This window comes from Georgenia thermotolerans, from assembly GCF_009193185.1.
Classification (GTDB): Bacteria; Actinomycetota; Actinomycetes; order Actinomycetales; family Actinomycetaceae; genus Georgenia; species Georgenia thermotolerans.
Genome location: NZ_VUKF01000007.1, coordinates 57,672 through 115,342, shown reverse-complemented (window position 1 = coordinate 115,342; position 57,671 = coordinate 57,672). Strand labels below are relative to the sequence as shown.

Sequence of the window (57,671 nt, the reverse complement as noted above, 5' to 3'; positions counted from 1 at the left end):
GGTCGTCGTCAGCCTGGTCGTCGGCCCGGTCTGCGGCATCGCCGTGCACGCCGCCGCCATCCGCAGGGCCGTTCGCAGGACCGTCTAGACTCCCCCCGTGCCCACCTCGACGAACCTCAGGACCTCGATCGCATGACCGCGCCGAGGACGAGCGTCGTCATCCCGCTGTACAACGCCGCCGGAACGATCTCCGACGCCATCGGCAGCGTGCTGGAACAGACGGACCAGGACTTCGAGATCGTCGTCGTCGACGACGGCTCCTCCGACGGCTCCGCCGCCGCGGTCGCGGCGATCGACGACCCGCGGGTGCGGCTGGTGCAGCACGAGCGCAACCGCGGCGTGGCCGCCGCCCGGAACACGGCGATCGCGGCGGCGCGTGCCCCGTGGATCGCCTTCCTCGACGCCGACGACACCGTCGAGCCCACCTTCCTGGCGGCGGTCGGCGGCGCCATGACCGACGGGGTCGACGTCGTGGTCTGCGGCCACGCGATGGTCCACCCCGACGGCAGCCGGGTCCCCGTCTCCCCCGGCACGCCGGGGCGGTTCGAGCGCCGGGAGGCCACCGTCCGCGCCATGCAGGACCGGATCTCCGGGCTGGCGGGCGGCACCGTCGTGTCCCGGGAGGTCGCGCGCCGTGTCCCCTTCCCGGAGGGGCTGCGCCGCTACGAGGACCTGGCGACGACCGTGGCCTACCACTCCTACGGCCGAGCCAGCCGGGTGATCTCCGAGCCGCTGTACCTCTATCGCGTGAACGACCTGTCGGCCACATGGGGCCGTCCGGCGTCGCCGGAGGAGGTCGAGCGCGCGATGGCGCACGTCGCCGAGACGCTCAACCCGGAGGTGGACGGCCCGGAGGTGCGGTCCGCCATGCGCTGCCTGTGCGTGCTCTCGATGCTCGTGTGCGCGCAGAGCTCGATGACGGCGCCCCGGGTCTCGACCGTGGACACGGCGGCGGTCCGCCGGTGCGCCCGGCACCTGCGGGTGCCGGACCTCCTCGCGACCGTCCGCGCCCGTCCGGACTACGCCGCGGCCGGGCTGCTCCTCAAGGCGGCCCCGTCGCTCTACCGTTCGGTCTACCGCCGGTACGCCCGACGTCGATACGCCCTGTGACCCGGCCGCCACTGCCGTCAACCCGTAGGAAGAACCCCCCGCACATGCCGTCCGCACCCGACCTGCTCGTCATCGTGCCCGCCTGGAACGAGGAGATCCCGCTCCCCGGCGTCGTCACCGAGCTCCTGCAGAAGGTCCCGGGCGCAGACATCCTCGTGGTCGACGACGGCTCGACCGATGCGACTGCCGCCGTCGCCGCGGCGGCGGGGGCGAAGGTCCTGCAGCTGCCGCTGAACCTCGGGGTCGGAGGCGCCATGCGCGCCGGCTACGTCTATGCCGACCGGAAGGGTTACAGCCGCACGGTGCAGGTCGACGCCGACGGCCAGCACGACCCGGCGGAGATCCCGCTCCTCCTGGAGGCCCTGGAGACCGAGGGCGCCGACGTCGTGATCGGTGCGAGGTTCGCCGGCGTGGGCACCTACGAGGCGCGTGGACCTCGCCGGTGGAGCATGAAGTTCCTCGCCGCGGTGCTCAGCCGGGTCACCCGCACGCGGCTGACCGACACCACCTCCGGCTTCAAGGCCTGCTCGCGTCGGGCCATCAAGCTCTTCTCGCAGGACTACCCCGCCGAGTACCTCGGCGACACCGTGGAGGCGCTCGTCATCGCCGCGCGGCACGGGCTCGCGGTGCGCCAGGTGCCGGTAGCGATGCGGCCCCGCGCGGGCGGGACGCCCTCGCACTCCCCGCTCAAGGCCGGGATCTTCCTCATGCGCGCTCTCATGGCGCTGGCCGTGGCGCTGACCCGGCCCAGCCAGGAAAGGTCAGACGTCTCGTGACCCTCTACCAGCTGCTGCCGGTCCTCGCCGCCCTGCTGTTCGCCGGCTACCTCCTGCACCTCCTCAGGGCGCGGCGCATCCGGGAGAAGTACGTAACCCTGTGGTTCGCTCTGGGCGCCGTCGTCCTCGTGCTGAGCGTCCTACCCAAGATCGCCTTCCGGGTCGCCGACCTGCTCGGGTTCCAGGCACCGTCGAACATGCTGCTCGCCTGCGCCGTCCTCGTGCTGCTTCTCGTCAGCGTGCACCTGAGCACCGCGATGTCGTCCGTGGAGGAACAGCGCCGCACCATCGCCGAGGAAGTGGCCATCGCACGCCTGGAGATCGAGGAGCTCCGCGCCGCCATCGCGGGGGACACCGACCGCGCCACCGTCGCGCCGGACACCGACCGCGCCACCGTCGCGCCGGACACCGACCGCGCCTCCATCGTCCCGGACACCGATCGCGCGACCATGGCGCCGGACACCGATGCCGCCCGCGACGGGGACGCCACGACCTGAGCGCTGACGGCCGGAGCCGCGGGCGCAACCGAACCGAAGCGAGGAGCGATACCCATGGACTTTCGAGAGCTGGCGGTCCCCGGCGCGTGGGAGATCACCCCGCGCCAGCACGGCGACGCCCGGGGCGTGTTCCTGGAGTGGTTCACGCAGTCCGCGTTCGAGGACGCGGTCGGGCACCCGTTCGAGCCCAAGCAGGCCAACTGCTCCGTGTCCGCGGCCGGGGTGGTTCGCGGCATCCACTTCGCCGACGTGCCGCCCTCCCAGGCGAAGTACGTCACCTGCCCGACGGGGGCGGTGCTCGACGTCGTCGTGGACATCCGCGTGGGCTCTCCGACGTTCGGGACCTGGGACGCGGTCCTCCTCGACGACGTCGACCGGCGCGCGGTCTACCTGTCCGAGGGCCTCGGCCACGCCTTCTGCGCCCTCGAGGACGGCTCGACCGTGATGTACCTGTGCTCGGAGCCGTACGCCCCTACCCGCGAGCACGGGGTGCACCCGCTGTCGGAGGAGCTGGCGATCACCTGGCCGACCACCGACCGGCGCGGCCGGCCGCTCACCCTCCAGCTCTCCGACAAGGACGCAGCGGCCCCCTCCCTCCGGGACGCGGCGGCCCAGGGGCTCCTCCCGGCCTACGCGGAGGCGACGGGCTTCACCGCCGCGCTGCGCCGCGGCTGACGCCGCCCCCTTCCCGCCGGGACGATGCCCGGCCGCTCTCCGGAGCGGCCGGGCACCTCTCTCAGCGGACGACCCCGAGCGTGGTGGTGCGGTTGCCGTCCCAGTCCCCGACGATGGTGCGGTCACCGGCGTTGCCGTAGTCGACGACGACGTCCGCGATGCCCGACGTCAGCGAGTTCCGGATGTGGTAGCGGATGCCGCGGCGGACGGCGAAGGTGTCGGTGCCCTTCCCGTCCCAGTCCCCCACGAGGATGACGTCGCCCGGGTTGCCGTAGTAGAACGCCCGGTCCGCGTACCCCGATGTCAGGGTGTTGCGGATGTGGAACTGGTTGCCGCGGCGGACGGCGAAGGTGTCGGTGCCGTTCCCGTCCCAGTCCCCCACGAGGATCTCATCGCCCGGGTTGCCGTAGTAGATCACCCGGTCCGCCTGGCCGCTGGTCATGGAGTTGCGGATGTGGAACTGGTTGCCGCGACGGACGGCGAAGGTGTCGGTGCCGTTCCCGTCCCAGTCGCCGATGTAGATCTCGTCGCCGGGGTTGCCGTAGTAGATGGTGCGGGTGGCCGCGCGGTCCTTGTTCTCGTCGGTCACGATGAAGCGGTTGCCCTCGCGAGCGGCCAGGGTGTCCCTGCCGTCGCCGTTCCAGTCGCCGACGAGGATCTGCGCACCGCGCGCACCGAACCGGAAGTCAACGTCGGAGTACCCGCTGAACTTGTTGTTGAGGTAGATCTTCTGGCCCATGAGGTTGTCCACCGCGGATGTGAGCGACCCCAGCCGACCGTAGATGTCGTTGCCCGGGCACGTCGTCGAACCGACGTCGCGGTGACCGAAGATCCTCGGCAGGTTTCGTCCTGCCGGGGTGGCGGCGGTCCCCGGAGAGGTGATTCCGCTCGCGGTGCGCACGTCGATGCCGGCGTCGGAGAATCGCCAGGCGATGACCGCGGCCATGCGATCGAGGATGACCTGTGGGGCGTTCACCTTGGTGTAGTCGCCGATCGCGGAGATGCCGAGCGTGCCGGTGTTGAAGTTCTTGGCATGTGCCCCGACGGTCATCGTGCCGGCCGGCGCGCCGAGGGACCCTGTCCGCCCCTCGAAGACCTGACCGTACTTGTCGACCAGGAAGTTGTACCCGATGTCGCCCCAGTCGTTTCCCTTGGCGTGGTAGTAGTAGATGCCGCGGACGATGCCCGGCGATTCTTTCGCCGTATAGTTGTTGCTTCCTGCGGTGTGGTGGACGACCGCGGCCTTGAGCGCGGCTCGGGTGGGTGTCCAGGTCATGAGCGCGGGGTCCGCGCCCCAGCCGGCACGGCTGATGATGGTCGGCCTGGCTGCCGCCGCGGCCTGCACACCGCCGGTGAGAGCGGCGGGGACCACCGTCGTCGCCGCGTCGGCGGCCGCGGCAACGGACGTCGGCATCGCCGTCGGCGCAGAGCTCGCCGGAGCCGGTCCCGCGCTGTCGAGAGCGACATCGGCGACGGCGAACCCGCCGGCGGGGCCCCCGAGCAGCGCGAACGTCGTATCGTCGGCGAACGCCACCGGGTCGGCCACGTCCGACGGCGCGTCCTCCTCCGGCAGGTAGGTGACGTCGTCGCCCTCCTCTGTCACGACCTCGTCCGACTCCGTCGGGTTGCTCGGCATGAGGCTGAGCTGCAGGTTGTCCGGCAGGGAGCCCTCCGGGCCGCTCACCTGCACCTGGACGGCCGTGGCCCCACCGGTCACGTAGGGGTCCGTGCCCGCGGTGCCCGTGCTTTCGTCCAGGGCCGCCTCGACGTCGAGCTCGGTCCACTCCAGCCACTCGCCGTCCTGCCTGGCACGCAGGAACACCTGGAAGCCGCCCTCGGAGGAGTCGCGGTCCCAGGTGACGCCGGCGACGTAGAACTCCTGCGTCTCCATCGGAGGCGTAAGAAGGAGGACGTCGGCCGCCTCGGCCTCCGTCGACGAGGTCGCGGCGGGGATGACGACGGGCACGCCCGCGGACATCGGACCGCCGTGCCCTGCCGCAGCGCCCACGACCGGGCTGGTGGCCGCGGGGTCGGAAGTGGGCGACTCGGCGCCGGGCGCGGTCGGCAGGTCCGCCCCCGTCCCGGCCGTGTCGTCCAGCCGCTCGAGACCGTCGCGGGCGATCTTCGTGAGCTGGCTCGTTCCGCCGGTCAGGCCGACCACCGTGACGGCTGACGGGGCCGGCGTCGACTCCTCCGCGTCGGCCTGTGCGGGCGCGCCCACGAGGCTCACGCCTACCAGGGAGGAAATGACCAGAGAAATGCCAAAGGTGTGCGGTGCCATGCGCGTTGCTCATTCCATGCGGTTGTCGGTGGGGGAAGTGCACCGATCGGGACGGCCCCCCGGCGTCCGATACGAACGTACCCTGGTGACTCGGAAATGGTCGGCAATAAGGGCAAGACCGGTGCGGCAATTCGCGCGTACCGCGCCGCCAACGTGGCACGGCCGCGCCTGCCTCAGCGCAGTGATTACGCTGGGTGTGCATCTGTAGATCCCGCCGCCGCGAGGCGGCCAGAACGAGGGAGAGTCCGTGCGGCTGCTCGTCACCGGCGGTGCCGGTTTCATCGGCGCGAACTTCGTCCACCAGACCGTCGAGGAGCGCCCCGGGACCGACGTCACCGTGCTCGACAAGCTCACCTACGCGGGCAGCGCCGGATCGCTCGGCGACATCCCGAACGTGCGCCTGATCGAGGGCGACGTCGCCGACCCTGATGTGGTGGACCCGCTCGTGGCCGAGGCCGATGTCGTGGTCCACTTCGCCGCGGAGTCCCACAACGACAACTCGCTGCTCGATCCCTCCCCGTTCGTCCACACCAACCTCATCGGCACCTTCACCCTGCTCGAGGCCGTGCGCCGGCACGGCACCCGCCTCCACCACATCTCCACCGATGAGGTGTACGGCGACCTCGAGCTCGACGACCCGGCGCGGTTCACCGAGCGCACGCCGTACAACCCCTCCAGCCCGTACTCGTCGACCAAGGCCGGCTCGGACCTCCTGGTTCGCGCGTGGGTGCGCTCCTTCGGGCTGGCGGCCACGATCTCGAACTGCTCGAACAACTACGGCCCCTTCCAGCACGTCGAGAAATTCATCCCCCGCCAGATCACCAACCTCCTGGACGGCGTCCGGCCCCGCCTTTACGGCGCCGGCCGCAACGTCAGGGACTGGATCCACGTGCGCGACCACAACCGCGCGGTCTGGACGATCATCGACAAGGGCCGCATCGGCGAGACCTACCTCATCGGCGCCGACGGGGAGAAGAGCAACCGGGAGGTCGTGGAGCTGATCCTCGAGCTCATGGGGTGCGACCGCCACGACTACGACAACGTCGCCGACCGCGCCGGCCACGATCTTCGTTACGCGATCGACAGCACGCGGCTGCGCACCGAGCTCGGGTGGGAGCCCACGTTCGCCGACTTCGAGGCCGGCCTCGCCGACACCATCGCCTGGTACCGCGATCACGAGGAGTGGTGGCGTCCGCAGAAGGCGGCGGCGGAGGCGAAGTACGCCGCGGCGGGACAGTAGTCCGCACCCTCTCGTACCTGGAGGACCGGTGGGGGCCGGCGGCGGACGCCGCCGGCCCCCACACCCGTCCTACCGTCGGATGATGCCCAGGGTGTCGGTACCGTTGCCGTCCCAGTCCCCCAGCAGCACCTCGTCCGTCGGGTTGCCGTACGTCACCACGCGGTCCGCGTCCCCGGACGTCAGCGAGTTCCGCAAGTGGTAGACGTTCCCGCGGCGCACCCCGAGGCTGTCACCGCCCTTGCCGTCCCAGTTGCCGACCACGAGCGTGTCTCCCGGGTTGCCGTAGTAGAGGACCCGGTCGGCGTAGCCGCTGCTGATGGAGTTCTTGACGTGGAACTGGTTGCCCCGGCGCACCGCGAACGTGTCCACGCCGTCACCGTCCCAGTCGCCCACCACGATCTCGTCGCCGGGGTTGCCGTAGGCGATGACCCGGTCCGCGTAGCCGCTGCTGATGGAGTTCTTGACGTGGAACTGGTTGCCCCGGCGCACCGCGAACGTGTCCACGCCGTCACCGTCCCAGTCGCCCACCAGGATCGTGTCCCCCGGGTTGCCGTAGGAGATCGCCTTCTCCGCCACGCCGCTGGTGTTGGAGTTCCGGAAGTGGAAGACGTTGCCGCGACGGATCGCCAGACTGTCCCCGTTCCGTCCGTCCCAGTCGCCCACGAGGAAGGTGTCGGTCCGGTCGCCGAAGTTGAACGCCGTGTCCGCGTAGCCGGTGAAGGAGTTGTTGAGGTGGATGAGGTAGCGGGGTTGGGGCGGCTCGACCGGCGCCCACCACGACGAGCGCAGACCGAAGCGGAAGACCGCCTCGTTGTTCGGCAGCGTCGCCGACCCTGAGGTGCACTCCACCCTGGCCCCCGTGATCCGCCCGCCAAGGTCGCCACGGCCGTCGCGGGACGTGATGACGAGTCGCTGGAGGGAGCCGCCGGCCGGGCAGTGCGCCTGGACGGCCGAGACGGGAAGCCGCGCGGTCCAGGAGGAGACGGGGTCGCCGGTCGCGACCCCGCTGTACGGGTCCGGCCGCGCCGCCAGGTACGGCCGCGTGCTGTCACCGCGCGAGTACCCGCCGTTGGACGATGAGAACTGCGTGAAGGCGGCCGCGCCGCCGTACCACCGCGCATGGCCGTAGGTCTTCTCGACGGCATCGCTCGCGCGGGCGTCCTCCTTCATGAAGACGGTCGCCCCGGTGTCGGACACGTCGGCCCGTCCGCCGTACACCTGGCACTGGTCGGTGTCGCACAGGTCGAAGTGACCGGTGCTGCGCTTGACCGAGAGCGCGTACGTCCGCGCCGCCACGGCCTGGGCCTGGACGGCGGCCGGGCGCCAGCTCGCCGGCATCTCCCGCGGCACGACGCCGTAGAGGTAGAGCTGCATGCCGACGTGGTTGACCACGTCGAACGTATTCGTGCTGCCGATGCGGACGAGCCGGAAGTACCCGTGATAGTAGGTGCCGGTGGTCGCCGTCGGGGAGTCGGCAAGCACCACGCCCGTGCCGTAGTCCGCACCGGGCGTCGCCCGCACGTCGAGCGTGTTGCCGGTGCGCCTCACAGTCGACTGGCCCGGCCGCTCGATGATCCAGCCTGCGGCGTCGAGCGTGATCGTCACCTTGCCGGCCAGCGTGGTGTCGGCGGCCGTGAGCGGGCCACCGGTTCCCGACGTGCTCCAGAAGGACGCCTTCGACGGTGTTCCGAAGGACCGGAGCTGCACCCGGAGCTCGTCGTTGCCGACGTTCTGCTTGGTCGTGCCCGGGTAGTAGAACGCGAGGATCTGGTCCGCGCTGAGGCCCTGCTGCGCCGCGCCCTGGGCGCCCCACTGCGACAGCCCCTTGCCGTGGCCCCAGCCGTGGCCGCGCACGTCCCAGTACCCCGAGGCCGGCGGGGGGTAGATCGCCTCCTCGGCGGCCGCCCCGCTCGAGGTGGCCACCACTCCTCCGACGGCGAGGCCCGCCGACAGCACGGCACCGACGAAGCCGCGGATCTTCCTACCCATGTTCCCCCGATCGAGGCCTGCACCAAGGTCCGTCCGATAATGGACTCTTCCACAGGCATCGGCACCGCGGGACCGAAATTGAGGTACCAGCTACTTTCCGACGGCGTCCCAGTTGATCTCGTACAGCTGGACGCCGGGGTTGGAGTAGACCAGCCGGAAGATGTCCGGCTCATCGGCCACGTCGTCCAGACCGGGCGACCGCTCGACGTCGGGGAGAAGGAACCCCTCCGAGAGCCAGACGTGCGTGATGTGCAGCTCCCGAGCGATCCGCTGGACCTCCGGGTCGTCCGCGATCCGGTCGAACCGGGCGTCGAGGATCGCGTGCTCGGGCGTGTTCCCGTCGGGGCCCATGTGCCCGTAGACCGGGTGCACCCCGCTCACCGCGTACATCAGGGCCGAGCCGTCCCGGAAGTCGTTCATCACGCGCTCGCCCCGCCCCACGTAGCGCGGCAGCTCGTTCATGCCGGCGCGCTCGTTCTCGGTCACCGTCGGGCCGAGCGAGTAGCGGTACAGCATGGCGTCGCGGTTCCGCAGGAAGTACGCGTGCTCGGTGACGCTGTAGAAGCCGGCCGCAACGACGGCGGCCGCCACCGCGGCGCCGACGGCGGCCAGCGTGCCGCGGCGGGCCAGCACCACGCCGGGGGTCCAGCCCGTGCGCAGCACGAGCCACCGGGCTCCCTGGAGCAATGCGTCGGAGAGGACCCCGACGAACACCGGCGCCGCCACCGCGACGAGGGCCGACAGGCGCAGCTGGTCGTTCCACCAGAAGTTGGTGAGCGTCAGGGACAGGTCGGAGTCGACCGCGACGGCAAGGACGTACAGGCCGACGCTTCCCACCATGCCGACCGCGAGGGCGACGGCCACGCCGTAGCGGCGCAGCAGCAGCACGGCGGCCAGGACGCCGGCCCAGACCAGGACCGCCAGCGTGAGCTGCACGGTGTCGCGGTAGCCGGTGCCGAACAGCAACCCGGTGCGGACGCCCTCCTGAAGGGTCTTGACGGCCGGCCAGTCGTGGGGCTGCCCGTTGCTCAGGGTCTGCTGGATGCCGATGGCCGTCGGCACGATCATCGCGGCGATGAGCACGGCGCTCAGGCCGCCCCAGCCGAGGAGCCTGAGGCGGTCCGCACCGGCGAGGAGCAGGAGGACGACGATGACGGGCGCACCGTAGACCAGCAGGCTCGCGGCCGCGGACGTGTGCGTGCTCACCGCGCCCATGGCGGCGACGGCCAAGACCGCGGCATCGGCCGGGCGGCGCCTGCGTGCGCCTTCGACGAGCATCGCCAGAATCGCCGGCACCAGGACGAGCGACTGGGTGAAGGGCACCAGCCCCCGCCAGATGAGCTCATAGGGCAGGGCCGTGAAGCTCGTGGAGACCAGCGCGGCGACCCCCGATCCGAGCGGTCCGGCGCCCGCCGCGCGGGTGAGCGCGGCGGCGCCGAGCGGCAGGGAGAGCATCCAGAGCGCGATGTGGGCGTGCATGGCGACGATCGCGCCGGTGCCCGCCAGCTGGGACGTCAGCGCCGCGAGGGCGTGGAAGGCGGCGGGATAGTACGTCGGCACCGTGGAGGCGTACGCGTTGACCCCGGCCAGGCCCTCGGCCGTGCCGACGCCTGTGTCGGCGATGAACCGGATGGCGTTGGCCTGGAAGACTGCGTCGTAGTCCTGCGGGATGACGTAGAAGTTCTGCGACGCCGAGAGGTAGGCGCGCAGGCCCACCACCACGGCTACGGCGACCAGCACCGCCAGGAAGATGGCGCCGGCGGCGGACCAGCGCCGGACCGGCGGCTCCCCGGGCCCGGGGAGGCGGCGCCGGACGAGGAACAGCACCCCGCCCAGCGCGGCGGACACCACGGGGAGCCACCACACCGACCATCGCCAGCCCACGAGGCCCGCGGCTCCGGTACCCAGATAGGTGATGAAGAGCGTGACCGCGGGGCTCAGCGCCAGGAGGAGCAGCGGGCGCACCCGGGCGGCGAGCAGTACCACCGCGCCGGGCACCCACGTCAGCACCAACGCGACGCCGAGGGTGGTCATCACGTCGACGGCGCTCACGACCGCACGCTCCCGGCCACGGACAGCGGTCGGTCACCGCCGCGGCGACCGCCGCTCGGAGGCGCCACGGTCATCGCACCGTCCGGGCGGACTTGACCTCGGGCTTGAAGACCAGGCCGCGCGCGGCGGCCTTGAGGAGCCGCAGGCGCAGCGAGCGCGGCACGCCGCTGCCCCTCATCTGCTTGATCATGTTCTCGGCGAGCGAGGCGAGGATGGTCGGGCTCCGGAACTTCACCGCGGACGCCACCTGGTTACGCGCGCCGTACTCGAACTTCCAGATGTTCTTCTCGTTGACGTCGCCCCAGTTCACACCGCGGTTCTGCGGGAGCTGGTGGTCCACCTTGGACTCGGCGACGAAAATGCCGGGCCGGTACTTGGACAGGCGGTGGGTGTACTCGGCGTCGTCGTACCAGATGAAGAAGTTCGCCGAGGGAAGCCCCATCGCGTGGATCGCCTCGCGGGTGATGAGCGCCGAGACGAACGAGCAGGACTTCATCAGCGTGTAGCTCGCGCCCAGGGCGAGGGGCCGCGCCCAGTCCCAGGTGGGGTCGGGGACGTTCATCTCGCACAACGCGCCGTCCTTGCTCCACAGCACCATCGAGCACGCGAAGCTGGGCAGGAAGCCGAGGCGCTCCTCTGCGTCCTCGAGCGAGCTCACCAGCGGGCCGAGCGCGCCGGGGCGGGGCACCGTGTCGTCGTCCATGAGCCAGACGGCGTCCATCCCCAGCCCGTAGGCCACATCGGTGCCCTCGGAGAAGCCACCGGCGCCGCCGGTGTTCGTCGCCAGATGCTTGATGGTGGTCGGCACCGTGAAATCACGGGCCTCGAGGTACTCCCGGGTCCCGTCCGTCGACGCGTTGTTGATGATGACCAGGTGGTCGACCGGGCGCTCCTGGGCCTCCAGGGCGTCCAGGGTCTCCCCCAGCATGCCCAACCGGTTGAACGTGACGACGACGGCTCCGACCTGCATCAGGCCTGCTCCTTCTCGGGTGCGTAGTAGGTGGTGAGGTACTGACCTGCGGGCTCGGTGGCGCAGAGTCCCTGCAGCAGCCGACGCTGGTCGGCGCGCACCCGGGCCCGCGCCCCGCGGTCGACCGCGAGGCGCTCCAGCGCGCGACGGGCGCCGGTGAGGAACCCGCGGGGGGCGCGCGGCACGAGCATGAGGGGCGGGATCACCGATCGCTGGCTGCCGACGTCGGCCGAGAGCACCAGGACGTCGTGCTGGTCCGCCTCCAGGGTCGTGAGGGTGAGCCCCTCGTTGTCCGACGAGACGACCAGGACGTCAACGTCGGCGAAGAACTGCTCCGCCGGGCCCCACTCGCGTCGCTCGATGACGCCGCCGAGACCCGCGCGGGCGATCTGCTCGTCGACGAAGCCGCCGAGCGCCCCGGAGCCCTGCATGAGGAAGCTGAACGAGCCCGGATGTGCCTTGTGGAGGCGGCGGGCCAGCTCGACGAAGAGGAAGGGCCGCTTCTGCGGCGCCAGCCGGCCGAGGAAGCCCACCCGCAGGGGGCCCTCGCCCCGGGCCGTGGACTCCGCGAGGACCGGTTCCCCGCCCTGCGCACCGTCCGCGGCGGCGCCCACGCCCGCCAGGTCGGTCAGGGGCCGGTACGCCACCTTCCCCGGCGCCACCCGCGCGTCCAGGAGGTACAGGTCCCGCAGCGCGGGGCTGATGACGTGGTGAACGTCGATCAGGTGGGACAGCTCCAGGCTCTGGCGCACGAACCCGCCGGTGCGGTGCTCGACGATGTGGACGCTGTCCATGACGGCCGCCCGCGGGGCGAGGTGGCGCAGCTCCGGCAGGAACCCGTACGCCCGTGCCGAGTGATGGATGTGCACGTGACGGACGTCGTGCGCCGCGAGCAGGCCGTGGAGGAACGGGCCCCAGTCCTCCTCGTCCAGCGTGTTCGCGGCCAGGTACACGTAAGGCGTGATGGCGAGCGCCTTGGCGAGAGCGCGCTGCGGGGCGCTGCGGTCCACCGTGATGACGACCTCGAGGCCGGTGTCCCGCGCGATCTCCGCCGACCGGAACGCCCAGGACTCGGCGCCGCCGGACTCCAGCCAGTGCATCGCCACCCAGACCGCGGGGCGTCGGGTCGTGCCCCCCGCTGTCCCCGCCCGGCCGCGCGTGGCCGGCGCGGTGCGCGCACCGCGAAGCGCCTGGGCCTTGGGGACCATCGGCGACCGCGCCGCCGGCGCGGTGTTGTTCCGGCTCTGACGCCAGGTGTCCAGCGCGACGGGCGCGCGCCGGTAGAGCCGGGAGTACAGCCGCCCGGCCAGCCGGCGCACCGGGTCCGTGGGCGCGATGAAGTGGAGGTCGCCCTCGGCCTGAAGCAGCTCGGCCCGCGGGACCTGCAGCACGCGGCTGACCGGATCGGCGGTGGTCTTGGCGCCGCGATGACGGTGGGGCGCCGAGAGCGAGAGCCGCCCGGCACCGCCCTGCCCGGCGAAGAGCGCGCCCGCCGTCGCGGGGTCAAGCCGGACCCCCGCCGGCATCGGCTCGTTGCCGTCGACCTTCAGCGTCAGCTCGTAGCCGCGGCCGGGATACGCCACCTCCAGCGCCCGCACCGCGGCCACCAGCCAGGCGGTCCCCACGGCCTGGACCGCGGCCACGCCGTCCTCGGTCAGGGTCAGCGCGACGTCCCGATCCGGATAGGCCGCCTGGACCTCGCTCAGCAGGGTGTCGATCACGCCCGCGCTCACCTCTCCCCCCTCATCGTTGCGACCGCCTCGTCGATCGGGCCGTCCATCACCATCCGCCCGCGCTCGAGGAGGATGCCCCGGCTGCACAGCCGGGCGACCATGTCGAGGTCGTGGCTGACGATGACGAGGGCCTTGCCCGCGTCGCGCAGCTCACGGATCTTGGCCAGACACTTTTTCTGGAACGGCTCGTCCCCGACGGCGAGGATCTCGTCCACGAGAAACACGTCAGGGTCGGTGTGCACGGCCACGGCGAACGCCAGCCGCAGGAACATGCCCGAGGAGTAGAACTTCACCTCGGTGTCGATGAACTCCTCGATCTCGGAGAAGGCGACGATCTCGTCGAACTTCTCATCGATCTGCTGCTCGGTCATGCCCAGGATCGCGCCGTTGAGGTACACGTTCTCCCGGCCGGTGAGGTCCGGGTGGAAGCCAGCGCCGACCTCGATGAGGCCGGCGATGTTCCCGCGCACCCGGATCTTCCCGGTATCGGGGCGCATGACGCCGGAGACGAGCTTGAGCAGCGTGGACTTGCCCGAGCCGTTGAGGCCGAGCAGCGCGACGGCCTCGCCGTCGCCCACGGTGAAGGAGATGTCGTGCAGGGCGACGAAGTCGTCGCTGCGGGCCTCCTTGCGGCCCTTGAGGTTCCACACCACCCAGTCCTTGGCCGTGTGGGTGTGGCGCAGCGTGAAGTGCTTGGCGACGTCGTCGACGACGATGCGGGGCATGTGGTCGAGGGTCATCACAGCTCCTGCGCGAACCGGCCGTCGAGACGGCGAAACACCCACTCGCCGAGGACCAAGGTCAGCACCGAGATGAGCGCGGCCAGACCCACCCACATGCCGAGGTTCGGCACGCCGACGTACTGGGCGCCGTTGGTCGGGGCCCAGAAGCAGTAGTGGAACAGCTCGACGATCGGGGTGAGCGGGTTGAGCTGGTAGACGGTCCACACCCAGCTGTCGCCGACGACGTCGCGGACCGCGGTCCACTGGTACAGCACCGGCGAGGCCCAGGTGGCCACCATCAGCAGCAGGTCGACGATGTTCTCCGCGTCGCGGAACATCACGTTGACCGCGCCGAAAACCAGCCCCAGGCCGAGGGAGAAGATCGCGAGGATGACGAAGCCGAGCACGCCGGCCCCGAGCTGGACCAGCGACGGGCTCCAGCCGGTGAGCAGCGCCCCGATGACGAGCACGACGAGCTGCGGGATGAAGTGGATGAACGCCACCCACAGGGCGGAGACGGAGAAGAGCTCCCGCGGCAGGTAGATCTTCTTCACGAGGGCGTTGTTGCCCACGATGGCCCGGGTGGCGTTGCCGAAGGCCTCGCCGAAGAAGTTGACGACGACGATCCCGGCGAAGAGGTAGACGGCGAAGTTGTCCACCGCCCGGTTCATCTGCAGGAAGACGCCGACCGCGAAGTAGTAGACGACGAACTGCACCGCGGGCTTGACGTAGGACCACAGCATGCCGAGGACGGAGCCGCGGTAGCGCACCCGCAGGTCCTTGCGGACCAGGAGCTTGAGCAGGAACCGTTGCCGGACGACGTCGAACAGGCCGCTGCCGCGGCCCGGTTCGACGAACGTGTCGGCGGGGAGCGTGCCGGCGCTCACTCGTCGACACCGCCGCTGGTCAGCAGGGCGTGCTCGCGGAAGTGCGGCGTGAGCTTGTTGTCCACGGTCGACAGCGCGGCGCCGATGGCCATGTGCATGTCGAGGTACTTGTAGGTGCCCAGCCGGCCGCCGAAGATCACGCCGTCCTCGCCCTTGCCGAGGTCGCGGTACTTCAGCAGCCGCTCCCTGTCGTCGGCGGTGTTGACCGGGTAGTACGGCTCGTCGCCGCGCTCGGCGAAGCGGGAGTACTCGCGCATGATGACCGTCTTGTCCGTCGGGTAGTCCCGCTCGGGGTGGAAGTGCCGGAACTCGTGGATGCGCGTGTAGGGCACGTCCTCGTCGCCGTAGTTCATCACCGACGTGCCCTGGAAGTCGCCGACGGGGAGCACCTCCTCCTCGAAGTCGAGGGTGCGCCAGCTCAGCTCGCCCTCGGCGTAGTCGAAGTAGCGGTCCACCGGCCCCGTGTAGACGACCGGCACCTGGCCGACGACGGCGGCCTTGTTCACGGGCTGGGTGGTGTCGAAGAAGTCGGTGTCCAGCCGGACCTCGATGTTGGGGTGGTCGGCCATGCGCTCGAGCCACGCGGTGTACCCGTCCACCGGCAGGCCCTCGTGGGTGTCGTTGAAGTAGCGGTTGTTGTACGTGTACCGCACCGGCAGGCGGGAGATGATCCCGGCAGGCAGGTCCTTGGGGTCGGTCTGCCACTGCTTGGCGGTGTACCCCTTGATGAAGGCCTCGTAGAGCGGGCGCCCGATGAGCTGGATGCCCTTGTCGTTGAGGTTCTGCGGGTCCGCCCCGGCCAGCTCGCCGGCCTGCTCCTGGATGATCGCCCGCGCCTCCTCGGGGCCGTAGGCGGCCCGGAAGAACTGGTTGATGGTGCCGAGGTTGATCGGCATGGGGTACACCTCGCCCTTGACGGTGGTGTACACGCGGTGCTGGTAGTCCGTGAACGCAGTGAAGCGGTTGACGTACTCCCACACGCGCTCGTTGGAGGTGTGGAAGAGGTGGGCACCGTAACGGTGCACCTCGATGCCGGTCGTCGCCTCCGCCTCGGAGTAGGCGTTGCCGCCGATGTGCGGGCGTCGGTCGACGACGAGCACCTTCAGGCCGTGCTCGACGGCGCACCGCTCGGCGACGGTGAGCCCGAAGAACCCGGATCCCACCACGACCAGGTCGGAATGCACGCGGGTCATCTCCTCGTGTTCTGGGAAGCGATCCCCGCAAGATTAGCCGCTGCACCTGTCCGACCCGGACGTCGGGCTACCGAAGTGAGCGATTCCACCTCACGGGCTCCGCGCCCGGCTAGCGCCGGGCGGGAGAGATCATGCGCCGGTAGGCCAGCCGGCGCGCGGGCTCCGGCACCAGCCGGTACCCGCCGCGGACCACAACGTTCCGCAGGAACTGCGGGACGGACGTGAAGCCGGCGGCCCGGAAGCGCCACTGCAGCTGCAGCTCGGCCTTGAGCAGCCGGACGCCGCCGCGGCGGCGGTAGGCGCCGGCCCCGACCCGGTAGAGGACCAGCGGCTCCGGAACGTTGGCGACCCGGGCGCCCGTGGCGATCATGCGGGCGAACAGCCAGTAGTCCTCGAGGAGGTCGAGGTGCTGGTACCCGCCGGCCCGGCTGACCGCGCTGCGCCGGTAGACCACCGACGGGTGGTTGAACGGGTCGCGGAAGCGTGCCGTCGCGGAGATCTCGGCCGCCTGCGCCGGGAGCACGCGCGACATCCCGGGCACGGCCGGGTCGTCGACGAACTCCGTGATCGCCGAGCCGAGCAGGTCGAGGCCCCCGGCGACCAGCGGGACCTGGACGGCGAAGCGTTGCGGGAGGGAGATGTCGTCGGCGTCGGCCCGCGCAACGATCTCGTGCGCGCAGGCCGCGAGGCCCCGCTCGAGGGCGACGGCGAGGCCCTGGTTGTCCGCGAGCTCGACGATCCGCACCGGCACGTCACCGGCCGGGCTCGTCGGCCCCGCCTCCTTCAGCTCGCGCAGCACCTCGGCGAGGGCCTCTCCCACCGGGCCGTCCCGGACGACCACGAGCTCGGCGGGGCGCAGCGACTGCTGCGCGGTGGCGGAGCTGACCGCCTGCCGGAAGTGACCCGCGTCGTCGCCAGCGTAGACGGGCAGCAGCACGCTGAACCCGTCAGCCACGGCGGGCCCCTCGCTCGATCTCGCGCACCTCGTCGGTGACCGCGCCCTGGTCCGCGAGCAGGGCGCTGGTGGCCTGCGGGCTGGTCGCCACACCGTCCCGCAGGCCGCGCCACCCGGCGCGCAGCAGGCGCCCCCGTTCCCGCGAGCGGGCGGCCGTGCGCGCCCACCGCACCAGGCTGGAGCCCCCGTACAGGAGCGTGTCCAGGGGGCCGAGTGCCGTGGACCGGGCGAACAGCCAGACCTTGTTGCGGACCTCGAAGTAGAACCGGTCCCCCGGGTCGGCGTCGGTGGCGCCGAAGGTACGCGTGAGGTGGCGCACCACCGAGGAGGGGACGTACAGCCCTGTCCGGCGCCGGAGCACCCGGGCGGTGTACTCGAAGTCGTCGTTCCAGATGAAGTAGGCGGCCTGGGGCAACCCGACGGCCCGCACCGCGCGGGCGTCCAGGAGCAGCGAGACGAACGACGCCGAGCGAACCTGGACCGCTCCCGCGGCGGCCGCCCGTGCCCGCCCCGCGGCCCCGGCCCCCGGCCGCGGCCGCGGGGTGTTCATGGGATGGTCCCGGCCGTCCTTCCACACCACCCGGGAGGCCAGCAGCGCCGGCTCGCCCGGGTAGGCGGCGCGCGCCCGGAGCAGCTCCTCAAGGGCGGTGGGGGTCGGCACGGTGTCGTCGTCCATGATCCACACGAGGTCCGCACGGTGGCTCTGCAGGGCGTGGGCGATCCCTGCGGCGAACCCGCCCGCCCCACCGGTGTTCCGCGTCAGGGAGACGACGTCCGGCGCCGAGAGATGGGCCGCGGCGACGGCGCCCGACCCGTCCGTCGAGGCGTTGTCCACCACCACGACCGCGTCACACGGCCGGGCCTGCGCGGCGAGCGCGTCGAGGGTCTGGCCCAGCAGCTCCCGCCTGTTGTACGCCACGACCACCGCGACGACGCGGGGCTCGGCCCTCTCCTGCCCTGAGTGCTCCACCTGTTCTCCTGCTCGACCGTGCCGCTGCGGCGGCCCGGCAAGCCTAAGGGGTGCGTGGAGGGACCTCGGGCACCGTCCCGTGGCTTTACGGGACCGACGCCTCCACAACATCTTTACCTCGATACTGACGCTTGTGCACGGAATACGACGCACCATTACCTAGGATGCAGGCTGTGCCCCGACATGCCAACGCTCGCGTGCGCCCTTCCGCCCGCAGGGCCGACGTTGCAGACGCGCCGATCCGGCACGCCCGCCGGAAGCGCCGGCACACGGCGCTCGGCCGGGCCGGCATCACCGGCCTCGCGCTCGTCCTGTTCGTCGGCACCGGCGGCGCCCTCGCCTACAGCGAGATGCAGGGGAACATCAACCGCCAGGACATCTCCAGCCTGCTGGGCAACGACCGTCCGAGCCCGGCCGCACCGGACGACGCCCTCGAGGGGCGGTGGCTCAACATCCTCATCCTTGGTTCCGACTCCCGGGCCGGCGAGAACGACGACGGCTCGGGCGTCGGCGGCATGCGCTCCGACACGGCGATGATCGCCCACATCTCCGCGGACCGATCCAGGGTGGAGCTCGTCTCCATCCCGCGCGACACCCTCGTCGACATCCCCTCCTGCACCCTGCCCAACGGCACCCAGACCCGCCCGCAGAGCCAGGCGATGTTCAACTCGGCCTTCTCGATGGGTGGGCAGAGCGGAGACGTCGGTGCCGCGGCAGCCTGCACGATCAAGACGGTGGAACAGCTCACCGGGGTGTTCATCGACGACTTCGTCGTCGTCGACTTCGCCGGCTTCATCAACATGGTCGACGCCCTCGGAGGGGTGCCCATGGATGTGCCCGAGCCCATCAACGACCCGCAGGCAGACCTTCACCTCCAGGCCGGTTACCAGGTGCTCAATGGGCACGACGCCCTCGGCTTCGCCCGGGTACGCAAGAGCGTCGGGGACGGCTCCGACATCTCTCGCATCGGCCGCCAGCAGGAGCTCGTTGCAGCTATCGCCCGGGAGGCCCTGGGCAAGAACCTTCTGACGGACCTACCCGCGCTGTACAAGTTCCTCGACGCGACGACGTCGACGCTGACCACCGGTCAGACCGTCGGTGAGATTCCCACGCTCGCCGGGCTCGCGAACTCGCTGCGCGGCCTGGACGCCGCCGGGATCGCCTTCGCCACCATGCCCTTCGACTGGGCAGGGGCACGGGTGGTGCCGGCGGACGAGGCAGACGCCATGTGGGAGGCGCTGCGCACCGATGCGCCGATCGACGCCACGCTCACCGGCACCGGAGAGGCGCCGCCCGAGCCGCCGACCGGCGAGCCCGCAGCGGGAACGCCGGCCGCATCCGGGGTGCCGGGGACGGCGGGATAGCGCGAGAACGGTTCCGCCGGCCTCCCCGCCGCACGACGCTTCGGGCCGGCGCAGGCTCTACGCTGGCACAGCCCCGGTGGGCCACTCCACCGCAGGATCGACATTGGCAGAAGGGTGGTCAGGTGGCCGAGAACGAGCGGCGCTCGTCGCTCCCCCCGAGCTTCACGCCCGGCGCGTCCGGGCGGCGCCCGGACGCGCGCGGCGCCCGGCCCGTCGGGCCCGGCCAGGAGCGGGGGGCCACGCCTCACCCCCGACGCCAGGCCGGCCCCGCCGGCGTGCGGCGTCAGTCGATCCGCGGGGCGCAGGCTCCCACGGCGCCGCCGTCGTACGCCCCGCCGGGCCGGGAGGCGAGCCGGCCCCCTCGTGCGGCGTCGGGCCGCGCCGCAGGCCCCGAGGGGCGTCCTGCTGCTGACCCGCGCGTGACGCGCCGGCGCCGTCGCCACCCCGTGCGTGCCCTCCTGGTGGTCTTGCTCGTTCTCGCGGTGGCCTGGCCCGTCGGCCTGCTGCTCTGGGCCAACGGCAAGATCCAGCACACCGAGGCGCTGTCGGGCGCCCCGGACACCCCGGGAACGACCTACCTCCTGGCCGGTTCGGACTCCCGCTCGGACGGCTCCATCCCGGACGGCACGGAGGGGCAGCGCGCCGACACCATCATGGTGCTGCACGTGCCGGCGTCGGGGACGGCGTCGCTCATCTCGCTCCCCCGCGACACCCTCGTGCAGATCCCCGATCACGGGGCGAACAAGCTCAACGCCGCCTTCTCGCTCGGCGGGCCGCCGCTACTCGTGCGGACCGTCGAGTCCCTCACGGGCCTGACCGTCGACCACTACGTCCAGATCGGCATGGGCGGGGTGCAGCACGTCGTCGACGCGGTCGGGGGCGTCGAGCTCTGCCTGGACTACGACGTGTCCGACCCGCGCAGCGAGCTCGAGTGGACGTCCGGCTGCCACCTCGCCGACGGACGTACCGCCCTCGCCTTTTCCCGGATGCGTTATGGAGACCCGAAGGGCGACATCGGCCGCGGCGAGCGGCAGCGGCAGGTGATCGGCGCCGTGGTCAAGGAGGTCGCCACCCCCGCCACGCTCCTCAACCCCGCGGACCAGGTCCAGCTCATCGACGCGGGCACCAACGCCCTCGTCGTGGACCAGGACTCCGGCATCATCGACTTGGGCCGCATGGCCCTGGCCTTCCGCTCCGCCACCGGGCCGGACGGCATCGTGGGGACGCCGCCCATCGCCAACACCGGCTATCGCCCCGGGGGCGGGCTGGGCTCGACCGTGCTTCTCGACGAGAACCGCACGCCGGGCTTTTTCGGCCGTATGCGGGATGGCACGCTGACGAAGGCGGACGTCGAGGCGCCCTGACCGCATTCGCCGCCATTGCTAGGTGTCTCGCACAGCCAATACGGTTCCGGTAAGGGCCTTCCCCATCAGCCCTGCAGACCTCTGGATGACGCGTCCGACTCGTAGACTTCGGAGACGGTCCGTGTCGACCTGCGCTACCTACCTCCGTTCTCAAAGCCATGTCAAGAACCGCTTCATTCCAGCTACTGTAGGAATTTCAGAACTGTTGCTCACTCGCGAATCCCGGGTGTATCCACCTCGGCACGTGGCACCACATCCCGCCTACCTGGCCTGGCGGTCACACCCGTCGGTCGCAGTTCCTGCCTGGCGAGAGCCAATGTGGGCCGCACTTGTGGGCGTGTCGTTCTTTCTCATTTCATACCCACGGATCGTTCTTCCGTCCATCGTGGATTCGATGTGGTGGCTCGCAGGCCTCGCACTGCTCGTCGTCCTCATCGACCACCGCCAGATCTCTCTGCGGCGCCCACCCCTAGCGATGGCAGTGTTTCTCGCCTTCTGCCTTACGTCCTTGGCCTGGTCGCTCAACCCAAGCGCGACGGCGACCTCGGTGCTGCTCTACGCGTGGATTGCCCTGCTCGCCCTAACGGTGACGTCGAACACCGACAGCAACACGCTCGCTCGCGGCATCAGGTGGGGCGGGTTGCTCACCGCATGCAGCGCCGTCAAGCCCTTCGTCACTACCCTTACCGAGACTGGGGCGACCGTCGCGAGCACTCCACTGCTTGGCGTCCACGGTAACCGGAACATCGTCTCCTACACGCTTCTTCTAGCACTCTGCGCAGGTCTCACCTACCGCCCATCGGGACGGCTGCGACGGATCCGCTGGGCGACAGCGGTGTGCGTCATCCTGGCTGTACTGCTCCTGGCCCGCTCAGCAACGGGTTACCTAGCTACGATTGCAGTACTTGCGGTCTGGGGTGGATTGACTATTTCGGCTCGTATGACACCGCGGCGTGCCGCACGTTCGCGCATTGCTGTCGCGAGTGCGACAACCGGAACTGCCATTCTCGCGGCACTGAACATCGAGCGCATCTCTGAGTTCATGGGAAGAACCTCGTCGCTGTCGGGAAGGCTGCCACTCTGGAGAGCCATCATCGAAGCCTCCGGCGATGCCGCAATTCGAGGCGACGGATGGGGTGCAGTCTGGGCGTACGCGTGGCGGCCCGCACCACCGAATGAGATGAAGCAACTCATCGACGAGCTCACGGGGTTCCCGCTCTCCCACGGCCATAACGCAGTTTTAGATTTGTTGCCGCAGGTGGGGTTGATTGGCGTAGGCATCTGCGTTCTGATCGTCCTAAGGGCTCTCGTCGTCGTGCTCATTCCTACCACCCGTGACGCAGCTGGAACCGTTGCGTGGATCGGCACGACCATCACGGCCTTGCTTGTCATGGGCGCGACGGAGCCGATGTTCACCGTGCCATTAGGCTGGTTCCTTCTCGTCGCGTGCGCCACACGCGCCGAGGAAGTCGGCGGTATTCGGCACCGATCAGCGAGGATCTCTGAGGTCTCATCGCGCGGCAGGACAGGTTCCACGCAGGACAGGTTCCACACGGACTACGGGATTGAAGTTGGGCAGGCGAGGAATACAGCCTCGCCGCCCGTGAAGCGCGGACCGTTCCGCGTTGAGTAGGGCTTCGAGGATCCTAGCCGTGCCCCGGTTACGTTCCGTTATGGCCCTTTGCCGCTAGTCGTCGATGATCCGGCGGGTGTTGCCGCCGGGATTGTTGGGTGACTGGTGATCGCTGATAGGGGCCGCACCAGACAGACACCCTTGGGGTGCGGAGTCGCTTTCGTAACGCGGATGGCGACGTCAGCCGCCGCGGAAGGACCAGTTGAGCAGCGGCGCGGCAACGGAGGGCAGATGATCCCGGAACACCAGCACGTCGACGTCTCCGTCGGGCTCGATGTCGGCAAGAGCGACCACCACGCCGTTGCGCTCGACCGGGCCGGGACGGTCCCCTACGACCGAGCCGTGCCCAACGACGAGGCGAAGCTGTGGGCGATCCTCGCCGACCTCCCCACGCACGGCTTAGTCCTGGTGGTCGTGGACCAGCCCGCCGCCATCGGGGCGGGTGTGTCAGATGGTCTGTGTAGTGGCGGTTACTGAATGCTGGCGCTTACGCGCCGGCGTGAGGAGGCCCGATGATCCTGACGAACCCGACCGGAAACGCGCCCTGGACGGCCCCACGGGGCCGGGAGAGGCTAATTGGGTGCCCGCGGATGAGGAGGGCCGGGACCGGCCCCATACGCCCGCCGGCGAGCTGTGGGCGACGACCTCATCGACGACCTGATCGCCCGCGCGGGGACAGGGCGGGATCGCGGTGACGGGCGAGGGGCTTCCTGCCCGAGCTGATCCGTTCGGTCCTTGAGCGCGGGCTCGCCGCGGAGCTGTCCGATCACCTCGGCTACGAGCGGGGCGATCCGGCAGGGCGCGGCTCACCGAACTCCCGCAACGGCTCGACGGACAAGACGCCGCAGAGCGAGGTCGGCCAGGTCCCGCTGAGCACCCCGCGGGAGCGGGCGGGCACCTTCGAACCGCGCCTGGCGCCCAAGGGCACCCGCCGCCTGACCGGGCTCGACGAGATGATCGTCAGCCTCTACGCCGGCGGGATGACCGTGCAAGAATCCAGACCCACCTGGCCCGCACGCTGCGCACCGAGCTGTCCCATGAGACGATCGCGAACAACACCGACGCGGTCCTGGAGGAGGTCACGGCCTGGCAGTCCGGCCGCTGGACCCGGTCTGGCAGGTGATCTTTCTCGACGCGCTCGTGGTCAAGGTCAACGACGGCGCCCCCGTCGTTAACCGCGCCCCACACATCGCCGTCGGGATCGACACCTAGGGCATCAAGCACGTCCTGGGCATCTGGGTCCAGGCCAGCGAGGGCACTCCTCTGGGGCGACGCGATGTACCGGCAGGCCCTCTCATCCCCGCGCTTGCCACTCGCGCAAAGAAAGTCGGCTCCCTGCGGCGTTACGATCATCTGGTGCCAGTTATGCCAACCGCCCTCGTAGTCTCCTTCTCGCACATCGAGCGTGACGCCCGGGTGCTACGTCAGATCTCTGTCGTGAGTAACCATGCCGATGTGATCACCGTGGGCTACGGAGCAACGCCTAAGGGTGCACGCGAGCACCTGCGACTGCCGGACAACGTTCCCTCGCTACCCAAAACAGCGCGGGGTATCCTCGCACTCGCGGCCCGCCGACATGAATCGTCGGAGCTTGCAGCGCCCGGCGTAAGGGCCGCGCTCGAACTTGTCGGCGATCGACGCTTCGACATCGTTGTTGCCAACGATGCTCGAGCACTCCCCGTAGCGTTCACCGCGGCGCAAAACTCTGACTCGGCCGTGTGGGCCGACCTCCACGAGTGGGCGCCGGAAGAACGCAGTCACATCCGGTCGTGGCGACTTCTCGTTGCACCGATGATGGACTACCTGTGCAGAAAGTATCTCCCTCGCTGCGCAGCGATAACGACAGTTTCCAATGGGATCGCCGAGCTGTATGCCAGTCGGTACGGAGTCAAGCCGCAGATCATGCGGAACTCACCTGCCTTCGTCGATCTCACCCCATCTCCTGCCCCAGCAACGACGATCCGACTAGTTCACTCCGGCCTCGCGGCACCCGGCCGCCAGATCGAAACCATCATCGATGCGATGGATCTCCTGGGCACTGGCTTTACACTGGATCTCTTCCTTATGCCGGGGAACGACGGGGGCCGCTTCCTTGACCAACTCCAGAATAGGGCTGCGGTCAATCCCACCATCACATTTCACGACCCGGTCCCCGCGCATACTCTTCCCCAAACGCTGAACGATTACGATGTGGGCGTCTATTGGATTCCGCCGTATAGCACGAATGCGCGCCTTGCCCTTCCAAACAAATTCTTCGATTTCATCCAAGCGCGCCTAGCTTTGGCTATCGCACCTTCGCCCGAGATGACAAAAATCGTCGAGCAACATGGTCTGGGAGTAGTCAGTGACGGCTTTGATCTCGACTCCTGCGCCAAATCCCTCACCGGATTGACGCAAGAACGCGTAGCCGAGTACAAGGCCGCATCGGACCTCGTGGCGCATCGATTCTCTTTTGACGCTGACGCTCAGGTTGCGTCCTCAATCTTGGAATCGCTACTTGCTAGATAGCGACACTCGCCGCAACTAACTCGGCACCACCGCGATTTGGCTCCTTGTAGGTTATTGCTAAGAATCGCTTCGCACGGAATCGACAAGCGGAAATCGGCTGCGCCCGCCGCGATGAGCCTCGTCTGCCCGTGCGAGGCGCGCACCGGTTGCCGACCGTACGGGGCCGCTCCTCACTCCGACCAACTCGTTCCAACCTGGCTCGGAACGGTACTTGACCTTGCGAACCCGTCCTCCTTGTCGGCTACGAAGTACGCCTTAGTCGCAGCGTTAGAGCACCAAGGAGACAACTGACGCTGGCGCTCCCGTGCCAAACGCACAAGGTAAGTCAGGAGACTCCGGGGATCACGGCACCGGAGTCCTCAAGGTGCACGCGCAGCGCTTCGGTGTCCGGGAATCCGAACACCTCAACGCCGGTGATCGTAACGGGAGCATCGATGCCGACCCGGCTGAAAATGACCTCGATGCTGTTAATGGAATCGACGGCACAGTCGTCGAATCCAGCAACTGAGAGCAGCACGAGGTTCGAAGCCCCGCCCGCAAGGTTCGGATAGTTGCGTTGACAGATCGTTTCACCGCTGATCACACGAATCTGGGCATTCACCGCAGCAGAAGGCGTAAGTTGGACGCCAAACTGGGCCAAGGCCCCGGACTCAGCGGTCGTTGGGAGTAGCCCTTCAAGGTTCAGTTGAACAGCGCTCTGGTGAGTACGACGCGTCCCGTCGTTCTCTTCCGAATCAATCTCGAGCGGGGACACCGTGAAAGCCCACTTGCCCTCCCACTCAATGTTTCGTTCCATGCCGAACTCATAGGAGAGCCGAGTAGCACCACCGTCAGACGCGAGCTGAATGCGCTGATTACGTGAGATGAGAGTCGGAGTGCTCTTGCCGTTGTTCGACCATATCGAACACGTTGTGTCGGCAAGATCGAGCGAAGTTGCTTCGTTAAGTATCGAGTCCTCGAGTCGCAGCCCTCGTCCTGGGAGTTCGAACGACTCGGACGTATCTCCATCGGAGCATTCGAGTTGAGCGGTATAGATGTCCCGAAGGTAAGGGTGAGGTCCTGCCATCTGAGTGAAGATCAACCTAGAACCTTCATCCGAGACCACCCCGGTCACCGGGTATGTCCGCGCAAAAGCGTCCTGTCGCTCCTTGATTGCCTCGAGATATCGAGCGTCGCCGGAGAGCCGCGCAAGGGCCTCGAATAGTGATATCTCGAAAACCGCATAGTGCGGTTGGTTGATCGTTCGCCTGTGAAGCATGTACGAGGGCCACACATCATTCCCCCAGAACTCAGGAAGTTTCGCCACAGTGTTAGCCGAGCAATCCTGGAACACCTTCGCGAGCTCGGAGTCGTCGGTCGACGCGGCGATCATTCCCATCGCGACGAGAGCGTATTGGTGGCCATTGAGTACGTGACTCTCCTGATTTCGGTCCATACCTGACCACGCATATTCGGAGATCCAACAACCGTTGTCCTCGTTCCACAGCGTCCCTCCCTCCTCAACTGGCTTGAGGGCGTTCTCGACCATTGAATCGCGTAGATGCGCGTACTCATCGTCACCAGTCTCTTGGGCGAGTGCGGTCAGTAGTAGCGGAAAAGTCCAGTCAGACATCCCCGACCACCAGCCGGCTTCTACATGCTCACCGTTCAGGGTGTACTCGAAACCGTAGTCCAGTCGGGTCGCGCCGTCGCGAATGCCCCACCTGGCGATGATCTGCTCGGTACGCGCTTTGGCGGTCGCTGTCTCGCCCGTCCGAAACCATGAGCCGAGGACAGCAGCCACAGCGTAAGTCGGATGCTTGTCCTCGATCCGCTTCTGGAGATCGTTTTCCAGCACAGACTCGTCGGGCGCGAACCCAATGATCGGGTCGAGCAACTCGGGTTCTGCCGAGACAATCTCGAGGATGGATGGCAGCGCCAGGATCCCAGTATGGTCGTCGCCTTCCCAGCCTTCGATGCGGGGTATCGCTGACGTGCAACCGGTGAGGGTAACGAATGCAGCCGCGCAGACGATCAGGGGCACCTTCCGGCGCAACAGTGACGTGATGATGAGTTATCCCCTTTTGTTACGGCGTTCGGACCAACTGGCTGGAGGCAACCCGCTTAGCGGCTTGATGGGACGGTATTGGAAGTTTACCGGGTTTCGCGGTTGCGGCGCGCGTGGGCCTGGTCGACGAGGCGGTCGACTGATGAGAGCCGACTGAATCGTGGAATCGCCACCGCAGGCCGGAAGCACTCGCCTCAATTAAGTGGGCATCACCAATGGACCGCCCTGGCTACAGGGAAGAGTGGTTCAGCAGGGAATCGATGACCCGGAAAGCGGCACGCCCATCACCGTAAGGAGCCTCATCCGTCGGTGCGGGCCGCGCCCGTGTCGCCGACCGGACCAGGTCGGCTCCAGGCTCGACAAGTTCGTTCCAACCCAGCTCGATCGTCTCAACCCACTCCGTCTCGGTCCGTACAGTGGTACAGGGGGTACCCAACAGAAAGGCCTCTTTCTGTAACCCGCCCGAATCGGTGATGACACCCCGAGCATGCATAACCACCGCAACCAACTCCGGATAGCTCAGAGGCGGCCGCAATCGGAGGGCACCATCCGAGAGATTGATACCTACTTCGGCGGCTCGGGCCACGAGTCGCGGATGCGCAGGTAGGACCACAGGCAAATCCAATGATGCTAGGGACGCCACGATTGATCTTAAGCGGTCTTGGTCGTCAGTGCTCTCCGCACGGTGGATCGTTGCCACGAAATACTCTCCTGGCCTGATCTGCTCCTCATCCATCATCGACGGTATGACGCTGGCCACACGCTCACGGACACGATAAAGAACATCCGTCATCACGTCCCCGACCATCAATGATCTACTCGCAAGACCTTCACGCGCGAGATGCGTCATAGCGACGCGGGTGGGCGCAAATAGCAGGTCGGCGACGTGATCGGTGAGGACCCGGTTGTGCTCCTCCGGCATGCGCCGGTTGAAGGACCGCAAGCCGGCTTCCAAGTGGGCTACCGGCAGGTGCAACTTTACTGCCGCCAACGCGGCCGCAATGGTCGAATTCGTATCACCGTAAACGAGAACCCAATCAGGCCGTTCTCGCTCGAACACTCCGTCCATCGCTGACAGCATCGCGCCAGTCTGACGTCCGTGGCTTCCAGATCCGACGCCCAGGTGCGCGACGGGCGCCGGGATCTCAAGGTCCCGGAAAAACACATCTGACAACATGGGATCGTAGTGTTGACCTGTGTGAACCGTCACATGCTCGACGCCTCGCCGAATCGCCTCGTGAACGATCGGGGCGAGCTTCACAAATTGAGGACGCGCACCCACAACGCTAAGTATCTTCATGGTCCGAGCCTACCTCCGGGAGCCGCACTGTCCGAGTCGCGGACCAACAGACTCTAGAACAAACACGATATAACCCCCATTCTCTTCGAGAGATGAATCGGGACTAGATCTCCGAGTGAGCAAACACGTGTCACAAGATTGGACCGTGCCACGCACCTGCGTCACAACTACGGAGATCTCATCTCTGGTCTGCCTGGAGAATCCGCTCCTGACCCCCCGGGACAACGCCTTCTTTCACACCAGGGCTCACACTCGTTTGAGGTACGACCTTTGCCATCGCAAGCACGATGAATGCCATCACAAGACCGTGGCTCAACATCGCTGTCAGAATAGATGAGTTGCATAGCGCGATCGAGGGCAGCACCATTATGGCTGAACTCACCGGCAGTGGCACACCGCAAGCTGCTCGGTCAAGGAGGCGCAAGTAGACGACGAGGACTAAGCCAGCGCCAGCGACGCCGATCCATCCGAACTGAGCAAAGCCGTCTGCCACAAAGTTTGCGTTCATCGAGCGCCCGGGGTCACCCGTTGCCCACTCGCTAATCTGGAAAGGCAACTTCAAGTCATACGGGTACTCGATCCAGCCACTCAAGATCGAGTGCGACAACTGCACTTTATCGTACTCCGAGAAGAATGCGAAGTAGATTGCACTCAATAAACCGGGCGTGTGTAAGAAGCGCCGGACGAACAGCGATGTGACGACGTTATCGTCCCGAACCACATCGAGTAGCCAAGAAGCGCAAATAACTGCGACAATTCCAGCCACCAGGATTACCCCGAATGGCCGTGAAACGTATCGGTATAGCAGCAGCACAACCAAGATGGCTGGTAGCACCATGAGCGTAGTCTTGAACCCCGTGCTCGAGTACAAAACTAGTTGCCCCGCGAGGGCCAGTCCCACTGCCCACCAGCGCCGGGTTAGACACCCCAACGCAATAATGGCGGGATTCAACACATTAGCCTGCGCATTCACGAGGTAAGCTACTAGAGTGGAACCGCCCAGAGCCGCAGCATATTCTTCCCTGACATCGTAAACATCGGACAGAGAGACGGCATTCAGACTAACGCCAATCGAGCTGAAAACCACAAGGTACGAGACTAAAGATACGCCTATTAGCGCCAGCCAGAATACATTGGTAGGGAGTTCGGCTCCGAGCGGCACGGCCGGTTCCCGGCGGCGGACGAGTACAACCACCATGCAGAAGACAAATGCCACACCGAGGCTCGTCGCAAGAGCATCCTTCTCGGAGAGATACCCGGTATAGTGCGGCATTAATATGCTTGGCACAATCGCCGCGAGAAATAGAAGCCACAAGACAAACGCAGAAACTGTCTCAATCCGTTTAGGGAGCTGCGAAGCAACCAGAACCATGGCTACTAGTGCATATAAGTAGTAATCCACCTGCGGTGGCTGATACGTGTAGCCTAGGTAATCGAAGGCGGGCGACACATGTCCTCGATAACTCAAGTGCAGCAACTCACTGTATGCGGACAGCAGCGCAGCCCGGAGGGTGTGTGCTCGCATGGTGCGACCGATGGCCATTCGCGAAGGCGCGCCATCAAGGGGTTTCATTTGAATCATCGCCTCACAGCATCGAGGATTAAACGCCTCAGCCACACATAGCACATGGACAACATGAGCGAGTAGGCAATAACGGATGCCAGTATCCCTGCCCCTAAGGCCCAGGGAAGCACCCATGCGAGCATCGAGCTCCCGAATCGGACGATATCCCAGATTAGAAGTCCTCTCTGCGCACCACTGACGTTTAGCAATTGCGAGAACGGAGCGACGACAAACTGGGCTAGCGCACCCAAAGCGAGAGCCGCCACGATTGCTCCCGTGTTATTCCAAGAATCGCCAAGGAGATACGGAACAACCGTTGGGCCCGCGACGAAGGCGATTCCACATGGAACGATGCCGATCAGGAGCAGGTCACGCATCGCCCGGTTAACAAGTCCGGGTGCTCCTCCCCCTCCGCTCCTTCGCACTTTCCCGACCTCGCCAAGGGTTGCCCCCGAGGCTGCCTGGCCGATCACGCTGAGTGGACTAACAAGGACTCGGACCGCCATCGCGAAGAGTCCGGCCTCTACGGTTCCGTACAGGGCCGTAGCCAGAAGGATAGGGACTTGACCCGCTGCACTGTTCACGGCGGCGCTCGCCCCGGCTGTCACTGCCCTCGAACGTAAGCGCGAATCGGCCCCGGTCACCCTTTGCGTTGACAGTTCTCGACGTACTCTGCCGCGCTTGTTCATCGGTATCAGCCAGACTAGCCGCGGTACGACATATCCGACCATCAGCGACCACGGACTGGGCGCGATCAGACCGGTAAGCGCCTGAACAATCCCGACTCCTCCGCCATGAATCATATTCATGCGCGCGAGCGATCGGTACTCCCCATGGCGGATGAGGATTCCAGTCCCGACAAGCTGCAGTGACGAAACGAACACGAGAGCCCCAACTGCAGCCCAGTACCAAGGCCAGCCCACAACGACAAGAACCAGGGCGGCGACCGAAAGACCGGCCCCCCACAGGGCGGCGGATCGAGCTGCGAGCCCGAACAAACGGTCTGCAACCAGTTCAGACTTAGCATCTTGAGCGATAATTTCAAGGCGAAATGTCGAAAGTCCAACGAAAATCGCCGTGGTCGCACTTATCGCCGCAAACAGTCCGAACACGTCCGGGTCGTACATACGTGCCAGTAGAGGCGTGATGGCGAGAGTAACACCATGCCCTACGGCGCTACCCGACAGGATGCGTGCACTCGCCGCCCTGAAACTCAATTTCACACCTTCCGCGAGTCGAACTGTCCCTCGGTTTTTGCGCCCCTCCGGTGTCTGCAGAAGGTGCTGGCAGACTTCATGTTAATCGCTCCTGAATCGATTCTAGCGAGCATATCTCACGGCTTCGCAGAAGCTCGGTTCGTGACGGTATTCAGTACCTCTTTAAGAACCGTGGCTGCAGCGGCTCTAGAGAAGGTGGTCTCCATCAGACATCTAGCCTCAGCACGCCAACGCGAAAGAGTGGCATCGTCGGCTTCTGCCACCGCCCTAATGTTGGACGCCAGGGAACCAGCGTCACCGATCCTCCCGCACTGGTCGTCTTCCAAGACCGCGCGCAGCGGCGTGCGAGCGTTACTGACTATCGGAATTCCGGCGGCGAGGTAGTCGAACAGCTTATTGGGACTCATCCCATGGTCAAAAACGCTCAAAGGAGTCACAGAGTGGACACCGACATCACATGCCGCCAGTAGTTCCGGGAGGTCGTACTTCGGTATGGGATCCCGGAACTGTACGTTATTCAGGCCCATGCGCCGAGCCTTCGCCATGATTTCCGCCTTGGCCGGCCCCGAGCCAATAAGTAGGAAGTTTATCTCAGGACACTTATCAGCTGCGTCGATGATGTACTCGAGTCCGTCCTTTGGGCCGTGTGCTCCGGCGAACACGGCTGTGAATCCCTGGATGGAGTGCTTGCGTCGGAGCTCGGCTCTTGGGATAGTGACCTGAAAGTCGCTAAGTTCGGTTCCGTTTCCGACGACATGAATCTTCTCACCTGGAACCCCGAGTTCAGAGAAGTGTCGATCCCAGCCGGGGGTGACAACGATGATGGCATCCGCCCTGATCGCAAGCCAGCGTTCGAGCACTGCGAGCGCTCGGTGCAGGGGCGAACTCTCGCGGAGCACGCCCGCCGACACAAGCGATTCGGGCCAAAGATCACGGATCTCAAGGACGAATGGCACGCGTTTCACCGTGGCAACGAACCTCCCCACGACTGGGGCAAGAAGGTGCGGTGACGACCCCACGATCACATCAATGCCATCGATCCGGAGTGACATCGCCCCGGCCTTCATCACATACCAGATCCAGCTACGGAGACGTGAAACAGCGCCGGCCCCTGCTCGGGGAATGCTCACCAGCCGGAATAGCGGATTAGTTGTGGCGAATCGCTCGCGCGTGTAGTGGTTCCGATCGCCCGCCAGGATGAGCGCCCGCCAGCCCGGGATCCGGTTGAAGAGATCGGCGTGACGAGTGCCGCCCCCTTGGTCGCGGGGGAGCGCAAACTGGTTTATGACCAGCACATGCTTCGTACGCCCACTCCGTCCCATGTTCATGCTTCAGTTCCTCCGTGAATGCTGAGGCCGCCCTCTAGCCCAGTTCCGTGCCGGTCGTGCCAGAGCCCCTGGCCCAGTTTCCGATCACGGCTGACAATTTTGTAAAGCGCGTCACGCGAAGTTGCTGAGTTGCAGGCTCCGCGCGGACTCGAGAACAGCCTCGACCACCTCTAGAGTGTGGGTGCCCTCGGACATCGTGACGTAGTGACTGGTTCGGCCGAGAATCGCATCACGAAAATGCTCGTACTCGACCTTGAGGGGCTCCCTCTTGGCAATCGCATAGCGGATCGCGTCCCCCTCCGTGACTCCACGGAATGCGGCGATCGTGTCCCACTCGGTTGGGACAGTACCGTTTGCGAAGAACGATAGGTCCCCCGAAGCCGTGTCAGCAATGAATGCACCGCGCTCGCCCGTGACAACGGTTTGACGTTCCTTTCGGGGCGAGAGCCAGTTGACTTGGTGGTTGACGATAATACCATTAGCCAGGCGGCCGACGGCGACGACCATGTCCTCGTGAGCACGTCCGGATCGATGCGTCACGTGCGCAGAAACAGACTCGTAATGGGACTGCGCAAGCCAGGCGGTGAGGTCAATGTCATGGGTGGCGAGATCTTTGACCACGCCGACGTCGCTTATCCGGCCAGGAAAAGGTCCTTGCCGGGAAGTGGAGATCTGGTAAATCTCGCCGAGCGCACCTTCTGCCATTCGCCGCCGTAACTCGAGAAGGGCCGGGTTACAGCGCTCAACATATCCGACAGCGCCAACGAGACCTGCGTCGTCGAAAGCATCGGCTACCCGCCTTCCTGCCTCCGCGGAGTGCGCGATCGGCTTTTCAACCATGGTGTGCACGCCCGCTGCGGCGAGCTTCAACGCAACATCCTCGTGGTTGATAGTCGGCACGGCCACCGTCGCAGCGTCGATTCCCGCGGCAATGAGGGACTCGACGTCGGGCAGGACCGGCAATCCACCAGCGACACCGAATTTGTCCCCAGCCGGATCCGCGACGGCGACGAGTTCCAGTTCGTCCGTCTCACGGATTACCCGCGCGTGGTGTCGGCCCATCGACCCGAGCCCGATGAGCCCCATCCTTAGGTTCGTCATCATGCACCCGCCTTCACGACCGCATTGACCGAAGTGACGATCCTCGAGAGGTCCTCCGGTGTCAGAGAGGGGTGGACGGGCAGAGAGATGACCTCCGCCGCAGCCCGCTCCGTCTCGGGCAGTTCAAGACCCGGCGCGTAGGACGCGAGGGACTCCAACCGGTGGTTCGGAATCGGGTAATACACGCCGGAGCCCACACCGTGCTCTTCACGCAGGGCCGCGACCATGCGGTTACGCTCCTCCGCGTTGGCGCCTGAAATTCGGATTGTGTACTGGTGGTAGACGTGCGCTGCGCCTGGTGCGACGGCGGGGGTGATAACCCCTTCCAGGTTCGCATCCAGGAAGGCGGCGTTGTCCTGCCGCTTCTTAGTCCAACCGTCAACCTTGGTCAATTGGACCCTGCCAATGGCCGCGTGAATGTCGGTCATCCGGTTGTTCAGTCCGACCAGCTCGTTGGCGTACTGGCGCTCCATGCCCTGGTTGCGAAGGAGCCGCACCCTCCGAGCAATGTCCTCGCTTCCACAGGAGACCATCCCACCCTCCCCAGAAGTCATGTTTTTCGTCGGGTAGAGCGAGAACATGCCGAATGCTCCGAAGGTTCCAACCTTCCGGCCATTCAACGAGGCGCCGTGAGCTTGTGCGGCATCTTCGAATACCAACAAGTTCGCGCCATCGGCGACCGCCTGCAGAGCAGGCATATCTGCTGGGTGGCCGTAAAGATGCACCGGCATGATTGCTCGGGTCCGGTCCGTCACAGCAGCGCGCACCGATTCCGGATCAAGGCAGAAGTGGAGCGGCTCGATATCGGCGAACACCGGTGTAGCCCCCGTCAAAGCGACGGCGTTACCGGTCGCTGCGAACGTGAAGGATGGCACGATCACCTCATCGCCGGGCCCAATACCGGACGCCAGAAGACCCAGGTGCAGTCCTGAGGTGCCGGAGTTGACAGCCACACATGTGCGTCCGGCCACCATGTGGTCGCCGAATTCGGCCTCGAAGGCCTGCACCTCCGGGCCTTGCGCAACCATCCCCGACGCCAACACGCGGTCCACAGCTACGCGCTCGTCATCCCCGATGATCGGCTTCGCCGCTGGAATCATTGCAGGGCTCACTGGATCTCGACCTTCCTGATCGTGTCTTCGAACTCTTCGTACAATTGACTGGTTTCCGGGCACCGCCATGCGGTGCCGCCTGCGGAAACCAGCCGGAGCCCCGCGTGCCCCACCCAGCCGATCCGGCGAGCTGGCACTCCGGCCACTAGGGCGTGCGCGGGAACGTCCCGCGTCACTACCGCACCGGCGGCAACGGTCGCCCAAGGTCCCACTGCGACTGGCGCCACACATACCGCCCGCGCACCGATGGACGCGCCCTCACCGACCGTTACCCCCACTGGTGTCCAGTCGTGCGCTGCCTTGATTGACCCATCCGGGTTCACCGCCCGCGGAAAGGTGTCGTTCGTCAACACTGCCGCCGGTCCGATGAACACCCCGTCGTCTAGACGCGCCGGTTCGTAGACCAACGCGTAGTTCTGCACCTTGCAGTTCCTGCCCATTCGCACGCCGGGACCGACGTACGCTCCGCGCCCGACGACACACCTCTCCCCGAGTTCCGCACCCTCGCGGATCTGGGCCAGGTGCCACACCGAGGAACCGTCGCCGATCTGCGCATCGGTGGCGACATCAGCGGATGCCTGAATCCGTACGTTCGCGGGAGCCTCACTCATCGCCGCCTCCGATTGTGAGCCGAGGCGTCCCGACCCATCGGATCGGATCGGTGATGCGCCGCCCGTCGAACAGAAGGCGGATGCCTGGCAGGTGGCTAGGCGTTAGTTCGGCGTACTCTGGGTGGTCCGCCTGAACGATGGCGAGGTCCACCTCGTCGCCCAGGTGATACGGATTCCAGCCGAAGGCCGCAAGCTCTTCATCGGCGTACATGGGATCGTGCACCGCCACTGTTGCGCCACGAGCAAGCAGCGCCTCCACAGTGGCGAAGACCCCTGAGAAGGCCGTCTCCTTCACGCGGCCGCGATACGAGGCGCCGAGCACCACGGTCCGCACGCCAGCCAGATCACCGAGCACTTCAGCGACACGATCGACTACATACTCAGGCATTGCGGCGTTCGAATTCCGCGCGGTGCGGACGATTGAGGCGTCCGGGTCGGTGGACAGATAGAGGCGCGGGTAAACCGGGATGCAGTGCCCACCAACCGCGATGCCCGGCCGGTGAATGTGTGAGTACGGCTGAGAATTACATGCCTCAATCACCTTATAGACGTCGATACCAACCTTGTCTGCGAATAGCGCGAATTGGTTGGCCAGACCGATATTAACGTCCCTGTACGTCGTCTCAGCGAGTTTGGCCATCTCGGCCGCCTCTGCGCCCCCCATGTTCCAGACACCGTTTGGGCGCGGCAGGTCATCGCGTTCGTCGAACGTGAGGACAGCCTCGTAAAACCTCACCGCCTCGGCGACGCCCGATTCAGACAATCCGCCGACCAACTTCGGATAGCGGCGAAGGTCACCAAATACCCGACCGGTAAGCACGCGCTCTGGCGAAAACACCAAGTGGAAGTCGGTGCCCTCCTTCAGTCCAGAGATCTCCTCGATCAGCGGCTTCCACCTGTTGCGGGTCGTCCCCACCGGAAGGGTCGTCTCGTAGGAGATCAGCGTTCCGGGCGTGAGGTTTTCGGCCAACGAGCGCGTTGCCGCATCCATCCAGCCGAAGTCTGGGTTCCACGTCACATCGTCGACGAAAAGGGGCACCACAACAACCACTGCGTCGGCATTTGGTATCGCCTCGGCGTAGTCCGTCGTCGCACGCAGACGCCCCGTCGGAACCAGCTCGGCCAACTTCTCCCCGAGCTGCGCCTCGCCGGGGAAGGGCTCAACTCCTGCATTCACGAGGTGGACGGTTTTTGGCTGAACATCCACTCCAATGACATTGTTACCCGAAGCGGCAAACTGCACCGCTAGCGGAAGCCCGATTTTCCCAAGTCCAACAACTGCGATCTGCATGAAGTCTCCTTCAAAACTCTCACGACTTACTGAAACAACGCTCGACATCATCGCGACGGAATTCGTCCGAACATGCCTTTACCGGGCCGGCTGCAAATTTTTGACCAGTCCGGTGTTGTACTTGTTCAACACAATTCCCTGGATGCTGATCCCCGCATCCGCCAGAGTCGCCATGGCGCCTCGCACATCCCTCAGGCGCGCGATCCCGGAGCCTACGACCAAGATCGTGCCCGCAGTAATCCGTCCGAGCGCAACAGCATCGACAGAGGTTGCTAGGGGATCTGCGACGACTAGGACAAAGTCGTAATCGAATTCCGCGTGGGCCAAAAGTTCGGGCATCCTTCGCCACGAAGGTTCGCTTGCCAACTGCCCATCAGTCACTCGGACAAGAAGCGAGATTCCGCTCACCTCGCCAGGAGACACTGCAGAGCCGAGCGAGACGTTACCCTCAAGCACGTCGGCAAGTCCTGCGGAGCCCGCACGCTCGCCAGATCCCTGCGTCGGCCGTCGGGCGTCCACCACCAGCAGCCGCAGCCCGGAGTCTGCAAGGGTCTCTGCCAACTGCGCCACCACGTCGCCCGCACCCTCCGAAGGCACGGACGATGTCACCATGACCGACTTCCGCTCCTCGAAGCGATGCAAGAAGTTTTCCCGCATCTGCTTCGCTGCAATCTGCAGCGAAGCATCCTCGCGACCATTTGCAGAACTGATCGGGATGTTCCCGACTCGCGCAAAATCCCCAACCACTGGTACATCAGCGATCGACTCGATGTCCCGGCGCGCAAGGACGCGGCCGTCCAGAAGTTCTTTGACCACTGTCGCGCCTGCGCCCGCTAGAATCGCCAAGATCGCGGCAAAGGCCAGGTCACGCGACCCCACCTTTGCCCCGTTAGCGGCCGGCACCACAGCTGGCGCCAGAATTTCAGCGTTTAGTTGGAACGCTTCTCCAGCGAGGGATGGCACACCGGAAGCAACAGCAGCGAGTTGCTCCGCGACTCCGTTCGCCATCGCGGTCGCCCGCGCCGGACTAATATCACTCGCCGAGATTACGAGTACCGATCCGCTGACCGATGCCCGGGTATCGATCTTATCCGAGAAATCGTCCAGAGTAGCCTCAGGCTCGACTTGGTCTAAGACCGGCTGCAAGACACCCGGAGATGTCGCGATTTCCGCGAAAACATCAACCTGCTGCTCTAGATAGGCGGAGAGGTCAGCAACGTCGATCTCTCCGGTGGCACTCGACTCGAGTGTGAAGAGAACTCGCGCCGACGCCGTGTATTGCGGCGGACGCGAGGCAACAAAAAAGACCATAAGGGCAAACGCGACGGTGAATACGATTAGCCCCAGAAGGGCATTCTTCCGAAAGACGGCGAGATACTCTCTCAGGTCCACAGGCGTTTTCTCATTCCTCGTATCGTCCGAAACTAATGTTTGAGTTCGAGCTCATTTAGCCGGAACTCCTACGACCGTGGTGAACCGCGGCACATCGCGAGTTACCACTGCGCCCGCACCGACAAATGCCCCCGCCCCCACCTGCAGCCCCTGGAGGACGACCGCGTGCGCTCCGACGGTGGCGCGGGGACCGATACGGCAGCTTCCGGAGATGGCGCTGAGCGGGTAGGCCGAGGCGTAGTCCGCCAGCACTGAGTCGTGACCGACCGTCGCGTTGACGTGGACGTGGACGTGACGTCCGAGGCTGATGTTGGTCGTCAGACGGGCACCCGCGCACACGATGCTGCCCGGCCCCGCCGTCACGGGAGAACCGAGCGTGGCGGCCGGGTGGACGAGCGTAGTGGCCTGGAAGCCGGCCGCGGAGAATTCCTGATCGATCGCTCGCCGCACACCGGCATCGGCGATCCCGACGACGTAGACCGCATCCTTCGCCCGCCGGAGCCAGTCGGCGCACGTGCCCAGATAGGCCACGCGCCGGTCGGCGAGAAGGTCAAGGTTCTCCGGGCGCGGCGCGTCGTCAAGCATGCCGAGCAGTTCGTACCGTTCGTCGCGCTCGGCGGCGTTGATCGCCTCGACGACGTCGATAACCTCACGCCCGAGGCCACCCATCCCCACGATGACGAGTGGTGTGGCGCTCATCGCCCGACCTCCGGGCGGGGCGATCCGATGAAGGGCGCCATGGTGACGTGTCCCTCCGCCGCGATGCCCTCCCGTCGCACGACCGTGCGGATCGTCGCCACGAGGATCCGGAGATCCAAGAGGAAGGACCGCCTCTCCACGTACTCCACGTCCAGCGCGAACCGTTCTTCCCAGGAGAGTGCGTTGCGCCCCGAGACCTGGGCATACCCCGTGACTCCCGGTCGCACCTCGTGCCGCCGCGCCTGCTCCGAGGTGTACAGCGGCAGGTACTGCGGCAGGAGCGGGCGGGGCCCGACCAGGCTCATGTCGCCTCTGAGCACATTCCACAGGCTGGGCAGCTCGTCGAGGCTCGTGGCACGGAGCTTCGCACCGAAGGGCGTCATTCGCTCCGCGTCGGAGACCATTCCCGCCGCGGGGTTCACGTCTCGCATCGTCCGGAACTTCACCAGTCGGAAGGGCTCGCCGTTCCGGCCCGAACGTTCCTGGCGGAAGAGCACCGGGCGGCCGAGGTTGCGAGCCACGGCGACGGCCACCGCCGCCTGCATCGGCGCCGTCAGGGCGAGGCCGAGACCGGCGACGACGAGGTCGCCCCCGCGCTTGACGAAGTCGTAGGGGCGGCGGCGCGCTCTCATGACCTCCGGCTCTCGACGAAGTCGGTGATGGCCGCGGCGATGCGCGCGAAGTCGTCATCGGTGAGCACGGAGCCGCTCGGGAGCGAGATGCCGCGCGCGAACAGGCGCTCGCTGGTGCCGTTGACGTAACTGCGCAGGGACGAGAACACCGGCTGCACGTGCATCGGCTTCCAGAGCGGACGAGCTTCGATGTTGAGGCGTGCCAGGTGGTGCTGCAGCCCCGCTGCCGACCAGCCTGCCGCTGTCTCGTCCACGAGCACCGAGGTCAGCCAGAAGTTGTCGTGATCCGCGCCGCCGTCGGCTCCGTCCGGGCCGCCGAAGATCTCGGTCCCATCGAGCCCTGCGAAGAGTGCTCGGTACTCCTGACGCCGGCGCCGACGGCGCTCGAGCATCCCCGGCAGACGCCTGAGCTGGACCCGCCCGAGGCCCGCGAGGAGGTTCGAGAGCCTGTAGTTGTAGCCGATGTCCTCGTGCTCGTAATGCACCACCGGCTGGCGCGCCTGCGTCGCGAGATACCGGGCTCGCGCGGCGAACGCTTCGTCGTCAGTCAGCAGCATGCCGCCGCCGGAGGTGGTCATGATCTTGTTGCCGTTGAACGAGATGGCAGCGGCCACGCCAAAGCTGCCTGCCGGGCGGCCTTCCTTCACCGCACCGAGCGACTCGGCGGCGTCCGAGAGCAACGGGATGTCGTACTCGCGCGCGAGCTCGGAGATGCGGCCGTAGTCCGCCACCTTGCCGAGCAGGTCAACTGGGAGGATGGCGGCGACGGTCGCGCCTCCGGCGAGCTGGTCCTCGAGGGCCGCCCCTAGCAGCGCCGGATCCATGTTGCCGCTTTCGTCGCAGTCGACGAACACTGGGGTCGCGCCCGTGTAGGTGATGGCGTTGGCGGTGGCCGCGAAGGTCATAGTCGAAGTGAGCACCACGGTGCCCTGCCTTGCCCCCACGCCCAGCAGGGCGAGGTGGAGCGCGGCAGTGCCGGAGGAGAGCGCCACGGCGTGCTCACGACCGGTGAACTCGGCGATCTCGCGCTCGAAGGCGTCAACCTCCGGCCCGAGGGGCGCGATCCAGCCCGACCGGAAGGCCGCAAGGATCCCGTCCTCCTCCGCCTCGGTGATGTCCGGGGCGGAGAGGTAGATGCGGTCGTTCACAGCATGGCTCCTTCGGCGCGGTAAGCCTCCAGGGCCGCAGGTTCGATGGGAGGCACTGAGACGTGCGAGATGAGCGGGTGGGCGGTCTTCACACCTTGCTCGGACCCGCCGAAGAGATCCTCGTGCATCTTCTCGCCGGGCCTTAGCCCGGTGAACACGATGTCGATCTCCTTCCCGGAGCGGGCGATCAGGCGCTTGGCGACGTCGAGAATCTTGACCGGTGTCCCCATGTCGAGGACCAGGACCTCCCCGGGGCCGCCGATGGCCCCTGCCTGGATGACGAGCTCGCACGCCTCCGGGATGGTCATGAAGTACCGGGTGACTTCGGGATGGGTCACAGTGACCGGTCCTCCGGCCTCGATCTGCGCGTTGAACGTGTGGAGCATCGATCCGCGCGAGCCGAGAACGTTGCCGAAGCGGACGGACATGTAGCTGCCCTCGACCCGTTCGGCCATCCACGCTGTCAGCTGCTCTGCGAGCCTCTTCGTCTGCCCCAGCACGCTCGTCGGGTCGGCTGCCTTGTCGGTGGAGATGTTGACGAACCTGCGCACGCCGTGATCGGCGGCGAGGCTGAGTACGTTGAGCGTGCCGAGAACGTTGGTCTTCCAGCCCTCCTGCGGATACTGCTCAAGCATCGGCAGGTGCTTGAGGGCGGCGGCATGGAAGACGATCTCCGGTCGGTGCTCCTCAAACACGGCGCGGAGCGCGTCGGCGTCGCGGATGTCGGCCAGGACCATGTCGCGCGTGTCGAGCAGGCCCTTGCCGTAGATCGAGAGCTGTACCGCGTGCAGCTCTGACTCGTCACGGTCGAGCAGGACGAGTTCCGCGGGGCCGAATTTGTACACCTGACGCGCCAGCTCGGAACCGATCGAACCGCCCGCGCCGGTGATGAGCACGCGCCGGCCGGCAAGGTAGTCGGCGATGGCGCCGAGGTCCGTCTCGACCTGCCTGCGTCCGAGAACGTCAGCGATGTCCGCCTTACGGACGTCTCCCAGGCGGAACTTGCGCCCAAACATCTCGTTGAGCGGGGGCAACACGAGGAACTCCAGGCCGGCCCCCTCGACGAGATCCTGCACCTCCCCAATGAACTCACCGGTCGCTGACGCGATGGCGAGGATGACCGTATCCGCATCCGCCGCGATGGCTGCCTCCGGGAGGCTCTCCTTGTTCCCGATCACCGGGACACCCATGAGTCGGAGGTTGCGCTTGCCCGGGTTGTCATCGATGAGGCCCACGATCCGGTACTGCGAGGCCCGGTCGGTGAGCATGAGGCGGAGCAACTGGTACCCGGCGTCGCCTGCTCCGTAGATGACAACGTTGCGGGTGGCCGGTTGACGCTCCCCCAGACCCCGCGCCCGCAGTAGCCGATAGACCCAGCGACCGCTGGCCATGGACATGAGCGCGATCGGCGGCGCGAGCAGGGCAACGCCGCGGGGCAGGTCGGTATGCAGGACCACGACGAAGGCCACGTAGGACACGAGCGCCACACAGACGGCGAGGAGCGCGAGTCCCAGCGCCTCATCGAACGTCCCCACGCGGTAGCGGCCGCGATACATCTTCGACGCGTACCCGACGACCACCTGGAGCGCCGCCGTCACCCCGACGAAGGTCAGCACCGAGGTCCACTGCACCTCGCTGATCGCAAAGTCGTAACGGGCGCCGGTCGCGAGAACGGCGGCGACCAGCCAGCACAGCACGTCCCAGGCCGCCAGTGCCGCTCGCCGAGTTGCGGGACGGAATATCACAACAATGTCTTCCTTCGGGAGCGCGAGAACGCAGATGTCGGCTCAGATTTCCGTCCGAGTGTATCCGGATCGCGTGGGGACGGAAGTGTGCGCCTGCTGTGCGATCGCCGACGGCGGCTAGCGTGCCAGTTCTGAGACGAGCGCATCCCGGAGCGCGGCAACGATGCGGGACACGCTGGGCTCGTCCCCGAAGAGGCGGGTGATGGTCTCCCGCTGCACCTGCTCGAGCGGATCGGGCGCACCGTCGAAGAAGTCCTCGGCCAGGCGCCGGGCGGAGGCCACGCCCGGGACCGTGTGCGCGCCCCGCATGACGATCTCTCCGATCTCGTTGAACGGCCGGTGCCCCGGGCGCTCGATGTGGATCAGGGGCTTGCCCATGAACTGGTACTCCACGAGCATGCTCAGGCCGTCGACGATCATGAGGTCCGATGCCGCGAGCACGGGCCCGTAGTCGCCCCCGGCGAGAACCGCAGTGTTCGGCAGGGCGTCCCACGCCGCCCGGAACTCGGCCGCCTGGTCGGGGGTCAGCGGCGACGCGGGATCATTGAGCACCGGCGGCAGCGCCGGGTGCTGCATGAACACGAAGTCGACGTCGGGTGCGCTCCTCGCCCACTCGAGCATGTCGTCCGCGACGAGGTGGAACACCCCGAAGTTCGTCCAGTCGTCGAGGATGGTGTGGTGGGCCGACCACACCACTCGGGCACGGGGCCGCCGGCCCTCGTGCACGATCGGCCACCTCGGCTCGACCGATCGCAGGTGATCGGCCTTGGGATGTCCGGTGACGACGAACTGCGCGCCCCCGCGCATGCCGTCACGCTCGGCCACCTGGCGGTTGAGCTCGCTCGCGCAGAACACCATCCAGGCCGCGCGATGGAACTCGGTGTCGACGGCGGAGTTGGTCACCCCGTCCATCGGCATGTTCTGGACGATGTTGATCGTCTCGTACGGCACCAGGCACAGCCGCGCGAACCGGAGGTTCTCGGTGGAGAAGGCCTCCGGGACGTCGGCGTCCCACTGCGACTGCCGGAAGATGATGTCGGGGTCGACGGCGCGCACGAGGCTGAGCCGGTCCCGGTCGTCGGCGAGGGTGATCCGGATGTGGGCGACGCCACGCTCCTCCAGCCCCGCGTGCACCGCCTCCTCCTGGCCCAGCTCAGCCATGCCCCTGAACCGGCGTGGGATCGATGCGACGACGACCTCGAAGTCCGCCTCCTCGCGCAGCGCGCGCACGAGCGCGTCGGAGCTGTCCCATGCCTCGATGTGGTGGACGAGGAAGAGCACGCGGATCCTGCGGCGGGTCAGCGGCGCCCGGCGGGCGGCGTAGTTGGCGGAATCGTTCACCCGCCGGATACCGGCGTCCAAGCGGGCCTCGAGAGCGGCACTGTGCTGCTGGATCAGGCCCTCGACGCTGCCCCGCACCTCACTGACGGCGTGGTGGAGGTCGCCGACCGACCCACGGACCGCCGCCACCTCCCGCTCGAGCTCACCGAACCGTCGGATGAAGCTGCGCACACGGGCAATCGGGGACCGGACCATAACCGCGGATGATACCGCCGTCGTCCGTCCGCCCCGCAAGGGCGTCCGATGGGGCCCTAGGGGCGTCCGAGCGCGCGGTAGGTCCACCCGGCACCACGCCAGGTCGCCGGGTCGAGCACGTTGCGGCCGTCGATGATCCGCTTGCCGGCGACGACCTCGCCGAAGGTGACCGGGTCGAGATCGCGGTACTCGCGCCACTCGGTGAGCAGCAGCACGACGTCCGCATCGGCGGCCGCCTCCTCGACGGTCGGCGAGAACACGAGGTCCGGCCAGGCCCGTTCGGCGTTGGGGATCGCCTGCGGGTCGGTGACCTTGACGTGCGCGCCCTGCAGCTGCATCTGCGCCGCGACGTTGAGCGCCGGGGAGTCGCGTACGTCGTCGGAGTCCGGCTTGAACGCGGCACCGAGGACGGCGACCTTCCGACCCACGATGGAGCCGCCGCACACCTCCCGGGCGAGGTCGACCATGCGCACGCGCCGCCGCATGTTGATGGAGTCCACCTCGCGCAGGAAGCTCAGGGCCTGGTCCACGCCGAGCTCCCCGGCACGGGCCATGAAGGCCCGGATGTCCTTGGGCAGGCAGCCCCCGCCGAAGCCGAGGCCGGCGTTGAGGAACTTCCGGCCGATGCGCGCGTCGTGACCGATCGCGTCCGCAAGCTGGGTGACATCGGCGCCGGTGGCCTCGCATAGCTCGGCCATGGCGTTGATGAAGGAGATCTTGGTCGCGAGGAAGGAGTTGGCGGCGACCTTGACCAGTTCGGCGGTGGTGTAGTCGGTAACCACCTTGGGCGTGTGCTCGGCGAGCGGGGCGGCGTACACCTCGTCGAGCAGCGCCTCCGCCCGGGCGCCGGCCTCGCTCCCGGCCCCGTCCGGGACGCCGTAGACGATGCGGTCGGGATGCAGCGTGTCTTTGACCGCGTACCCCTCCCGGAGGAACTCGGGGTTCCAGGCGACCATGGCGTCGGGCTGGGCGTGCCGGACCTGCTCGGCGATCCGGCGGGCGGTGCCCACCGGGACCGTCGACTTGCCGGCGACGAGGCTTCCCGGCGCGAGGAACGGCAGCAGGGAGGCGACGGCGGCGTCGACATACCGCAGGTCCGCCGCGTACTCGCCGCGCTTCTGCGGGGTCCCGACGCAGAGGAAGTGCACCTGTGCGTCCGTGGCGGCGCTCGGCTCGGTGGTGAAGATGAGGCGGCCGGTGGCCACCGCCTCGCGCAGCAGCTCGGGCAGGCCCGGCTCGTAGAACGGGGCCTCGCCCTCAGCAAGCGCCTGCGCCTTGCCAGGGTCCGTCTCGACGCCGACGACGTCGTGCCCCAGCTTCGCCATGGCGGCGGCGTGCACGGCGCCCAGGTACCCGCAGCCGATCACCGAGATGCGCATGGAATCCCCTTCCGGGCTGGGCGTGGCCAGCGTTGACAGTGTGCCGGAGAGACGCTCTCCCCGCGGGATGAATCAGCGCCGAACGTCCCCGGAATGCGTGGTGCACGTCCGGTGAAGGGATGCTCCGGTGCCGGCTAGAGCCACTTCTGGGGTCCTGCGCCCGCAGCGACCGGTGCCACGATGAGGCCCCTCGGTGCCAAAGGCGGTGGTCAGGGTGAAGATGCGCACCACCTTCGCGGGCATCGTGGCGCTGGGCCTGACCGGGGCCGCTGCCCTGCTCGGTCCGCCCGCCTCTGCGCAGGGCGGATCGGTGACTGGTCCGGGCGACACCTTCCACCTCAACGACTCCCCCACCGGTGCGGCCGTCACGGTGATTCGCTACGGGAACCTCGGCGACAACGTCTACGTGGGCGACTGGGACGGCGACGGCCGGGACACCCTGCTGGTCCGGCGCGGCGCCACATTCTTCGTGCGCAACTCCAACTCCACGGGCGCCGCCGACAGGACCTTCTCCTACGGTGATCCCGGCGACGTCGTCGTGGTCGGTGACTGGGACGGCGACGGGACGGACACGCTCGCCGTCCGCCGTGGCAACCGCTACCTCCTGCGCAACGCCAACACCACCGGGGCCGCCCAGCTCAGCTTTCAGTACGGCGACCCCCGTGACGTGACCGTGGTCGGCGACTGGGACGGCAACGGCACGGACACCCTCGCCGTCCGCCGCGGCAACCGCTACCTGCTCCGCAACACCAACACCACCGGCGCCGCCGATCGCGCGTTCTCCTACGGCGACCCGGGTGACCCGGTCCTGGTCGGCGACTGGGACGGCAACGGCACCGACACCCTCGCCGTCCGCCGCGGCAACCGCTACCTGCTCCGCGACACCAACACAACCGGCGCCGCCGGCCGCACCGTCGCCTACGGCAACCCCACCGACGCCGCGCTCGCGGGCGACTGGAACGCGGACGGGACCGACACCCTGGGCATCCGGCGCCCGCCGGCCCTGGGCGACCTCGGCAACCTGCTGGGCTCCGACCTGGAGCGGATCCCGACGTCGGTCCCGGTGGTGGCCCTCTCCTTCGACGCCGACTCGAACGACGCTGCGCTGAGCTCGATCCTCACGACGCTCGAGTCGCGGGGCGTGCGGGCCACGTTCTTCCTCACCGGCGACTTCACCCGCCGCTACCCCGCCGGGGCCGCCGCCATCGCGGCGGCCGGACACCGGCTCGGGAACCACTCCAACACCCACGCGCACTTCCCCACACTGAGGGAAGGACAGATCAGCCGGGACCTGGCCGCCGCGGAGACGTCGATCGTCGCGGTGACGGGCAGGCCGGCCAAGCCGCTGTTCCGGTTCCCATACGGCGACCGCACCGCGGCCAACGTGAATGCGGTCAATGCCACCGGGTACCTCGCTGTGAGGTGGACCGTCGACACGCTGGGCTGGGAAGGGACGGGCCGGGGCATCACCGCCGACGAGGTGCTGCGACGCACCCTGGAGGGGCAGCGACCGGGCGAGATCGTCCTCATGCACGTCGGGTCGAATCCCGACGACGGCACCACCCTCGATGCCGAGGCGCTCCCCCGGACGATCGACCAGCTGCGTGCAGGGTTCTCTCATAGGCACGTCTTTCGTGCAAGGGTGCGGGTGCAGGCGTGCCACGGGCGCCCCCCTGGTGGTGCCACGCTGCGCCTCGCACGTCGGAGCAGAGGATACAACCCCGTCCGATATTAGGGCATCGCCCAGAATGCGCAGGCCGGGGAGAGTTCGGCCGGGAGGGTGGTGCTGCGTCCGGCGTCGTCAACCCAGGAGGGAGTCCAGGCCGATGAACGCATACCCGCCGCGTGACGACCCAGAACATGAGAGAGCAGCAACGTCCCCCCGGACGTGACTCCGGTTTTCGCCGCGACATCCAGGCGCTCCGCGCCCTCGCCGTCATGCTCGTCGTGCTGAATCACCTCTGGCCCAACCGGCTCCCCGGGGGGTACGTCGGCGTCGACGTCTTCTTCGTCATCTCGGGTTTTCTCATCTCCAAGCACCTCGTCAAGGAGCTGCGACGCGACGGCCGCATCGGGCTGGCGGAGTTCTACGCCCGGCGAGTCCGGCGGCTGCTTCCCGCGGCGTTACTCGTCGCGGCAGTGTCGCTGGCGGGCGTCGCCGTCATCATGCGGGAGGCGATGTGGCCGCGGAACGCGACGGAGGTCGTCGCCAGCGCCCTGTACGTCGAGAACTGGTACCTCGCGGCCAAGGCCGTCGACTACTCGGCGCTGACGGACACCGCGAGCGTGGCCCAGCACTACTGGTCGTTGTCGGTCGAGGAGCAGTTCTACCTGCTGTGGCCGGTGCTCCTGCTGGCCTGCGTATGGGTCGCCCGCAAGAGGCGGCTTCGGTACGACATGGCCATCCTCGTCGGCGTCCTTCTCGTTTTCGTGGTCAGCCTGGTGTTCGGTGTGGCGTTCACTGTGACGTCGAAGGAGGCCGCCTACTTCGTGACGCCCGCCCGAGCCTGGGAGTTCGCGCTCGGCGCGCTGACGGGCCTGCTCGCGGGGCGCCTCCGCCTCGCACCGGCGTTCCGTGGCCTGCTCACCTGGGTGGGGCTCGCGCTGATCCTCCTGGCCTCGCTCGCGTTCGACCACGCAACGTTCTTCCCCGGCATTGCCGCCCTGCTGCCGACCCTGGGCACGGCCGCCGTCATCGCCGCCGGAGAGCGCCCGGCCCGTTACTCCCCCGCGCTCTTCATGAACCTTCGTCCCGTGCAGTTCCTGGGCGGCATCTCCTACTCGGTCTACCTCTGGCACTGGCCACTCGTCGTCCTGGCCCCGCACCTCCTCGACAGCACCCTCACCGCCCGGCACAAGCTGGTGCTTCTCGCCGCCACGATCGTCCTCGCCCACGCGTCGAAGACCTATGTCGAAGATCCCGGGATCCGGATGCGCTGGCCGGCGGCCGCGCCGCGGCGCACCTTCAGCCTCATGGCTGCGGCCATGGCCGTGCTTGTGGTGGCTGCGGCGGCGCAGATTCACGCCTACGGGGTCGCCGCAGACCGGGAGGTCGCCGCGCTCGCGGAACAGGCGGACGACCCCTGCTACGGCGCCTCGGCGCTGACGGCCCAGGGATGCGGCGACGCGTTCGGTCCCGCGGAGACCTCACCCGGCGACCCCGCCGAGACCCCCTGGTTCGCCCCGGACGGCTGTGTCAGCGAGGCCGGCGTGAGGGACTGCGACTTCACGGGCACGAACGCCGGCCCCACCGTGTGGCTGGTCGGTGACTCCCACGCCGAGCACTGGCAGGCCGCCCTGGTGGAGGTGGCCCGCGCACAGGGCTGGCACCTGAAGATGTCCCTGCGCGGCGGGTGCCCCCTGGTCGACGCCGAGACGGAGGAGTACGCCGGCCGGACGCTCCCGCCCGACGAACGCAACGCCTGCCGGGAGTGGGGCCGGCAGACCGCGGACCGGGTGGTCGCGAAACAACCGGCCATGGTCTTCACCTCCATGTTCTCCCAGCACGAGATCCTCGACGACGGCACCGGGCGCTCCCAGCAGGACCAGTACCGCGACGCCGCCGGCACGTACCTGCGGCGATGGGCGGACGCGGGGGCGCAGGTCTACGTCATCCGCGACACCCCGCTGACCGCCGGCCCGACCACCGTGCAGTGCGCCGCGGTCAACGAGGAGGATCCGGTCGACTGCGCCATCCCCCGCGCAGCCGCCATCCAGGAGGACTACGTCGCGCTGGCCGCCGAGGCCGTGGGCCACGACTCTGTGAGGGTGCTGGACCTCACGGACCAGTTCTGCGACAACACTCGCTGCTACACGGCCGTGGGTGGACTGTCGGTCTTCTACGACGAGAACCACATCGCGCGGAGCTACGCGCGCTCGGTGGCCCCCGCCTTCCTCCTCGCATACCGGGGCCGAGAGTAGCCGCGTCGCGTACCGGAGCCGACAGGGGGCATCCCGCCGGGACCGCTCAGGGCCCCTTCCGTACAACACCTTCATCCCGAGCGCCGGCGAAGATCGAGTCCGCGACGCGGTAGACCGTCACCGTCCCGGACCGGAAGACCTCCTCGAGCGAACGGACGTGATCCAGCCCGTCGAGCCCGGGCGCGGTGGAGTAGAGGCCGCCGGGTAGCCACTGCTGAGAGAATGGCGCACCGATCAGCGGCGCCTCCTCGTCCACGTAGACCCACCGGATGTCGTGCTCACGGACCAGTCGGCGGATCTCGGCGTCGGTGTCGATCCTGTTGAAGCGCGTCAGAAGCGCCAGCGAGTCGGGGCCATTCGGGAGGGTCTGGACATTGACCACCGGCACGCCGTCGTAGACGTACAGATAGGTCGACCCGTCGTTGCCGTTGTTCATCACCTCCTCCCCGCGCCGGACGTGGTTCTCCAGGTAGGCGAATGCCGCCCGGTCGTCGGGGCCCACGCGCACGAACTGCGGATACCGGTACCGCTCCTGCAGGGCCCGCGCGTTGACCGGCGCGTAGTGCAGGCCAACGACGGCGACGACGGCGACCGCCACGGCGAGCGCAGCCGCGTCCCACGTCGCCCGCTGCCGGCGTGCGAGCAGGACCGGGGCGAGCCGGGCGAGCACGCTCATGCCGCCCACCGCGGCCGTGACGGCGAGGACGCCGACGAGGAGCCACTGGTAGGGCGCATACAGCCCGGAGATGCGGATGAAGCTGTTGTAGAAGAGCCCGGCCGCCGCGCGGACCGCGGGGCCACCGGCGCCGACGGCGAACAGGACGAAGAACACCGTCCACACCGCCCAGGCCAGCACCAGCCCGAGCGCCCGTTGCACCGTCACGGCGCACACCAGCCCCAGGGCGACGAGCACGGCGAGCAGCACCTGGTGCCGGTGCCAGCCAGGATCGAGAAATCCGCCGTAGGGCATCTTGGACGCGAGCGCCAGCGCCCCGGCCAGCGTGGAGGTGGGCACGTCGCTGGGGAACTGGCCAGGGGTGGCGGCGGCTCGGGAGGCGACGACCAGCGCCGGGACCGCGCACGCGCCCGCCACCAGCCCGGCCCCCCCGACGGACCAGAGCCACCGCCCGACCTGCTCCCTGCGCGGTCGCCGCGCGAGGGCGTCCCCGACCACCCAGGCGAGGACCCCGCCGGCGATGGCCAGGACGGCCGAGGGGTAGATGGAGAAGGCCCCGGCCATCAGCAGGACGTTGCCCGGAAGCTCCCGGGCCGGCCTGCGCCCGGCCGCCACGAGCACGGCAACCGCGCCGGGGACCAGGGCGAGGGCCGCGGCGTTGCTGAGCACCCCACCGTCGTGCATCATCGCGTACACGGGCCGGTAGGCGAGCGCCGCCGCCATGGCCGCCGCACCGCCGGCGACCGGTCCGGCCCCCCGCCACCGCAGCAGCGACCCCAGCGCGAGCATGCCCATGGGCAGGACGACGGCGAAGAGCGCGACCGTGACGGCGTTGAGGGCGGTGACGGGATCGAGTCCCAGCTGCGCCGGCAGCGCCGCGAGCTTGTGCAGACCAGCCGGGTAGAACCGGTCCGGGGTGCCGGTGACCAGGTCCGCGGGCCACTCCTGCCCGGGCGCCGCATCACCGGTGCGAGCGATGTAGGCGGTGATGAGGGTGTGCGTGACGGTGTCGTGCTCCTGTGGGACGACCGCCAGCCGGCCAAGTCCCGCCGCCCAGGTCCAGAGGGCGACGCCCATGGCCGTCGCGGTGGCAACACCCGCGACGATCATGGACGCCGCCGGCACCGGCACCGGGCCGAACGGGGCCGCGTCCAGCCCGGCGAGCGCGGGAGACGTGCGGCCTCGTCGCCGCCACGTCGGGCTTGTCCGGCGCAGCCCGAGCGCTCCGGCGGCCACCAGCACGGTGAGGGCGAGAACGGTGCCAGGGCTGTATCGGACCCCCGCCACGCCGGTGAGGACTCCGGTCAGGTACGCCAGGCCGGCGGTGACGAGCGGCGCCGCGGCCATGGACATCGGGCCGAGGCTGCGCGGCCCCAGCGCCGCGCGGAGGACAAGGAGACCCGGGAGAAGAAGTAGCGCCGTCGCCCCCGCGATGAGCGCCAGGTCGTGCGCCGTCCACCCCAGCATCGATGTCCTCGCCGTTCAGACGGCGTGACGGCGGAATGTGTCCTCCCACGCCTCGAAGGACGCGAGGCGGGGTGCGGCGTCCTGGTAGGACCGCCGCAGGCGGGGCCACTCGGTGAGGAGGCGGCGGTGGAGGCCCATCGCCTCGGCGAGCATGGCACGGAGCTGCCGGGGGTCCCTGCGGTACCAGGACGCGGCGGTGCCCTCGGCGTTGGAGACGATCGCGCTGTCGTACTGGGCCAGCCGCCACCACCGCGCGTCCTGGTGCGCGATGAACGTCTGGGGCCGCTCCGCCGCGCCCTCCGCCACCGGTCGCAGGGTCTGCCGGAGCACCGTCTTGGCCGCCCAGGGCGCGAGCGCGATGCGGGCCGGCTGGTGCACGCCTCGGCCCTTGTTCCGCGGCTTGTGGCGCTGCGGCGCCGGGAAGGCGTCCAGGTCGGGCCTGAACTGTGCGTCGCTGTACTCGGTGGCCAGCGACCGGATCTCCGCCAGGCGCGTGCCGAGGAGTTCGTGGAGGCGGTCCGGACCCGCGAGCACGTCCCGCAAGGCGGTGAGGCGGCCCTGCTCGGAGTAGTACTGCATGGAGATGAGGTGCTTGACGTCCATGTAGCTCGACTCGCGGAGGACGCGTCCGCCGCGGTCGTACAGCGAGTGCAGCAGCGTGGCGATCACCCGGTTGCGCTCGTGGAAGTAGGCCTGCCACCCGACGAGGTCGTCCTTGTCGCCCCAGGCGATGTGCCACAGGCCGGCGCCGGGCAGCGAGACGGTGGGATACCCCGCCTTGGCCGCCCGCAGGGAGTACTCGGCGTCGTCCCACTTGATGAAGAGCGGCAGGGACAGCCCGATCTCACGGATCACCTCGGTAGGGATGAGGGTCATCCACCAGCCGTTGTAGTCGACGTCCGCGCGCCGGTGGAGCCAGGGCGTGGTGCGCAGGTTGGACCGGGCGAAGTCGTGCCCGAGCTCCATGTCCTCGTGGGCGGGGCGGGGCTGGAAGCGCCACGGGTCTACGGTCTCCCCGAAGGTGTGCAGCACCGTGCGGTTGTACATGTCGAACATGTGGCCGCCGACCAGGGTGGGGCGCCGCGCGAAGTCGGCGAAGGCCACGAGGCGGGTGAGGCTTTCGGGCTCGAGGACTATGTCGTCGTCGAGCAGGATGACGTAGTCGCTCCGGCCCGCCCGGACCGCCTCGTACATCCCCCGGGAGAAGCCGCCCGAGCCGCCGATGTTGCCCTGTCGGACGATCCGGAGACGGTCCCCCAGGCGGGCGGCGACCTCCGGATACCCCTCCTCGTCGGCGACGTTCTGGGTGCCCTGGTCGATGACGAGCAAGTCGTCGAGGATCTCGCGGACCGTGTCCGCGCCGCACACCGTCTCGATGGTGCGCAGGCAGTAGTCGGGCCGGTTGAACGTGGTGATAGCGATGGAGGCCCGCCCGCGCTTCCCGCCCGCGTCGGGCACGGCCCAGTGCGCACCCTCCAGCAGGGCTCCCTCGACTCCCCCGACGATGTCGAACCAGTACCAGCCGCCGTCCCCGAAGGGGGTGAGCGGAAGGTCGAAGACGTGCGGCGTCCGTCCTTCGAAGGCCAGGGACTCGACGCGCTGCTGAGCGCCCTTGGCGTTGGACCGGTACACGATCAGCGTGCCGTTGCCCGAGACCGTCACCTCAAGGCGGACGGACCCCACGGTGGTCCACCGCCGCCAGTAGCTGGCGGGGAAGGCGTTGAAGTAGGTGGCGAAGGACATGCGCGAGCCGGGCCGGACGACGGTCGAGAACCGCCCGCGGAAGTCCGAGGACTGAACCGTCTCTCCCGTGACGGCCGGCCCCGCCGTGCCTTGCGCCCGCGCGGCATCGGTGCGCGGGTCCACCGAGGTCGTACCGGCGTCCACGTACAGCGGGATGCTGTCGGAGTCGGCCTCGAGGGGCAGGATCACTCGCTGGACGACCCGGTAGGGGCTCCGGCGGGACGCAGCCTGAGAGATCTTGTCGGTGGCGGTAGTGCTCATTCGTCGACTCCCCACGGGTGAGGTGCGCATCGTGACGGGCATGCGTGATGTGGCGACGCTTTCGGTGAGCGTAACGGCAACACCTGTGGACCACTTGTCGACCGACACCGTCACCGCCCGACGGACAGCGGCGACGCGGGCGGTCTACCAGCCCGTGGCGGCGAGCAACCGCTCTTCAAGGTCTTGCCGCAGCGTGGCGGCATAGCTTCTAGACAGATGGTTGTCATCCATGAACACATAGAGGTTGCCGATGACCGGCGGGCACAGACCGTCCGGGCACAGGCGGTCGGTGAGGTCCAGCAGGTACAGGCCCTCGGCGCCGACCAACCGCTGCATCGGGCTGGTGGCGGGGAGGGCCTGGTCTCGGCGGACCGTGCACTGGGAAGCGTCGGGCCCGTTCCTCTCGACGCAGGCGTACATGTCGAAGGCGAAGCGCGGGTTGTCCCGCACCCCGATGACGTCGATCCCGGCCGCCGTCATCTCTGCGACCATCTGCTCATAGCCGGCGACGAGCTCCTCGTTGGGCCCGTCCGCCGAGGCCGCCGTCGCAACGGTGAAGATCGCATCCGGTCGGAGCTCGAGCGCATAACCCCATGCACGTTGGAGCCAGTCGTCGCAGAGTGGGTTGAACCCCTCAGTCGTGGGCGCTCCGAAGGCGCAGCCTCCCTTGAGCAGCGCGACCAGCTGCCAGTTGCGCTCCTTCGCGAGGGGTGAGAGCGCCGCCATCCACTGCTGCGCGTGTGAGTCCCCGACGACGAGAATGGTCCGTTCCGGAGCAGGAAGGGTCTCGTTCTGGCTGCATGTCGCGGAGATCTCTGCGTCGGCGATCGCGAAGACGCCAGTGCAACCGTGGTCCAGACTGACCCACTGGTCATCGAGCTCGGTGGGGAGCGGCAAGGTCAGAGCGTCCGGGGCCCCGGCAAAGCGAAAGCCGGGCTGGAGCGCGAGGGCACCAGGGTTGTCGGCCGGTGCGGCGGCCGCGGCGCCGGCGGCACGGCGATCGAGATTCACCTGCCACGCAGCGGCAGGGGCGGCCACAGCGGCGACACATGCGGTGACCACCACGCCCATGCGCCAGGCGTGCGCCTCCGTCCACGCCGCGCGCCGCAGTGGAGCCTCGATAAGGCCGGTAATGAGGTGGGCAGCAACGATCGAGGCGACGATGATCACGATCCCGGCCGCCGGTCCGGCGGCCGGTCGCCCCACTGCCGAGAGGTAGACCGTGAGTACCGGCCAGTGCACCAGATAGAGGGCGTAGGAGATGCCGCCCATTCCCACCAAGGCGCGAGAACTGAGCAGTCGATCGACTCCGAGCCGGGACCCACTCTGTCCAGCGGCGATGACCAGGCCGGCGGAGATGAGGGGCCACAGCGCCACATATCCGGGAAAGGATTGCCCCACCGGCAGCAGGACGCCGCAGGCAAGCATGCCCGCCACCCCCGTCCAACCCATGACAACGCGGAGTGGGCGTGCGAGGCGGAGGTGAGGCAGGGCGAGGGCGAGCAGCGAACCCGCGGCGAACTCCCACAACCGCGCGCGGGTGTCGAAATAGGCGAAGGTCTGGTTGGTCGTCGTCTGATGAACAGAGAATGCGAGCGAGCCGACGAATATCGCACCGAACGCGAGCCACAGGATCGTTCGATAACGCCACCCGATGCGGCGTGCGATCCAGGCACCGGCCGCGAAGATCACCGGCCACACGATGAAGACCTGACCCTGGATCGACAACGACCAGAAGTGCTGCAGCGGGCTGGCCAAGGAGTCGTCGCGCGCGTAGTAGTCCACGGACGTCGCGGCGAGGAGCCAGTTCTGGACGTAGAGCAGCGAGGCCCACGCCTGCTCAAGGATCGACGTCCAGCGCGAGCTCGGCACAACGGCCCACACGGCGACGAGCGTGCCGAGGATCGTGGCAGCCGATGCCGGTAGCAGCCGCTTGAAGCGGTGCAGCCAGTGCCGGGTTAGCGCGAGCGGTCGGTCCGCCTCGACCTTGCGGACGAAGGAGAGCGTGAGCAGGAATGCCGAGATCATCAAGAAGATGTCGACGCCCCCGGAGACCCGGTCGAGGAAGACGTGGTAGACCACGACCATCAGCACGGCGAGCGACCGCAGGCCCTGGATCTCCGGCCGGAAGTTCGCGGCGCTGCGAGCCTCCGCCGCCGTGAATTGGCGGCCCCGGCTGCGGCGTCGGGCGTGGCGCGGCGCGAGATGCCTGACTTTCAACCCCCGTGCGGAGGACTCCGCGGCGCGCTCGGTCGTGATGATCGAGCTTCTAGACACGCCCGGAGTCTAAAGCGGCGAATTACCGGACAGGCCTCGTTCCTCAAGTTGCGCGCGGCGACGCCGACGGTCAGCGTCCGCGACAGTTGTGGCGGTCGACCACTTCCACGGTCTCGAGGCGGAAGGATCGCAACAGCGCGCATCGACAGCTCGTCGACGATCGGGGCGGCCGAACGCCGGTGCGCCAGTTGGCGGGCCGCACCGATCCCGCACACCGGCTTCGATCGGGACGTCCCGCGAATGGAACCTCCACATGATCTCCACGCCTCGTGTGTCTCTCCAACGGGTGCCTAACGAGAAGGCCCATAGGATTCCTGATGTGACGAAGGCGTCAAGGCCAGTGCCGAATGCCGTCGGCCCGGCGACGCCGTCCGGGCCGCCGCTTCGACATGCCCGCCCCGAGCGGCGCCATCCGCTGCTGAGCCGGCTCGGGCTGGCGGCCCTCGCCCTCGTCCTGGGCCTCGTCGGCGCGGGCGCGCTGGCCTACCGCCACATGCAGGGCAACGTCCAGCGGCACGACATCACCAGCCTCCTGGGGGGTGACCGGCCGGGCGGCGCGGCGGCGGCCCCCATCGACCCGAAGGCCGGCCAGGCGCTGACCTTCCTCGTCCTCGGCTCGGACTCGCGGGCCGGCGGGAACAACGACAACTCCGGGATCACCGGCATGCGGGCCGACACGACGATGCTCGTGCACGTCGCGGCGGACCGCTCCCGCCTGGAGGTCGTCTCCATCCCCCGCGACACCTTGGTCGACATCCCGTCCTGCACGTTGCCGGGCGGCCGACAGACCCGGGCCGAGACCGGCGCGATGATCAACTCCGCGTTCTCCATCGGCGGGCAGACGGGCGACGTCGGCGCGGCCGCCGCCTGCTCCATCCGCACGGTGGAGAAGCTCACCGGCGTGCGCGTCGACGACTTCGTCGTCGTGGACTTCGCCGGGTTCACCCGCGTCGTCGACGCCCTGGGCGGGGTGCCGATGGACGTGCCGCAGCCGATCGACGACAAGCGCGCCGACGTCAAGCTGGCGGCCGGCTGCCAGGTGCTGAACGGCCACGACGCGCTGGGGTTCGCCCGCGTGCGCAAGTCCCTGGGCGACGGGTCCGACATCTCCCGGATCGGGCGCCAGCAGGAACTGGTCGCGGCGATCGCGCGCGAGGCGCTGGGCAAGAACCTGCTCACGGACCTCCCCTCGCTCTACCGCTTCCTCGACGCGACTACCAAGACGCTCGTGACCGGGCCGGAGATCGGGCAGCTCTCCACCATGGCCGGCCTGGCCAACTCCCTGCGCCGCATCGCCCCGGAGAACATCGTCTTCACCACCATGCCGTTCGAGTGGGCCGGCCCGCGGGTGCGGCCCGCGCCGGCGGCCGGCGAGGTGTGGGACGCGCTGCGCGCCGACAAGCCGGTCCCCGGCACGGTCACCGCCGGGGGCACGGCGCCGGCTACGGCAGCGCCGGGGGGTGGCGCGGGCGCCTCGGCCACCCCCGCGGCGCCGAAGGCGGCGGGCCCGAGCGAGAGTGCCAGGGGTCTGCAGGGCACCCCGGCACCGGTGTGCCGCAAGTAGCCGGAGCGCGGCCCCGTCCCGCACCGGTCGCCGGCCCCGGGGGCGGGCACCACCGCGGCGTTCCGGGAGCCCGACGACCGGCAAGGTGGTTCGCTGAGCCCATGAGCCAGGCCACCCATCACGTGAACGACGTCGAGGTCATCCGTCGACTGCTCACCACCCCGGGCCGGTGGGCGGTCGTCGGGCTCTCGCAGAACACCGCCCGCACCGCCTTCGGCGTGGCGCGTTACATCCAGCGCGACCTCGGGATGGAGATCATCCCGGTGCACCCGCGCGCGGAGGCGGTGCACGGGGCGACCGCCTACCGCGCCCTGGCGGACGTGCCGGGCCGGATCGACGTCATTGACGTCTTCGTCCGCTCCGAGCTGGCCGGCGCGATCGTCGACCAGGCCATCGCCATCGGCGCCGGGGCAGTGTGGCTCCAGCTCGGCGTGGTGGACGAGGCGGCCGCCGCCCGGGCAGCCGCGGCCGGCCTGGACGTCGTCATGGACACCTGCCCGGCCATCGAGGCGCCCCGGCTCGGGATCGCCTGAGCTACGGCGTCACACCGCCGGGCGGGAGGTCACGCCGCCGGGCGAGAGGTCACCCCGCGCGGCACCAGGGCAGTGCGCCGCTCCGGCACCTCCACCGGACGTCGCAGCCGCCGCAGTCCCGCGTCGATGCTGCGGCGCATCGGCGGCCCGACGCGCTTCTCGACCTGGTACAGGCCCCAGGCCAGGGCCAGGGCGAGGCCGATCGCCG

44 protein-coding genes and 2 pseudogenes (2 of these 46 cut by a window edge) are annotated in these 57,671 nt (G+C 68.0%); 16 read left to right on the top strand and 30 right to left on the bottom strand.

The genetic code is table 11. The features are described 5' to 3' along the window. The 5 genes in view from GD970_RS05125 to GD970_RS05105 are tightly spaced (at most 54 nt apart) and all read left to right on the top strand, a layout consistent with a single transcriptional unit that may run on beyond the window. Positions 1-88: the 3' portion of a hypothetical protein gene (locus tag GD970_RS05125; protein WP_152201600.1), read on the top strand. Its footprint begins 1,175 nt before the window's first position; the window shows 88 of its 1,263 coding nt (coding positions 1,176-1,263); the start codon falls outside the window, past its left edge; it ends in the stop codon at positions 86-88. Between the two features lie 44 nt (positions 89-132). Beyond that, on the top strand, positions 133-1,110 hold the full coding sequence (locus GD970_RS22050) for a glycosyltransferase family 2 protein (protein ID WP_211489777.1): 978 nt from the start codon (positions 133-135) through the stop codon (positions 1,108-1,110). Between the two features lie 44 nt (positions 1,111-1,154). Then, positions 1,155-1,886 (top strand): glycosyltransferase family 2 protein, encoded by a 732-nt coding sequence (locus GD970_RS05115; RefSeq protein WP_152201598.1) that lies wholly within the window; start codon positions 1,155-1,157, stop codon positions 1,884-1,886. Further along, on the top strand, positions 1,883-2,383 hold the full coding sequence (locus GD970_RS05110) for a DUF2304 domain-containing protein (RefSeq protein ID WP_152201596.1): 501 nt from the start codon (positions 1,883-1,885) through the stop codon (positions 2,381-2,383). Before GD970_RS05115 ends, GD970_RS05110 begins: the two co-directional genes overlap by 4 nt. A 54-nt stretch (positions 2,384-2,437) precedes the next feature. Next, positions 2,438-3,058 carry a dTDP-4-dehydrorhamnose 3,5-epimerase family protein gene (locus GD970_RS05105; RefSeq protein ID WP_152201594.1) on the top strand — a complete coding sequence of 207 codons (621 nt, stop codon included), beginning with the start codon at positions 2,438-2,440 and terminating at the stop codon, positions 3,056-3,058. 61 nt (positions 3,059-3,119) lie between these two features. Here the strand turns inward: GD970_RS05105 and GD970_RS05100 are convergent, their stop codons facing one another. After that, a complete protein-coding gene (locus GD970_RS05100; RefSeq protein WP_152201591.1) occupies positions 3,120-5,288 on the bottom strand; it encodes an N-acetylmuramoyl-L-alanine amidase in 2,169 nt (722 codons plus the stop codon). A 298-nt stretch (positions 5,289-5,586) separates the two neighbouring features. Between GD970_RS05100 and rfbB the strand changes: the two genes are divergently transcribed. Then, on the top strand, positions 5,587-6,579 hold the full coding sequence (gene rfbB / locus GD970_RS05095) for a dTDP-glucose 4,6-dehydratase (protein WP_152201589.1): 993 nt from the start codon (positions 5,587-5,589) through the stop codon (positions 6,577-6,579). A gap of 69 nt (positions 6,580-6,648) precedes the next feature. On the opposite strand, the gene GD970_RS05090 is transcribed toward rfbB, so the two are convergent. From GD970_RS05090 to GD970_RS05050, 9 genes are all read right to left on the bottom strand, one after another. Next, positions 6,649-8,568 (bottom strand): SpoIID/LytB domain-containing protein, encoded by a 1,920-nt coding sequence (locus tag GD970_RS05090; RefSeq protein WP_152201586.1) that lies wholly within the window; start codon positions 8,566-8,568, stop codon positions 6,649-6,651. A gap of 90 nt (positions 8,569-8,658) precedes the next feature. Next, complete coding sequence (locus GD970_RS05085; RefSeq protein WP_152201584.1) at positions 8,659-10,620, bottom strand: DUF6541 family protein; 1,962 nt, start codon at positions 10,618-10,620, stop codon at positions 8,659-8,661. 70 nt (positions 10,621-10,690) lie between these two features. Continuing rightward, positions 10,691-11,590: a glycosyltransferase family 2 protein gene (locus GD970_RS05080; RefSeq protein WP_152201582.1), complete on the bottom strand. Its 900-nt coding sequence runs from the start codon at positions 11,588-11,590 to the stop codon at positions 10,691-10,693. Further along, positions 11,590-13,311 (bottom strand): glycosyltransferase, encoded by a 1,722-nt coding sequence (locus tag GD970_RS05075; RefSeq protein WP_152201580.1) that lies wholly within the window; start codon positions 13,309-13,311, stop codon positions 11,590-11,592. The genes GD970_RS05080 and GD970_RS05075 overlap by 1 nt, the downstream gene beginning before the upstream one ends. Before the next feature lie 8 nt (positions 13,312-13,319). Beyond that, positions 13,320-14,063 (bottom strand): ABC transporter ATP-binding protein, encoded by a 744-nt coding sequence (locus GD970_RS05070; RefSeq protein ID WP_152201577.1) that lies wholly within the window; start codon positions 14,061-14,063, stop codon positions 13,320-13,322. After that, entirely contained in the window at positions 14,063-14,932 is an 870-nt protein-coding gene (locus GD970_RS05065) for an ABC transporter permease (RefSeq protein ID WP_152201574.1), read from the bottom strand. The genes GD970_RS05070 and GD970_RS05065 overlap by 1 nt, the downstream gene beginning before the upstream one ends. Then, positions 14,929-16,116 (bottom strand): UDP-galactopyranose mutase, encoded by a 1,188-nt coding sequence (gene glf / locus GD970_RS05060; protein ID WP_152201571.1) that lies wholly within the window; start codon positions 16,114-16,116, stop codon positions 14,929-14,931. The genes GD970_RS05065 and glf overlap by 4 nt, the downstream gene beginning before the upstream one ends. Positions 16,117-16,234: 118 nt before the next feature. Continuing rightward, complete coding sequence (locus tag GD970_RS05055; RefSeq protein WP_152201568.1) at positions 16,235-17,080, bottom strand: glycosyltransferase; 846 nt, start codon at positions 17,078-17,080, stop codon at positions 16,235-16,237. Next, on the bottom strand, positions 17,073-18,050 hold the full coding sequence (locus GD970_RS05050) for a glycosyltransferase (RefSeq protein ID WP_226925173.1): 978 nt from the start codon (positions 18,048-18,050) through the stop codon (positions 17,073-17,075). Before GD970_RS05050 ends, GD970_RS05055 begins: the two co-directional genes overlap by 8 nt. Positions 18,051-18,247: 197 nt before the next feature. Between GD970_RS05050 and GD970_RS05045 the strand changes: the two genes are divergently transcribed. From GD970_RS05045 to GD970_RS05015, 6 genes and pseudogenes are all read left to right on the top strand, one after another. Next, the gene (locus GD970_RS05045) at positions 18,248-19,414 is read left to right on the top strand and encodes an LCP family protein (protein WP_211489776.1); all 1,167 of its coding nucleotides are present in this window, start codon (positions 18,248-18,250) and stop codon (positions 19,412-19,414) included. A 461-nt stretch (positions 19,415-19,875) separates the two neighbouring features. Beyond that, entirely contained in the window at positions 19,876-20,778 is a 903-nt protein-coding gene (locus GD970_RS05040) for an LCP family protein (RefSeq protein WP_226925172.1), read from the top strand. A gap of 337 nt (positions 20,779-21,115) precedes the next feature. After that, positions 21,116-22,411 carry an O-antigen ligase family protein gene (locus GD970_RS05035; RefSeq protein ID WP_152201561.1) on the top strand — a complete coding sequence of 432 codons (1,296 nt, stop codon included), beginning with the start codon at positions 21,116-21,118 and terminating at the stop codon, positions 22,409-22,411. A 231-nt stretch (positions 22,412-22,642) separates the two neighbouring features. Then, positions 22,643-22,852: pseudogene (locus tag GD970_RS05030) on the top strand (IS110 family transposase); the annotation flags it as partial. A 235-nt stretch (positions 22,853-23,087) separates the two neighbouring features. After that, a pseudogene (locus GD970_RS05025) lies at positions 23,088-23,620 on the top strand (transposase); the annotation flags it as partial. Positions 23,621-23,866: 246 nt separating this feature from the next. After that, positions 23,867-24,919 (top strand): glycosyltransferase, encoded by a 1,053-nt coding sequence (locus GD970_RS05015; protein ID WP_226925171.1) that lies wholly within the window; start codon positions 23,867-23,869, stop codon positions 24,917-24,919. A 325-nt stretch (positions 24,920-25,244) separates the two neighbouring features. Here the strand turns inward: GD970_RS05015 and GD970_RS05010 are convergent, their stop codons facing one another. From GD970_RS05010 to GD970_RS04935, 16 genes are all read right to left on the bottom strand, one after another. Next, the gene (locus GD970_RS05010; protein WP_170297211.1) at positions 25,245-26,942 is read right to left on the bottom strand and encodes a D-glucuronyl C5-epimerase family protein; all 1,698 of its coding nucleotides are present in this window, start codon (positions 26,940-26,942) and stop codon (positions 25,245-25,247) included. Between the two features lie 253 nt (positions 26,943-27,195). Next, complete coding sequence (gene wecB, locus GD970_RS05005; protein ID WP_152201549.1) at positions 27,196-28,266, bottom strand: non-hydrolyzing UDP-N-acetylglucosamine 2-epimerase; 1,071 nt, start codon at positions 28,264-28,266, stop codon at positions 27,196-27,198. A gap of 178 nt (positions 28,267-28,444) precedes the next feature. Then, positions 28,445-29,884 (bottom strand): hypothetical protein, encoded by a 1,440-nt coding sequence (locus GD970_RS05000; protein WP_152201547.1) that lies wholly within the window; start codon positions 29,882-29,884, stop codon positions 28,445-28,447. Then, positions 29,845-30,957 carry a lipopolysaccharide biosynthesis protein gene (locus tag GD970_RS22635; RefSeq protein ID WP_152201545.1) on the bottom strand — a complete coding sequence of 371 codons (1,113 nt, stop codon included), beginning with the start codon at positions 30,955-30,957 and terminating at the stop codon, positions 29,845-29,847. Before GD970_RS22635 ends, GD970_RS05000 begins: the two co-directional genes overlap by 40 nt. 206 nt (positions 30,958-31,163) lie before the next feature. Continuing rightward, positions 31,164-32,375: a glycosyltransferase family 4 protein gene (locus tag GD970_RS04990; protein ID WP_152201542.1), complete on the bottom strand. Its 1,212-nt coding sequence runs from the start codon at positions 32,373-32,375 to the stop codon at positions 31,164-31,166. Between the two features lie 111 nt (positions 32,376-32,486). Continuing rightward, complete coding sequence (locus GD970_RS04985; protein ID WP_152201643.1) at positions 32,487-33,476, bottom strand: Gfo/Idh/MocA family protein; 990 nt, start codon at positions 33,474-33,476, stop codon at positions 32,487-32,489. Then, entirely contained in the window at positions 33,476-34,588 is a 1,113-nt protein-coding gene (locus GD970_RS04980; RefSeq protein WP_152201540.1) for a DegT/DnrJ/EryC1/StrS family aminotransferase, read from the bottom strand. The genes GD970_RS04985 and GD970_RS04980 overlap by 1 nt, the downstream gene beginning before the upstream one ends. Then, positions 34,585-35,199, bottom strand: a complete 615-nt coding sequence (locus GD970_RS04975) for an acyltransferase (RefSeq protein WP_152201537.1) — start codon at positions 35,197-35,199, stop codon at positions 34,585-34,587. Before GD970_RS04975 ends, GD970_RS04980 begins: the two co-directional genes overlap by 4 nt. Further along, positions 35,192-36,490, bottom strand: coding sequence for a nucleotide sugar dehydrogenase (locus GD970_RS04970; RefSeq protein ID WP_152201535.1), 1,299 nt, complete (start codon positions 36,488-36,490; stop codon positions 35,192-35,194). The genes GD970_RS04975 and GD970_RS04970 overlap by 8 nt, the downstream gene beginning before the upstream one ends. A 78-nt stretch (positions 36,491-36,568) precedes the next feature. Then, positions 36,569-37,882 (bottom strand): polysaccharide biosynthesis tyrosine autokinase, encoded by a 1,314-nt coding sequence (locus tag GD970_RS04965; RefSeq protein ID WP_152201532.1) that lies wholly within the window; start codon positions 37,880-37,882, stop codon positions 36,569-36,571. 51 nt (positions 37,883-37,933) lie between these two features. Beyond that, entirely contained in the window at positions 37,934-38,581 is a 648-nt protein-coding gene (locus tag GD970_RS04960; protein WP_152201529.1) for a NeuD/PglB/VioB family sugar acetyltransferase, read from the bottom strand. Then, a complete protein-coding gene (locus GD970_RS04955) occupies positions 38,578-39,213 on the bottom strand; it encodes a sugar transferase (RefSeq protein ID WP_152201527.1) in 636 nt (211 codons plus the stop codon). The genes GD970_RS04960 and GD970_RS04955 overlap by 4 nt, the downstream gene beginning before the upstream one ends. Continuing rightward, positions 39,210-40,361 (bottom strand): DegT/DnrJ/EryC1/StrS family aminotransferase, encoded by a 1,152-nt coding sequence (locus GD970_RS04950; protein ID WP_152201524.1) that lies wholly within the window; start codon positions 40,359-40,361, stop codon positions 39,210-39,212. Before GD970_RS04950 ends, GD970_RS04955 begins: the two co-directional genes overlap by 4 nt. Then, complete coding sequence (locus GD970_RS04945; RefSeq protein WP_152201522.1) at positions 40,358-42,106, bottom strand: polysaccharide biosynthesis protein; 1,749 nt, start codon at positions 42,104-42,106, stop codon at positions 40,358-40,360. Before GD970_RS04945 ends, GD970_RS04950 begins: the two co-directional genes overlap by 4 nt. Before the next feature lie 117 nt (positions 42,107-42,223). After that, positions 42,224-43,642, bottom strand: a complete 1,419-nt coding sequence (locus tag GD970_RS04940) for a hypothetical protein (RefSeq protein WP_226925170.1) — start codon at positions 43,640-43,642, stop codon at positions 42,224-42,226. A 56-nt stretch (positions 43,643-43,698) separates the two neighbouring features. Then, positions 43,699-45,021 (bottom strand): UDP-glucose dehydrogenase family protein, encoded by a 1,323-nt coding sequence (locus GD970_RS04935; protein WP_152201517.1) that lies wholly within the window; start codon positions 45,019-45,021, stop codon positions 43,699-43,701. A 220-nt stretch (positions 45,022-45,241) separates the two neighbouring features. Between GD970_RS04935 and GD970_RS04930 the strand changes: the two genes are divergently transcribed. Both GD970_RS04930 and GD970_RS04925 read left to right on the top strand, forming a co-directional pair. Then, positions 45,242-46,756 (top strand): polysaccharide deacetylase family protein, encoded by a 1,515-nt coding sequence (locus GD970_RS04930; RefSeq protein ID WP_152201515.1) that lies wholly within the window; start codon positions 45,242-45,244, stop codon positions 46,754-46,756. Positions 46,757-46,866: 110 nt separating this feature from the next. Further along, on the top strand, positions 46,867-48,942 hold the full coding sequence (locus tag GD970_RS04925) for an acyltransferase family protein (RefSeq protein ID WP_152201512.1): 2,076 nt from the start codon (positions 46,867-46,869) through the stop codon (positions 48,940-48,942). A 46-nt stretch (positions 48,943-48,988) separates the two neighbouring features. Here the strand turns inward: GD970_RS04925 and GD970_RS04920 are convergent, their stop codons facing one another. From GD970_RS04920 to GD970_RS04910, 3 genes are all read right to left on the bottom strand, one after another. Then, entirely contained in the window at positions 48,989-51,085 is a 2,097-nt protein-coding gene (locus GD970_RS04920; RefSeq protein WP_152201510.1) for a DUF6541 family protein, read from the bottom strand. A 15-nt stretch (positions 51,086-51,100) separates the two neighbouring features. Further along, positions 51,101-53,089: a glycosyltransferase gene (locus GD970_RS04915; protein WP_226925169.1), complete on the bottom strand. Its 1,989-nt coding sequence runs from the start codon at positions 53,087-53,089 to the stop codon at positions 51,101-51,103. A gap of 144 nt (positions 53,090-53,233) precedes the next feature. Beyond that, positions 53,234-55,366, bottom strand: coding sequence for an acyltransferase family protein (locus tag GD970_RS04910; protein WP_226925168.1), 2,133 nt, complete (start codon positions 55,364-55,366; stop codon positions 53,234-53,236). A 319-nt stretch (positions 55,367-55,685) separates the two neighbouring features. On the opposite strand from GD970_RS04910, the gene GD970_RS04905 reads away from it, so the two are divergent. Together GD970_RS04905 and GD970_RS04900 are read left to right on the top strand one after the other, a co-directional pair. Beyond that, positions 55,686-56,930 carry an LCP family protein gene (locus GD970_RS04905; protein ID WP_170297212.1) on the top strand — a complete coding sequence of 415 codons (1,245 nt, stop codon included), beginning with the start codon at positions 55,686-55,688 and terminating at the stop codon, positions 56,928-56,930. Between the two features lie 101 nt (positions 56,931-57,031). Continuing rightward, positions 57,032-57,463, top strand: a complete 432-nt coding sequence (locus GD970_RS04900) for a CoA-binding protein (RefSeq protein WP_152201502.1) — start codon at positions 57,032-57,034, stop codon at positions 57,461-57,463. A 29-nt stretch (positions 57,464-57,492) separates the two neighbouring features. Here the strand turns inward: GD970_RS04900 and GD970_RS04895 are convergent, their stop codons facing one another. After that, positions 57,493-57,671, bottom strand: the 3' end of a protein-coding gene (locus tag GD970_RS04895; protein ID WP_170297213.1) for an acyltransferase family protein. The gene runs 997 nt beyond the window's last position; the window shows 179 of its 1,176 coding nt (coding positions 998-1,176); the start codon falls outside the window, past its right edge — the gene reads right to left on this strand; it ends in the stop codon at positions 57,493-57,495.

Excerpts from the sequence above, each read along its gene's own strand:
- GD970_RS22050 (WP_211489777.1), top strand. The coding sequence starts at position 133 with ATGACCGCGCCGAGGACGAGCGTCGTCATCCCGCTGTACAACGCCGCC.
- GD970_RS05115 (WP_152201598.1), top strand. The coding sequence starts at position 1,155 with ATGCCGTCCGCACCCGACCTGCTCGTCATCGTGCCCGCCTGGAACGAG.
- GD970_RS05105 (WP_152201594.1), top strand. The coding sequence starts at position 2,438 with ATGGACTTTCGAGAGCTGGCGGTCCCCGGCGCGTGGGAGATCACCCCG.
- GD970_RS05090 (WP_152201586.1), bottom strand. The coding sequence starts at position 8,568 with ATGGGTAGGAAGATCCGCGGCTTCGTCGGTGCCGTGCTGTCGGCGGGC.
- GD970_RS05080 (WP_152201582.1), bottom strand. The coding sequence starts at position 11,590 with ATGCAGGTCGGAGCCGTCGTCGTCACGTTCAACCGGTTGGGCATGCTG.
- GD970_RS05070 (WP_152201577.1), bottom strand. The coding sequence starts at position 14,063 with ATGACCCTCGACCACATGCCCCGCATCGTCGTCGACGACGTCGCCAAG.
- wecB (WP_152201549.1), bottom strand. The coding sequence starts at position 28,266 with ATGAAGATACTTAGCGTTGTGGGTGCGCGTCCTCAATTTGTGAAGCTC.
- GD970_RS22635 (WP_152201545.1), bottom strand. The coding sequence starts at position 30,957 with ATGTACGACCCGGACGTGTTCGGACTGTTTGCGGCGATAAGTGCGACC.
- GD970_RS04990 (WP_152201542.1), bottom strand. The coding sequence starts at position 32,375 with ATGAACATGGGACGGAGTGGGCGTACGAAGCATGTGCTGGTCATAAAC.
- GD970_RS04985 (WP_152201643.1), bottom strand. The coding sequence starts at position 33,476 with ATGACGAACCTAAGGATGGGGCTCATCGGGCTCGGGTCGATGGGCCGA.
- GD970_RS04975 (WP_152201537.1), bottom strand. The coding sequence starts at position 35,199 with ATGAGTGAGGCTCCCGCGAACGTACGGATTCAGGCATCCGCTGATGTC.
- GD970_RS04970 (WP_152201535.1), bottom strand. The coding sequence starts at position 36,490 with ATGCAGATCGCAGTTGTTGGACTTGGGAAAATCGGGCTTCCGCTAGCG.
- GD970_RS04960 (WP_152201529.1), bottom strand. The coding sequence starts at position 38,581 with ATGAGCGCCACACCACTCGTCATCGTGGGGATGGGTGGCCTCGGGCGT.
- GD970_RS04955 (WP_152201527.1), bottom strand. The coding sequence starts at position 39,213 with ATGAGAGCGCGCCGCCGCCCCTACGACTTCGTCAAGCGCGGGGGCGAC.
- GD970_RS04940 (WP_226925170.1), bottom strand. The coding sequence starts at position 43,642 with ATGGTCCGGTCCCCGATTGCCCGTGTGCGCAGCTTCATCCGACGGTTC.
- GD970_RS04935 (WP_152201517.1), bottom strand. The coding sequence starts at position 45,021 with ATGCGCATCTCGGTGATCGGCTGCGGGTACCTGGGCGCCGTGCACGCC.
- GD970_RS04930 (WP_152201515.1), top strand. The coding sequence starts at position 45,242 with ATGCGCACCACCTTCGCGGGCATCGTGGCGCTGGGCCTGACCGGGGCC.
- GD970_RS04920 (WP_152201510.1), bottom strand. The coding sequence starts at position 51,085 with ATGCTGGGGTGGACGGCGCACGACCTGGCGCTCATCGCGGGGGCGACG.
- GD970_RS04915 (WP_226925169.1), bottom strand. The coding sequence starts at position 53,089 with ATGAGCACTACCGCCACCGACAAGATCTCTCAGGCTGCGTCCCGCCGG.
- GD970_RS04900 (WP_152201502.1), top strand. The coding sequence starts at position 57,032 with ATGAGCCAGGCCACCCATCACGTGAACGACGTCGAGGTCATCCGTCGA.